Raw genomic sequence first — 57671 nt, forward strand, 5'->3', positions numbered from 1 at the left:
GTAGAAACTTACCCGGGCGGAACGATGGCAATTACCTAATTCTGAACTAGGCAGCCATGGCGTACGAATAGTCGCCAGTTGTTTTTCGATAGATTTTTTGACAGGAGAGCTTCCATCAACTCCTGGCACGCTTACCCGCAATTTGCGCAAGCTGTCAATTCCGGTCATCCCCAGTTGGTAAAGAACGAGTCCGCCGAAGCGGGCCGCGAAGGTACGCGGTTATGGGAGAAACGCTAGAGCAGGAGGGAAGGTTTCCGTCAGTTTGGGTGTTTGTATGGTGTGAAGACAGTATACAAGGGACGTCATGTCGAGCGCAGCCGAGACATTTCGCTCGGGGCAGTAACCAATAATTAGTGGTGGCACGCAAGATGTCTCGGCTGCGCTCGACATGACGTTCTGGTTATCAGCACCGCCACCCAACTGCCCAGCTTCCCCGCTAAAACCGCTTCCAAAGCCGCCCGTTTCTGGGTAACTTTGTAGAGAGAACTTATGGATAATTTCGTCGTTTCGGCCCGCAAGTACCGTCCTTCCACGTTTCGCAGCGTGGTGGGGCAGCAGCACGTCACCACCACGCTGCAAAACGCCATTCAGAGCCACCACCTGGCCCAGGCGTTCCTGTTTTGCGGCCCGCGCGGGGTGGGCAAAACCACCTGCGCCCGCATCCTGGCCAAAACCATCAACTGCACCAACCTCACGGCTGAAACTGAGGCCTGCGGCACCTGCGCCTCCTGCGTGGCCTTCCAGGAAAACGCCTCCTTCAACGTGCACGAGTTGGATGCCGCTTCCAACAACTCGGTGGAGGACATCCGCTCGCTGGTGGAGCAGGTGCGCTACGCCCCGCAGGCCGGCAAGTACAAGATTTACATCATCGACGAGGTGCACATGCTCTCGAACGCAGCCTTCAACGCCTTTCTGAAGACGCTGGAGGAGCCGCCGAGCTACGCCATTTTCATCCTCGCCACCACCGAGCGCCACAAGATTATTCCCACCATTCTGTCGCGCTGCCAGATTTTCGATTTCAGCCGCATCCGCGTCGAGGACATGCGCGGGCACCTGCGCTACGTGGCCACCCAGGAAGGCATTACGGCCGAAGACGACGCCCTGCACCTGCTGGCCCAGAAGGCCGACGGTGGCCTGCGCGACGCCCTGTCGATGTTCGACCAGATGGTGACTTTTGGCGGCAACAACCTCACCTACAAAGAGGTGGTGCAAAACCTGCACATCCTCGACTACGACTACTATTTCCGCCTCGTCGACAGCCTGCTCACCGAAAATCTCTCGGCCGCCTTACTGCTGCTCGATGAAGTGATGCAGAACGGCTTCGACCTGCACAATTTCGTGGTGGGCACCGCCGAGCACCTGCGCGGCCTGCTGGTGTGCAAAGATGCCGTGACCGTGCAGTTGCTGGAAGTGTCCGAGGGCATCCGGCAGAAGTACGTGCAGCAGGCCCAGGCCGCGCCGCTGGCTTTCCTGCTCTCGGCCTTGAACCTCATCAGCCAGTGCGACCGGGAGTTCAAGCAAGCTAAAAACCAGCGCCTCCACGTGGAGTTGGCGTTGATGAAGCTGGCCTACCTGAACGGGGCCGTGCAGTTCGTACGCGAGTTGAGCCCCGCCAACGGCGAGGCTAAAAAAAAAACTAGCAGCCTAAGCAGCGGCGAAACTTCGGCGGCCACCGCGCTGGCCAGTAATGGCAGTGCCAGCATTGGCAGCAACGGCCACGCCCAGCCCGCGCCGGTAGCGCCCGCCCCAGCCGCCTCCCACGCCGCCCCGGCGGCCTATGTTACCGAGTCGCCCGCTGCGGTTTACACGGCCGCCCCGCGCCCGGCCGCCGCGCCTGCGCCGTTGCCTATGCCAGCCGCGCCCGTAGCTACCGGCCCGGCCCCAGCCGATGGCCCCGACCCGCTGCCGGTCGAAAACGGCGTGGACGAGCTGCACGACACGCCCAGCATCGAGGACGACCCGGCCGCGCCCGTCACCGAGCGGCACCAGATGCGCGACACGCTGCCACACGTCGAAATCGGCGTGCCCAGCTTCGAGGGCATCGAGCCCGCGCCGCGTCCTACGCCGCAGGCGGCTTTCGCCAAAATTCCCAGCCTGGTTAGCAAAATTCCCAGCCTGAAAGACCTGAGCAGCCGCAGCGCGGCCGCCGCCAGCCAGGCAGCCAAGGATGCGGCCGCCTTAGCCGAGCCGCAGCACAGCGGGCCCGTTACCGCCACCGAACCCGCCGTGCTGCAGCGCGTGTGGAAGGAACTGGCCGAGGAACGCAAAGCTCAGGACCGCATGAGCGAGTTCTGGGTGCTGAACCGGCCGGTATCAGCCAACGAGGAGCACGTCATCGACCTAGCCGTAGACAACCCCATCCAGGTCGACCAGTTCAACGAAATGCGCGTGGAGTTTCTGGCCGACCTGCGCCGCCGCACCGGCAACCCCCGCCTCAACGTGCTGCCCTTCGTGACAGACGCTGCGCCTACGGCCCGTAAGCTCTACACGTCAACCGACAAGTTTGAGTACCTGGCTGAGCGGTTTCCGACCCTGCGCGACGCCAAGCAGCGGTTGGGGCTGGAAAACGAGTTCTAGATAATAAGGGCCGATTGCTGTAAAGACGCATACTTGCGTCTCGTCGTCTGCGCCGTTCGGGCATCGTCAACTGCTGTCATTCAACGACGAGACGCAAGTATGCGTCTCTACATCGCTAGAGCGTCCGCAGCGGCTGCAACTCCTTGCTGCTTACCGCGTCTTTACGGCCACGCACGAGCCAACCATGGCCGTTGTAAAATCAGCTGATTGCCATACCCGTGTCTGCAAACGATTGGGGAAATGGAGGAACGGGATAAGCCTCCGCGTTGAGCCCGCCGCAACCTTGCAAGATATGGCGAAATTTTGTTTTTTATTCCTCTATCACCCAGCTACCTTTGTTTTTTGAATCCCCTGTTGCACCCGCTTGCGCCTTTCGTGAAAAAGAATTTTCTGCTGTTGATTCCGGCCCTGACGGTATTAGGGGTTGCCACTCAGTGCCAATCGAGTAAAACGGCCAGCATGGCCTCGACGGCCCCCGCGGCCGCGCCGGTTACCACCGCTGCGCCGGCCGCTCCCAAAGAATACCGCTACGAATCGGTGCCCGGTGACCCGCTCGGCGTGCGCATCTACCATCTGGACAACGGCCTGACCGTCTACCTGTCTGATTACAAAGACGCGCCGCGCATCCAGACCTACTTGGCCGTGCGCGCGGGCTCCAAAAACGACCCTGCCACCGCTACCGGCCTCGCGCACTACCTGGAGCACATGGTGTTCAAGGGCACTTCGCAGTTGGGCACGCAGGATTGGGCAAAGGAAAAGGTGGAGCTCGACAAGATTGAGGCGCTGTACGAGGTGTACCGCGGCCAGCGCAACGACCCTGCCGCTCGCAAGCGCACCTACCACCAGATTGACTCCATCTCGGGCGTGGCCGCGCGCTACGCCGTGCCGAACGAGTACGACAAGGTGATGGGCGCCATCGGCGCGAAAGGCTCCAACGCCCATACCTCGAACGAGGAAACGGTGTACCAGGAAGACATTCCCAGCAACCAGCTGGAGAAGTGGGCCGCCATCCAGGCCGAGCGCCTGCGCGAGATGGTGCCGCGCCTGTTCCACACCGAGCTGGAAGCCGTGTATGAGGAGAAAAACCGCGGGCTGGACTCGGACTTCAACAAGGAGTTTGAGGCGCTGAATGCTGCGCTCTACCCCACGCACCCCTACGGCACGCAGACGACCATCGGCACGATTGAGCACCTGCAAAATCCTTCCATCACGGAGATTAAGAAGTATTTCGGCCAATACTACGTGCCGAACAACGTGGCGCTCTGCCTGAGCGGCGACCTGGACTACGACCAGACCATCCGCATCATTGACAAGTATTTCGGCGCGATGTCGAGCAAGCCGGTGCCAGCCTTCAACGCGCCAGTGGAGAAGCCGCTCACGGCTCCTATTACCAAGGAGATTCTCGGGCCGCAGTCGGAAAACGTGATGCTGGGCTTCCGCCTGCCGGGCAAGGCCAGCAAGGACGGCGTGCGCCTGCGCATGCTCGATAAAGTCCTGACCAACGGCCAGGCCGGCCTCATCGACCTTGACCTGAACCAGCAGCAGAAGGTGCTGGAAGCTGCCTCGTTTACCGACCTCAACGACGACTACTCCACGCACGTCATCTACGGCACGCCACGCCAGGGACAGAAGCTGGAGGAAGTGAAAACCCTGCTGCTGGGCGAGCTGGACAAGGTGAAGAAAGGAAACTTCCCTGATTGGCTGATTCCGGCCATCATCAACAACGAGAAGCTGACGCGCACCAAGAGCTACGAAAGCAACGAGGCCCGCGCCAGCGCCATGTACGAGGCGTTCATCGAGCGCGTCGACTGGAAGGACTACCTGCAGCAGCAGGAAGATTTCGGCAAAATCACCAAGGCCGAAATTGTGAAATTCGCCAACGACAACTACGGCCCGAACTACGTGACCGTGTTCAAGCGCACCGGCACCGACCCCAACAAGGTAAAGGTGGTGAAGCCCGCCATCACGCCCGTGCCGGCCAACCGCGACGTGGCCTCGGCCTACTACAAGCAGCTCACGGCCATGCCGAGCACGGAGCTGCAGCCGGTGTTCGTGGACTACAAAAAGGACATTCAGGAAACGGAAATCAAGCCCGGCCTGCCGCTGTACTACACGCACAACGCCGAAAACGGCTTGTTCAACCTGTCCTACGTCTTCGACTTGGGCAAGAACAACGACCCGCGCTGGAGCCTCGCCACCGATTACCTGCAATACCTGGGCACCGGCAATTATAGCGCCGCGCAACTGCAGCAGGAGTTCTACAAGCTGGGCTGCTCCTTTAACGTGAGCAGCGGCCCCGACCGCATTTTTGTTACGCTCAACGGCCTCGATAGCAACCTAGAGCCTGCCTTGAAGCTGTTCGAACAGCTCATGGCCGCGCCCAAGCCCGATGCCGTGGCTCTGAAGGACATGGTGGCCGGCGTGCTCAAGCAGCGCCAGGATGCCAAGCTCGAAAAGCGTGTGATTCTGAACCAGGCGATGGTGAACTACGTGAAGTACGGCCCGAAAAACCCTTTCACGAACATCCTGAGCGAGAAAGAGCTGAAAGCCGTGAAGCCCGAGCAGCTCACGGCCCTGATTAAGAAGCTGGAGAGCTACCAGCACCGGGTGCTGTACTATGGCCCCCGCGCCCAGGATGCCACGGTGGCCGTTATCAAAACCGAACACCACACGCCCGCCAAGCTCACGCCCGCTCCGGCAGCCAAAGATTTCGCCGAGCAGCCGCTGAAAGACAAAAAGGTGTACTGGGTTGACTACAACATGGTGCAGGCCGAAATCCTGTTCCTGACCAAGGGCGACCTGTACAGCAAGGAGTTGGCCCCCACGGTGGCACTCTACAACGAGTACTTCGGCGGTGGCATGGGCAGCATCGTGTTCCAAGACCTGCGCGAAAGCAAGGCGCTAGCTTACTCGGCCTACTCCGGCTACAACAACGCCGACAAGCTGGGCCGCTCCAACTACAACCTGAGCTACATCGGCACCCAGAGCGACAAGCTGCCCGAGGCCATGGCCGGCATGGAAGCCCTGCTCACCGACATGCCCGTGGCCGAAGCCAACCTGGAAATCGCCAAAAACGCCATCCGCAATAGCATCAGCACCGAGCGCATCACCAAGGGCAACATCCTGATGAGCTACGAGCGCGCCAAGCGCCTCGGCCTAGACTATGACATCCGCCGCGACGTGTACGCCAGCACCCAGAAAATGACTTTCGACGAACTGAAGAAGTTTCAGCAAGCCAAAGTGCGCGGCCAGAACCAGGTTATTTTAGTGATTGGCTCGAAGGACCGGCTGAATTTCAAGGAGCTGGCCAAGTACGGCCAAGTGCAGCAGCTCACGCTGAAAGAGATTTTCGGGTACTAAGCTACCCGCCCGGGGGAACCTCACCCCCCTAGCCCCCCTCTCCCCAGGAGAGGGGGGGACTAGTTTCCAGCTTAGCTGATAGCAGGCTGGAACGGTTCTCAGGCTAGAAATTAAAACTAAAAACTAGTTTCCCCTTTCCCTGAAGAGAGGGGGCTAGGGGGTGAGGTTCCCCGCCTGAACATCAACAAATACACCATTTTACCCACATGGCAGAGCAAAAAATCACCATTAAAAACGGCAAGCTGACCGTTCCGGACAAACCCACCATCCCCTTCATCGAGGGCGACGGCACGGGGCCGGACATCTGGCGCGCCTCCAAGCTGGTGTTCGACGCCGCGGTGGAAAAAGCCTACGGCGGCAAAAAGCAGCTGGTATGGAAAGAAGTGCTGGCCGGTGAAAAAGCCTACAAAGCCACTACCAACTGGCTCCCCAACGAAACCCTCGACGCTTTCCGCGAATACCTCGTGGGCATCAAAGGCCCGCTCACCACGCCTGTAGGCGGCGGCATTCGCTCCCTCAACGTAGCCCTGCGCCAGGAACTTGACCTCTACGCCTGCGTGCGCCCAGTGCGCTACTACGACGGCGTGCCCTCGCCCGTGAAGCACCCGGAGCTGACCGACATGGTTATTTTCCGCGAGAACACGGAGGACATCTACGCCGGTATCGAGTACATGAATGGCACGCCCCAGGCGCAGAAAATGCTCGAATTTCTGCAGGACGAGATGGGCGTGAAGAAAATCCGCTTCCCTGAGTCGTCTTCGTTCGGCATCAAGCCGGTGAGCAAGGAAGGCACCGAGCGCCTCGTGCGCGCCGCCATCAAGTACGCCCTCGACAACAAGCTGCCGAGCGTGACGCTGGTGCACAAGGGCAACATCATGAAGTTCACCGAAGGCGCCTTCAAAACCTGGGGCTACGAGCTGGCCGAAAAGGAATTCGGTGCCAAGGTGTTTACCTGGGCTCAGTACGATAAAATCGTAGCCAAGCAGGGCGTGGCCGTGGCCGACGCGCTGCAGAAGCAAGCTGTGGAGCAGGGCAAGCTAATCATCAAGGACAGCATTGCCGATGCCTTCCTGCAACAGATTCTGCTGCGCCCCGCTGAGTACTCGGTGGTCGCTACGCTGAACCTGAACGGCGACTACATCTCCGACGCGCTGGCGGCCATCGTGGGCGGCATTGGCATCGCGCCGGGCGCCAACATCAACTACGTGAGCGGCCACGCCATCTTTGAAGCCACTCACGGCACGGCCCCCAAATACGCCAACCAGGACAAGGTGAACCCCGGCTCCGTCATCCTCTCCGGCGTGATGATGCTGGAGTACATGGGCTGGAAAGAAGCCGCTGCCCTCATCAACAAGGGCCTCGAAGCCGCCATTGCCAGCAAGCGTGTGACCTACGACTTCGAACGCCAGATGGAAGGCGCCACCCTCCTCAAAACGAGCGAATTCGCCCAGGAGATAGTGAAGAATATGTAGTAGCTTGGCCGCTGCCTAAGCACCAACAGAAACCCCCGCGTCGGCTGCAAGGCTGGCGCGGGGGTTTTGGGTTTAAAAAAGTTTTGTACCAGTGATACTTTCGAAGCTTCTCAGCACCGCAGTATTATGCTTCCTAGCTCAAGGTGAGCCTAAATCTATAGTGGTCCCGAAGGACTTTGCCATTAGAGTTAATTATGGAGATGATATAATTGACACGTTCCAAAATACGTTCACACGCAAAGGTGTTTCGCAAAAACGCATGGCTAACGGTGTTTTCATTTTGACAGACTCTACAATCAACTTTAGAATTAGCTCTGCTGAAAAAGCAGCTGTTTATGATAGAATCCTGAAAATGAATATTACATCTTATCCAGGCTACTTAAAACCGAAGTGTAAAGCAATGATGGACCCTAGCACCTTAATTATTATTACTGTACAATTATTATTACTGTACGCGTTAAAAATGTAGAAAAGACTATAAGCTACGATGACAATTGTGTTGGTACCCAAGATGAGCGGGCAATAAAACTTAAGAGCTTGGCTGATTTAGTTATTAAAACTGCTAAACACCACGACGAAATCAAACGAATGCCTGCATCTCAAAACATACGTCTTTAATAAACTGACGCTGGGAGGCTCCAACAGCACTTTTGCCTCCCGCCGCGTAGTTTAGCACACGATATTTCTTCTATCTGCCCCACCATGCTCATCAACAGCCAAGGTTTCCGCCTGCTTCTCCTGGTATCCGCCTGTATGTTGTTCAGCTCTTGGCTGCCGGCCCATTTCAAACTCTTGTTTGTGAGTGAAACCGGCCACGTAGCCCACAGCCAGACCTTGAACGTGCTGATGATTCTGCTGCTGTTTGGGCGGTGGCGGCATGCCATCACGCTGGCGCTGCTTGTGAACGGGCTGCAATTCCTGTTCGGCGCGCTGGTGCTGTACTGGACCTGGCGCGACGGCGGCCCGCTGCTGGGCTACAGCCTCACCACGCTGCTGCACTTCGTAGTGCTGAAGGTGCTGAATGACTCCCGCGCCGTGCGCGAGTTCATGCACGATAAGCAGTTGGCTTAGCCGATTATTCCCCCGGCTTCAGTCGCTGGAAGGCATTGTTCAACACCTCGGCCCAGGTGGGGTGAGCCAGAATCATGTCCTCCAGTTCCTGGTAGCGCAGCTTGCCGGCCATCGCCAGCTGGAACATAGTCATGATTTCGCCGCCCTGCTCGCAGAACACGGCCGCGCCCAGCAGCCGGTCATCCTCGCCTACCAGCACTTCCACAAACCCCTCGGTTTCGCCCGTCTGCACCGCTCGGCCGATGGTGCGGGCCGGCAGCCGGCTCACCCGGTAAGCAATTCCTTTTTCTTTGGCCTGGTTCTTCGAAAGCCCGATGCGGCCCAGCTGCGGCTCCGTGAACACCACGTAGGGGAGGGGCCGGTTTTCCGTTGTGCGCTTGCTGCCGTGCAGCAGCGCGTCGCGCACCACGCGGTAGTCGTCGTAGCTGATGTGGGTGAACTGCGGGCCGCCTTTTACGTCACCCAGCGCATACACACCCCGCGTGCCGGTTTGCAGATGCTCGTTTACTTTGATGTAGCCCTTTTTATCGAGGGCAATGCCGGTGTGCTCCAGGCCGAGGTCTTTGGTATTGGGCACGCGGCCCACAGCCACCAGCAGGTGGCTGCCGCGCAGGCGGCGTTCGCCGTCGGTGGTGGTCACGGTGAGGGTAATGGTGCCATCGGCGGCGCGGGACACGCGGCGGGTTTCGGCGCTCAGCACCAGCTCCACTCCGGCTTCGGTGAGGCATTCTTCTAGCGGATGGCTCACGTCGGGGTCTTCGCGGGCCATCAGGCGGGGCTTACTGTCGATAACCGTCACGCGCGTGCCCAGCCGCCGAAACATCTGGCTGAATTCGACCCCGATGTAGCTACCGCCCAGTATAAGCAGGTGCGCCGGCTGCTCCTTAAGGCCCAGCAGCAGCGAGTCGCTGGTGAGGTAGCCGCTGTCGGCCAATCCCTCAATGTCGGGCACGGCGGCCGAGGTGCCGGTATTGATGAAGATGAGTGGGGCCGTGAACTGCTGCTCGCCGCCGCCCACCAGCGCCACCCGCAGCGAGTGCGGAGCCGTGAACTGCGCCCGCCCCCGGATGAGCGTAATGCCGTCGCGGTCCTCCGTAATCTTGCGGTGCAGGCTGTCGCGCGAGTTTTGGCGCAGGGTGTGCATCCGCTCAATCACGGCCGCAAAATCGACTTCGGGCTTGGCCGACTTAATGCCCAGCTCACCAGCAGTGCGCACATCGTGCGCCCGTTGGGACGAGGCCAGCAGCGCCTTGGTGGGCGCGCAGCCGTAATTGATGCAGGAGCCGCCCAAAGAGTCGCTTTCGATAAAGGCCACGCGCCGGCCGGCGGCGGCCAGTGCATAAGACAGCGGCGTACCGGCCTGGCCGGCTCCAATAATGATGGCATCAAACGAATCGGCGGGCATAGGGAGCGTGGTGAAGGAGAATAATTGTCTGTCTCTACATACGGTTCGGCTTCGCCCTGCGACTGAGCCCGGCCCGGCAAATCCGGGAGAATGTCGGACAGAAACACGAAATTGCCGCATCAGGCGTTGCCTGCCCATTCTTTGCCCCGCCTCGTCCCGTTGTATGAAGCATTTGCTGCGTCTGACTTTTTTATCGGTTGCCTCAGGCCTCACGGGCTGCGCCTCGCTGTATTTTCCGCCGCCGCCGCACGCGCCCATGCTCACGCACCAGGGAGAGTTCTACGGCACTGTGAGCACCAACCAGCACACCAACTACGCCCTGCAAGGGGCCTACGGCCTCACCAACCACCTCGCGGTGGCCGGCACGTTTTCCTCCCTGCACCGCAAAAAATCCGATAAAACCGAAAACATCGATTTCGCTGAAGCCAGCCTCGGCTACTTCACCCGCCTGCCCGACAAGCGCGTGCTCGAAGTGTACGTGGGCGGCGGCGGCGGCGCCACCCAGCGCATCGAGCGCAACGAAGCCCAAATCACCACCCGCACCCTCGACGGCAGCCTGTCCAAGGTATTCGCCCAGGTGAACTACGCCAAGAAGAAGCAAAACAGCTTGCATCTTTTCAACCACGATTTCCCGCTTACCTACGGCGCGGCCATGCGCCTGAGCTACATGCAGCTCAACAACTTCAAAATCGACGGCCTGGCCGCTCCCGGCGAAAGCAACGTCTTTTTCGAGCCCATCACCTTCACCCGCACTCAGATTGCGGGACCAGTGCAATTGCAGCTCATCAGTGGCCAGATTTTTGGCCTGCGGCACAACAACTACCTGAAGGCCGCTAACTCCGTCTTCCAGGTCGGCATTGTGATTAATCTGGATAAGAACACCACGCTGGGCGATTAGCACGGGCGCTTTAAAGCACTTTTTGGGGCTGAAAAGATTGTCTGTAAAGTCCTTTTATGCGAAAATTATTTCTGTGAATTACAGGCTATTATAGTCTAATTAGGTTAAATAATGAGTGTTTGAAAAGTCTGTTTAGCGGAATAATTAACTTGCCGAAGGCGGCAGGCTGCTGCTTCCTTTGAGGCATAAGTCCACGTTTCCATTTCTGCTAAAGTCCATGAGCCTCCGCTACTCTTTTGCCCTGCTGCCCGTCGTTGGGGCCGCCCTCCTCACCAGCTGCGCCGTGTATGTGCCCACCGTGCCCAGCACGCCGTTGGTCACCAAAGCCGGCGATGTTGAAGTAACCGCCGCCGTCCGGGGGCTTTCCAGCCTGGAAGTGGGCGGTGCGTGGTCGCCCGCCGCGCACGTCGTCGTCACCGGCGAAACGGCCCTTATGGTAAGCAACGGCAGCGAAACTTCTAACGGCAACACCTGGGAATACACCAGTGTGCACAAGCAGGCCGGGGTAGGCGTGGGCACCTATCGGCTGGTGGGTGCTGAGCAGAAAGTCTATTTGGGGGCCATCGGTGGGTTCGGGCTCGCCAAGGCCAACGTGTACGACCCGCACGCCGACGACCTCATCATCCCCATCTTCGGCAAGCGGCCCACCACCTACTTCGAGGCCAATTACCAGCGCTACTACGGCCAGCTCTACGCCGCCCACCTGGGCGAAGTGGTGAGCTACGGAGCCTCGGCCCGCGGCACGTTTGTGCACTACAGCCAGCTTCAGCGCAATTACGAAGCCATTGCCTCACCCACCAGTTTCTTTATCGAGCCCACCTTATTTCTGCGGGCGGGCCGCGGGCCGCTGCAGTTTCAGGGTACCCTGGGGTTTTCTATCCCCACGCATGTCGATGCCGGCAGTGAAAGCCAGCGCAACCTGTCGCCCGTGTCCATGCTCATTAGTGCCGGCGTGGTGCTGCGGCCCCAGCTGTTTCGGCACCGCGCCGACGATTAGGTAGGCTAAGCAGCGTCCGGGCAACCGGCATGCGCCGCACATTAGCGTCCATCCCGGCAGACGAGCCTACGAAGTGAATGCCGCCCGCACACCCAGCGCGATGCTCATTGAATGAGCAGCCGCAGGGTGCGTGCACCAGTCGGCGTTTCGCACTGCAGCAGATAGAGGCCTACTGGCAAGCGTGATGGAATCGACAGCACTCCACTCGTCGGCAGCAGGGTAGCAGGCAGCAGCAGCCGGCCAGCCAGGTCGTATAAGCTCGTTTTTGCTGGCCCCGTTCCCACGCCCCGAACCGTGATTTGGTCGTGGGCCGGATTGGGGAAAATGGCTAGCTCGGGCAACGGCTGTGCGGCCAGCGTAGCCGTTCCCACGCGGTAATCGGTGATGCCAATATCGTCCAGATTAATGCGTGGGTTGGTGGCCGTGGCCGTGTTGGTGCTGCTGAAACGCAGGCGCACGTTGCCGGTGCGGTTGACGGTGAAGGAGTATGGCGTGAGGGTGCTGGTAAGTGTTGGCGCCGGGTTGCTGCCCAGCAGGCTGGTGTAGGTCACGCCGCCATCGGTCGAAATTTCGGGCACAAATGAAGCGCCGGTTTCGGTGGCGTAGGTGGCGGCGCTCACCGTCACCACACCCGCGCCGTTGGGCTTATCGGTGTCCATTTCGATGAACCCGCCCCCGCGCAGCCGCGCTGCTTTGAGGTCGTTGAATTTATCAATGCCGGCCGTGGTGCCAATCAGGGCTTCGTTCATTGTCCAGCCACCGCTCTGGAGCTGCACCGAGGCCGGCGTATAGGCCGTCTTGGTGCCGGTTTCAAAGTCCTCGAAGAACGGCGGCCGGGCGGGCGGCACTATAAATTGCGTAGGGCTTACGGCTCCACCGTTGCCATTCGTGAGCGTGATAAAGCCGGTGGTAGCCCCAGCCGGTACCCGCACATAATACGCGCCCATGCTTGGCGTCTGCGGCACGATGGTTACGGGTGTGCCATTAAAGGCAATTACGCTGCCTGCTCCACCTGGTACGTCCAGGTTCCGGCCCATGATGGTGACAAGCGTACCCGGGGCGCCGCTGGCAGGCGAAAAACTCGTGATGACCGGCGGGCTGGGATTAATGGTAAAAAACTTCATGCCACCGCCGCCACCTCCTCCCGGCGGTGGGTTGCTGGCATAGAAATACGAAACCACCGGAGCTGCCACGCTGGGCAGCGTAACCAGCGCCGTGAGCTGCGTAGAAGAAACGTAGTTGGCGGTGATGTTGCTGGCAAGGCCGGCCTGAAAACTGACCGAGGCTCCCGGCACAAAGCCGCTGCCATAAAAGGTGATGAGTACCTGCGTGCCGCCGGGGCCAGAGGTGGGCGAGATGCTGGTGAGGGTACAGGCCGGATTGGGGGTGGAGGCCGCTGTTACCGTGCCTGATACGGCTACGTTCTGGGTAGTGGCGCCGGTGCTTGCAATGGTAACCATTCCGCTTGCTGTGCCCAGCGCGGCCCCCGTCATGCGCACATACAGCGGAATGTTAGCGACGCTGCCATTCGATTGGGTCAGAATCTGGCTGGCGGCGAAATTAAAGCCCGAGGTCCACGATACTTCAAAGCCAGGAGGCGCGGTAGCAGTCACGTTGCCAGTCAGGCTGGTGCCGTTCACCAACACGCTTTGCTGGGCCGAGGGCGTGCCCACCGCTGTAGTGAAGCCCCCGAGGGTAGCCGGGGTTGCCGTTAGTGCTTGCCCGCGGCCCACCAGGCTGTTGAGCAGCAGCGTCAGTAGCAGGAAATAATAAGTAAAAGGTTGGCGCATACCGCTGTTTGGAAAGAAGGTGAAGGATGGATGAAGGTAAATAAAAAAGCTCCGGCCGCAATGGCCGGAGCTTTTATTCAAGGAGTTGCTACCGAAAGCAGTACGAAGCCTACTTGCCGCCCAGCATGCGCAGCATGGTGTCGCCAATCTCAGCGGGCGAATCCACCACGTGGATATGATGGCCATTTTAGCAGCGGCCGTGTCGTCGGCGCCACCCACGATGGCACCGGCGTGGCCCATGCGGCGGCCGGCAAAGCGTTACTGCAAACCAGCAACAAGTGGCTGAGTCTTTTGGCTAAGTAGCGAGTTGATGTGGATGGTGTAGTGCGATTCGGCGGGCGAAAAGCCTTCTTGTATCAACATCCGCTGCACGCCGTGATTTTGCACCTGGGTGGTGCCGTGCACCCACCTGCGCCCGTGGCTCAGCGAGTAATGCTTGATTTGGCGTACCAGGTCGCCACCGAGGCCGGGGCTGGTAGCATCCGGCCGGGCGCCCATCAGCATGCCATCGCCATACTTTTCATGCAGCGCAATGGTGGTGAGGGCAATGGGCCGGTTGTCGAGATAAAACAAAAAGCATGCTTTCTCGGGAGTGGTGGAATGCAGGAAGCTGAGGGCCCACTCCTGATAGCCCGCCAATACCGATTGTGGACTGAAGAGTGGGTTGGTATTGTAGTGGGTATGGTAGTTGTTGAATATTACTTCCACCAACTCCAGCACGGCCGGTTCGTCGCCGGTGGTGGCCCGGCGCACCACTAGCCGCGGGTTGCGCAGGGGCTGCGGCGGCGAGGCGCGCATATCGCACTTGAAGGTGAGGACCGTATCGGCCAGCACCATTGGATAGGGAAGCATGGCGCTCAGTTGCGCCAGTCTATGTGGTTTGTTGGTGGGAATACGTAGAATGGCCACGTCGACTTGCTCGTCGGCAATGGTGCGCAGCAATGCCTCAGGAGCTAATTCGCTGGCCGTACCCCGCAAAATACGCATGTTGAAGCGTGCGCTTTCCAGTGGACTGTAGGATATATTGTTCATTGAATGAGTAATTAATGGGAAATATCAATGAGTAACGGTGTCAAACAGATGAAGCGTTATCGCATGAACATGGGACAGGAGAAATAACTTTGTTTTATCAATCCACCGCGTCATTTCTTGCTCATACCCCATGGGCGCGTTGCAAAAAATAATTTGGTTTGGGCAAGGGAGTAATCAAGGACTTAAGGCGAGCGGGACACTTTGTCGCATCGTCGAGTGGCGGCGAAGTAGGGAGGAAAACAAATTGTGTATCTGATGCTGTAGCCCGTTGATATGGCTCCGATAACAAAGGGCGGGTAGTTCAAGACGTTTTGCCTACCTCATCACGCACTATATATAGCGGTCGATTTTTCACACTGTCGAAAACACGGGATACATACAGGCCCACGATGCCGAGCGCTGTCAGGCTCAGGCCCCCCAGTAGCCATACGCTGACCATTAGCGCCGGCAACATAAGATTAGAATGGCCCAACAAGCCTTGCCCCACCAGCCAGACCGCTGCTATTAGTGCCACGGCAACGATAATTGCCCCCAGTTTCACCAACAGCCGCAACGGCTTGTCGCTGTAGGCTAGCAGCACCGCAACGGCCAGGCGTACCAACTTACCTAGGCTGTAACTACTTGTTCCGTGCATTCGCACGGCGTGCTGCACATCCAAGGCACCCTGCCGAAAACCAAGCCACCGCACCTGCAGCGGAAAAGCTCGGGTGGGTTCGCGCACATGCCGTAGGGCCGCCACCACTCGCCGGTGAAAAACCCCGAAATTTCCCGTTGTGGGGTCGCTCACCGGGCCTCCAAGCCACTTCAGCAACTTATAAAACGTGCGGCCCAACAGCTGCTTGGTGGCGGTATCCTGCCGATTGGCCCGGCGGCCAAAAACAATATCCAGTTCGTGTTGCCTGGCGTGGGCGTACATTTTGGGAATCTCGGCGGGGATGTCCTGCAGGTCGCAGTCCATTACAGCCACCCACTCGCCCGTTGCCCGGTCGAGCCCAGCCGTAATGGCCGTGTGTTGCCCAAAATTACGGCTCAGATTCAAGCCCAGCAGCCGCTCATCGGCAGCGGCCAATGCCTCAATCAGTGCCCAGCTTGCATCGGGACTGTGGTCATTTACCAAGATGATTTCATAATCATCCGTAAGCCTTCCCAACGTTTCCGTTAGTTGACGGTACAACTCCGGCAGTGCCGCCGCGCAGCCGTAAACCGGAATGACCACAGAAAAGGAGGGCGGGTTGTTTTCCAAAAGGGTAATTATTTATACTCGGCCGTACAGTAAACGCAAAAAAGGAAGCCCCGGCCTTGGCCGGGGCTTCCTTTTTCAAATAAAAAGTAGTGCGCTGCTTATTTGCCGCCCAGCACGCGCAGCATGGTGTCGCCAATCTCGGCGGGCGAATCCACCACGTGGATGCCGCACTCGCGCATAATGGCCATTTTAGCAGCGGCCGTGTCGTCGGCACCGCCCACGATGGCACCGGCGTGGCCCATGCGGCGGCCGGGAGGCGCGGTTTGGCCGGCGATGAAGCCTACCACGGGCTTTTTGTTGCCGGTTTCTTTAATCCAACGCGCTGCTTCGGCTTCCATGCCGCCGCCGATTTCGCCAATCATCACAATGCCTTCGGTCTCGGGGTCGTTCATGAGCAATTCCACCGCCTGCTTGGTGGTGGTGCCGATGATGGGGTCGCCGCCGATGCCGATGGCCGTGGTCTGGCCCAGGCCGGCTTTGGTGAGCTGGTCAACTGCTTCGTAGGTCAGCGTGCCCGACTTGGACACGATGCCGATTTTGCCTTTCGAGAAGATGAAGCCGGGCATGATGCCCACTTTGCACTCGCCGGCGGTCATCACACCGGGGCAGTTCGGGCCCACCATCGTTACCTCGGGGCGTTCCGATAGGTACTGCTTCACGGCAATCATGTCCTTGGTCGGGATGCCTTCGGTGATGGTGATAATCACCTTAATGCCCGCGTCGGCGGCCTCCATGATGGCGTCGGCGGCGAAAGCTGGGGGCACGAAAATGATGGTGGTATCGGCACCGGCCTTCTCCACGGCCTCGGCCACGGTGTTGAACACGGGACGGCCGAGGTGCTCGGAGCCGCCTTTGCCGGGCGTCACGCCGCCCACCACGTTGGTGCCGTAGTCCATCATCTGCTGGGCGTGGAACGAACCCTCGGAGCCGGTGAAGCCCTGTACGATAACCTTGGAATCTTTATTGACCAGAACGCTCATTCGGAGGTGTTTTTGGGATATTGATGGAGTGGGGGAGGGAAGCCCGGACGGGCAACGGTGGTGCAAAAGTAGGGGATTTTGGGGCTAGGGCAAGGTGGCAGCTGTGCAATCCATTGAACGTCATGCCGGGCATTGCCAGCAGGACGTGTAGCGCGTCATTGGCCCGCCATTCTTTTTGCGCTTCCAGACCCGCTCATCCCCGCCCCGCCGCCGAAATTCGTACCTTTGCAGTCTCACTTCCCATCTCCCCACCCATCATTTTTCGATGTATTTCAACCACGTCATTGAGGCCGTTGGTCACACGCCTCTCGTCAAGCTCAACAAAGTAACCGACGGCATTAAAGGCACCGTGCTGGCCAAAGTCGAGTATTTCAACCCCGGCAACTCGGTGAAGGACCGCATGGCCATCCGCATGATTGAGGACGCCGAGAAAGCGGGCATTCTCAAGCCAGGCGGCACCATCATCGAAGGCACCAGCGGCAACACCGGCATGGGCCTGGCCCTGGCCGCCGTGGCCAAAGGCTACAAAACCATCTTCGTGATGAGCGACAAGCAGAGCAAGGAAAAGCAGGACATCCTGCGCGCTGTGGGCGCCGAAGTAGTGGTCTGCCCCGTTGATGTAGCCCCCGAAGACCCGCGCAGCTACTATTCGGTGGCCAAGCGCCTCAGCCAGGAAACGCCCAATTCCTTCTACCCCAACCAGTACGACAACCTCTCGAACGCGGCCGCGCACTACGACACCACCGGCCCCGAAATCTGGGCGCAGACGGAAGGCAAAATCACGCACTGGGCGGCCGGTGTGGGCACGGGCGGCACCATCTGCGGCGTGAGCAAGTACCTCAAAGAGCAGAACCCCAACATCTTCACGCTGGGCCTCGACACCTACGGCTCGGTGTTTAAGAAATACAAGGAAACGGGCATCTTCGACGAGAACGAAATCTACCCCTACAAAACCGAGGGCATCGGCGAAGATATTTTGCCCAAAAACGTGGACTTCGATGTTATCGATTTGTTCATTAAAGTGACCGACCAAGACGCCGCCGTGATGACGCGCCGCCTTGCCAAGGAAGAAGGCCTGTTTGTGGGCTGGAGCTGCGGTTCGGCCGTTTTTGGGGCGCTGGAATACGCTCGCGAGCACCTGAAAGAAGACGATACGATGGTGATTGTGCTGCCCGACCACGGCACCCGCTACCTCGGCAAAATCTATAACGACGACTGGATGCGCGCGCAGGGCTGGCTATAAGTTAGCCGGGCCATTGCGGGAGCGCAGTCGGGTTGTTATCTTCGTAAAAGCTTGTTTATTAGCACTACAATATGTCTACTAATTTGAATCACATTGTACTCGTTGACGACAACGAAACCACGAGCTTCCTTAACAACCGGCTGCTGGGCCGGCTGGCGGTGGCCGACCACGTCAGCACGTTTTCGCGGGCCGATGAGGCCTTCGAGCAGCTCTGGGGCGACAACAACGCCGAGAACAGCGTGCCCGCGCCCGACCTCGTATTCGTCGACCTGAAAATGCCTGGCGTGTCCGGTTTCGAGTTCTTGGAGCTATACAATGCCCTGCCCAAACCCGTGCAGGACCAGACCGTTATGGCCGTGCTTACCACGTCTATGCACGGGGCCGATACTGCCCGTGTGGCCCAGTACCCCAATGTGGAATACCTCACCAAGCCCCTCACCGAGGAGAAAATGCGCAAGCTGCTGGAAAAGCGGTTTCAATAAATCATAAATCGCCCGTCATTGCGAGCATTCCGCGCATCAAGCGGCGACGAAGCAATCCGTCCTCTTGTGGCGACAAGCCCTGAGTTGTGACAAGGCCCTTGATAGAAAAGCCCCGGCACTACGCGTCGGGGCTTTTTTATTTTTACAATCCGTCCAATACCTGGAAAATCCCGGTCTTTTTCTTTTTGAGGAAAATGTACCGTACCGAAACCGCCGTGGGAAACCGGTTCCAGTCGGCCGAGCCGTATTCGATGGTGGGCTTGAAATCGAAGGAAACAACGAAAGGAATGAAGGCGATTTTGTATTCGACGCCTGCCAGGCCGTCGAACCCCCAGAAGTTGCCGGTGTCGCGGTTATTGCCGAAGTGGCCGCCAGCGCCGAAATAATAGTTCAGGCTGGGGCCGAGGATGCCGAAGTGGCGCTCGGCCAGTACCGTGGCGCTGTGCTCGCGGGGCGCAAACATGCCCAGGCCCTCGATGGTGGTTTTGGGCAAAATGAGTTGCTGAATGCTGATGCCGTAGTTGGTGCCGTCGCTGCGGATGCCGGCGGCCGTGCGATACTTCTGGGCCGCAGCAGGCCGGGCTAGAAGTACCGCCAGCAGCAGGCAACTGACGATGTGTAAGGAATACAACGAAGACAGCAGTTTCATAACGAACAGCGTAGGGTGCGGGGTCGTACCCGCACCCTACGCAGAAACGACGCCAGAAATTGCCTTCGTTTACTCTACCGCATCCACAAACGCGAATTGCTGGCCGTCGAACAAGCCCTTGTCGCTCAGTTTCAGGCTGGGAATGACGAGTAGTGCCATGAAGGAAAGTGTCATAAACGGCGCGCCCAGCGGCGAGCCCAACTGCTTGGACAGCGCGTCGACGGCGGCGTAGGCACTGGCCACAGTTAGCCCGCTCTGGTCCGACATGAGGCCGGCCACGGGCAGCGGCAGCAGTATTTCCTGGCCATCGGCCCCCACGGCGGCCAGGCCGCCTTTGGCCTGAATCACCAGGTTCACGGCGCGGGCCATGCTTTCGTCGTCGCAGCCCACGGCGGTTATGTTGTGCGAATCGTGGCCCACGCTGCTGGCCAGCGCGCCATGCTTTAGCCCGAAGCCCTGGATGAAAGCCACGGCCGGCGCTACGTGCGGCTGGTAGCGGTTGATGACGGCCAGTTTGAGTATGTCGGCGGCCACGTCGGGCACCACCAGGCCGTTTTCAATCGTGGCCGGCACATCCACGCGAGCCGTGATGAGCTGGCCGTCGAAGCACTCGATAACGCGAAGGGTGGGGCGCTCAGTAGCGGGGGCGGGCAGCTGGAAATCCTGCGCTGTCACGGGTTGGGCATGGAAAGTATTGACCACGGCAATGGGCGTGGCCGGCAACAGCGACTTTCCGTTTTCGGCCACTAGCTCGCCATTGAGGTAGGTTTGCAGCACTTCAAAATCGCGCAGGTCTTTTACCACGATGAAGTCGGCAGGGTCGCCTTCGCCCAGCAGGCCCACGGGTAGGTGGTAGTGCTTCACGGGGTTGATGCAGGCCACGCGCAGCACGTTGAACACGTCGTTGCCCAGTGCCACGGCCCGCTGCACCAGTTGGTTGATGTGGCCCAGCACCAGCGTATCGGGGTGTTTGTCGTCGGAGCAGAACATGAGGTGGTGGTAATGCTCGGGCATCAGTTCGATGAGGGCATCGAAATTGCGGGCGGCCGAACCCTCCCGAATGAGGATTTTCATGCCAACGGCCAGCTTGTCGAGCGCCTCGGCGGCGGTGAAGCACTCGTGGTCGGTGCTGATGCCGGCGCTGGCGTAGTGGGCCGCGTCGTCGGCGCGCAGGCCGGGGGCGTGGCCGTCCACGGGGCGGCCGGCGGCGTGGGCCAGGGCAATTTTGGCCATCACGTCGGCGTCACGGTGCAACACGCCGGGCCAGTTCATCATTTCGGCCAGGTAGCCGATTTTGGGGTTTTCAAACAGCTTTTTGATGTCGGCGGCCGTGATTTCGGCCCCGGCCGTTTCAAATGGCGTGGCCGGCACGCAGCTGGGCGCCCCAAAGCAGAACTTGAACGGCGAATGCGCCGCGTTTTCCAGCATGAATTCTACCCCGGCCACCCCCAGCACGTTGCCGATTTCGTGCGGGTCGCTCACGGTGGCCACCGTGCCGTGCATCACGGCCAGGCGGGCAAATTCGGTGGGCACCAGCAGCGAGCTTTCGACGTGCACGTGGGCATCCACAAAACCGGGCATTAGGTAAGGCAGGGCAGGGTCGGCCTCGGCGTCGTTAATGGGGGCAATGGCGGCGATGCGGCCGCCTTCAACCTGAATAACGGCGGGCTGAATGGAACGGGCGAAGATGTCGACGACGTTGGCCGTGAGCGAGAAATCAACAGGCATGGGAAAAGGCTGGAGCGAAAAGCAAACCGACCCACTGCCGGTTTTGCGTCGGCAAAGAACCTTATATTTGACAAAAAACCGCTTCCGGTGAAAAAGAACCTTGCCCTTTTGCTGCTCGTGCTGCCGCTATTGCTGGCCGAGGGCGGCTGTGCCCGCCGCACCGCCCAACAGAAAAAAACCTCCTGGTACCGGCACCACAGCGGCGGCAAGTCGGTGCCGTGCCCCTGCGGGCACTAGGCAACCATTGGCGGCCCGATTGGCTCTCGTTGGTATGAAACCCTTTCCGTTCCGTATTGCGGCCCTGTTGCTCCTGACGGCTGCTACCGCCCAAGCGCAGGTGCCCCGGCGCACCCCGGCGGCGGGCAGCACGCCCTCCACCAGCCAGCCGCACGACTACCCACTCCCGCCCGCGCCGCGCTACGCCACCGGTGGCTACTCCGGCTCCTACCGCCTGCCCGACGGCAGCTGGCACCCGGCCGAAATATTTGGCCCTGATATGCCTGACCGCGTGCGCCTGCGCCCCGAAAACCTGCCTGACTACGCCCTTTTCCTACCCAACGAAGTGCCCGCCTACGTGGTGCGGGGCGATACATTCGTGACGGTGCCGGCCTTTGTACGGCACAAGGGCCACCAGCTGGTGCCCGCCGGCTATGCCCAGCGTGTGTACCGCGACGCAGACTACGAAGTGCTGGTTTTTCAAGCCCCCACGCCCGAAACCCTGCGGGCTTTCAATACGCCGGCGGTGCCCAATGGGCCGCTGGTATCATCGGCGGGGGCACTGCCGGCCACTGCGACAAGCACGGCTGATGCTTTCAGTAATTCCTTTTTCGGGGCGCTGCTGGATTTATTTGTTTTCCCCCGAGCCAACCAAACCGTGCTGCTGCGCCACGCGGGCCAGGTGCAGGAGCTGCCCGCCAAAACACGCCGTTACCGCCAGCTTATGCTAGCCCTGCTGGCCGATGACCCGGCCGTGTGCGCCCAATTGCGGGCCGGCCAGTTGGCCACGCGCCGGGAAGCCCCGCAGCTGCTGGCTACCTGCGCCGCGCACCGCCGCGAGGCGCTGCTGCAGGCCCGCAAATAACCCGGACGGCCGTTTCTGGTTTACTTTGCCTTATGTCTGAACCCACGCCAACTCCTCTCGATTCCATTAATGCCGCTGCTGAGCAGGTCCGGCAGCAGTTGAAACTAAAGGCTTTCGATGCCGAAAGCGTGGCCCATCTGGATAATTTTATTCAGGCGCAACGCGGCACGCTGGGCGCGGCCGAGCGGCCGGGCGTGGTGCTGGCGCTGGGCTGCTTCCTGGGGCAGTGCCTGGTGGAAGTGTACCGGGGCGAATGGGGCACCGGCAAGGACGGCACGACCGGCGTGGGGCTGGCTGGCCGATTTTTTTTTAATCCCTTTTATTTGGTCGATGCGCAACTGAATGAGGGAGAAAGCGCGTCCGTCGCGGCCTTTTTTGCTTCCGTTCCGCAGCGGTTGAAGACCCCGCCCGCCGCTCGTAAGGCTTGGATTTCGTAATCTTGCGGGGCCAATGGCCGCCCGCGTCGTTATGAAACAACTCGTTATCGCCATTGACGGCTACTCCTCCTGCGGTAAAAGCACCACCGCCAAAGCCGTGGCGGCCCTGCTGCACTACGCCTATGTTGATACCGGGGCCATGTACCGCGGTGTCACGCTGTACCTGCTGGAGCAGGGCATTGATTTCGGCGACCTGACCCGCATCGAGCAAGCCCTGCGCGAAATCAGCATCAGCTTCCGCCGCAACCGTCGCACGGGCCGCAACGAGCTGTTCCTGAACGGCGCAAACCGCGAAGACGACATTCGCCAGATGCGGATTTCCAACTCCGTGAGCGAAGTATCGGTTATCCCGATGGTGCGACACGCCATGGTGGCCCAGCAGCAGCAAATGGGCCGCAAGCGCGGCGTGGTGATGGACGGCCGCGACATCGGCACCACGGTATTCCCCGATGCGGAAGTGAAAATCTTCATGACGGCCGAAGTAGAGTTGCGCGCCCGCCGCCGCCAGGAAGAGCTGGCTGCCAAGGGCGAGCATGTGCCGCTCGAAGACATCATCGAGAACCTGCGAAAGCGCGATTACCTCGACTCGACCCGCGCCGAAAGCCCCCTGCGCCGCGCCGCCGATGCCGTGCTGCTCGATACCACGCACATCACCATCACCGAGCAGGTCGATTTTGTGCTGGACCGGGTGTCGTCGGCGCTGTTTGCGGCAGGGTGGGATTAAAGGCAATACTGCCGACCAACACCGTACACCGCCCGGCCGCCGTACCTTTGCGCCCGGCGAACTCCTCGCCGCCGCAGTGATGTTAAAGGCACAGCATGAAGGTCACGATTGATAAAAATTCCGGCTACTGCTTCGGCGTAGAATTCGCCATTCAGATGGCGGAGGATGAACTGGCGCACGAAAAAACACTCTATTGCCTCGGCGATATCGTGCACAACAGCATGGAAGTGGAGCGCCTGCACCAGCAGGGCCTGCGCATCATCGACCGCGAGCAGCTCGCTCAGTTGCACGACTGCAAAGTCCTCATCCGCGCCCACGGCGAGCCGCCGGAAACCTACCAATTGGCCCTGCAAAACAACCTGGAGCTGATTGATGCCAGCTGCCCGGTGGTGCTCAAGCTGCAAAACCGCGTGAAGCACGCCTTCGACCTGAGCCAGCGCCAGGACGGCCAGATTGTGATTTACGGCCAGCCCGGACACGCCGAAGTGGCCGGCCTCGCGGGCCAGACCGGCAACCGCGCCATTATCGTGATGAACGAGGCCGACCTCGACCAGATTGACTTTGCGCGCCCCGTCACGCTGTTCAGCCAGACCACCAAAAGCACGGCCGGCTTCTACAAGATGAAGGCCCTGATGGAAGCCCGCATCCAAGCCGCCGGTGGCGAACTAGATAGCTTCGATGCCAACGACAGCATCTGCCGGCAGGTGAGCAACCGCGAGCCGGCCCTGGCCAAATTCGCCGCCGAATACGACGTGGTGCTCTTCGTGAGCGGCCGCAAAAGCTCCAACGGCAAGGCCCTGTTCTCGGTGGTGAATGCCGTGAACCCGCGCAGCTACTTTATCGAAAACGAAACCGAAATCGACGAAGAATGGCTGGTGGGCGCGCAGACGGTAGGCATTTGCGGGGCCACCAGTACCCCGCTGTGGTTGATGAAGCAAGTGGCCGAGCGCGTGGAAGGCGTGGGTGAGCCGGCGTAAAAGCCGCCCATTCTTAGCGCACCTGGCGTGGCCGGCGGCGCTGGAGCAGCCGCCGGTACACGCGCAACAGCGTGGGCTGTGGCGTCCCGGCCAGAAACAGCGTTTGCACCGCCAGGTGCGTAAGCTCGGTGCGCAACACACCATGGACCACGTATTTGCGGGCCGAGGTGACGACGCTTTGCGGCATCACCACGAAGCGGGCTTTGTGCTTGATTCGGATGGGCAGCTCGACATCTTCCATCAGCAGCATCTGTTCATTGAAGCCGCCTAGTTGGTCAAAAAGGGCTTTTTCGACAAACAAACTCTGGTCGCCGAACTGGAAGGCCGGGGCATTGAAGCGCGAGCACCAGCCACTGAACAGCAGCACCGGGTGGCGCACATCGAAGCGCAGACGGAAGCAGCCGCTGCGGTAGCCCCGCGCCCGGTAGTGCCGGATGAGCCGCCCAAACCCGGCCGGCGGCAGCGTATCAGCGTGCAGAAAGTAGAGGATGGCGCCGTGGGCCTGGCTGGCGCCGAAATTGAGCTGCGCGGCCCGGCCGGGCGTGGGGGCGGGCAGGGCGCGGGCGCCGTGCGCGGCGGCCAGCGCGAGGGTGTCGTCGGTGCTGCCGCCATCGCTCACCAGCACCTCGTAGGCAATGCCCGCGCCCACGGTGGCGTGCACGTGGGCCAGCGTGGCGGCAATGCTGTGCGCCTCATTCAGCGTAGGAATGATGACAGAGAGGAGGGGCGACGGGCTCATTTTACCCACACATCAGAAAGCAAAACCATGGCTACGAACACGGCCATGGCCAGCTTGTAGCGTTTCGAGAGGTGCCGCATGATGGGCTCGGTGGTGGTTTCGGCGACTGCGGCAGGCGTTTGTTTGGCCAGGCCGCCGAGGGCGGCGAACGCGCCCAGCGCCAGCAGGTAGAACAAGACATCGAGCGGGTCGAAGGTGCCATCGGTGAAATGCAGCAGCTGCACGGCTTCGATGCCCAGCGCCAGGGCCAGCGGCAGCAGCGTGAGCCGGCGGCTGGCCGAGAGCGTGCCAATCCAGAGGAAAGCAAACAGCCAGAGCGCGCCCGGCAGGTTGTAAACAAACCACGCCGCTTGCGGCAGGTGCAGCATGGGCGGCTTGGCGGGCCAGAAGGCCAGCAGCACCTGGTTCACGATGGTGTCCGGGGAGCGGAACACGGCGTAGATGGCGAAGCTGATGAGCAGCGGCAGCAGGCAGTAGAGCAGCGTTCGGCGCGTGGTTAGCATGGGGGCGAAAGGGGTTTTTGGATGTGCACAATGCGCCAGTAGCCGGCCCGCCCGTGGCGGATTTTTACCGTAGCATCGGGCGCTAGTAGCGGACTCAGCGGGAAGAACGACTTAAAGCCCAGGAGCTTGCCCGCCGGGGTGAGCAGACGGTCGAGCTGCCGTAGCGGGCCGCGCTCGGGAGTGAAATGGTTGAGCAAATAAATGTGCCCACCAGGCCGCAGCGACGCGTAATAGGCGTTGAGCAGTTGGCCAGGATTTTCTACTACTGACAGCGAATTGCAGAATACCACGTGCTCAAACCGGCCGGCTTCGTGCTGGAAATCCTCGCCGGCCGCGTGTTGCAAATCCACCTGTACTTCGGGGTGCTCGGCAGCTTTTTTGCGGGCCCGCTGTAGCATGGGCAACGAGCAGTCGATAGCCGTGACCTGCTTGCGCGGGTCATAATAGGCGAGCGAAATGCCGGTGCCCACGCCCACTTCCAGCACGTTGTCGCCGGCTTCGGCATTCACGGCGGCTACCAGCCGGCGCACCAGCGGCTGGTAAAACCAGAGCAAGGCCGCGTCGTAGATGCGCGCCAGAAAGAAATAGCGGAAATTACTCAGCTGCGTACTCATGGCGGCGCGTTGGGGCCGGAACGCCCGGCGATGTTACGGCCAAGTTACGGGCCGCTGCCCAAAGTGGTGGCCTTGGCGGTGAAGCATTTCCGCCTATCTTTAACTACATGTCCGTCTCCTCCGAAACTCCGCACGTTGGCCCGGCCCTGAAAGCCAGCCACCCCACGCCCGCCGTGCTGCCCGTCGCCCGCCGCCGACGGGGCGTCCGGGCGGGCCTCTACAACGTGAAAGGATTGATTAATATCATCCGGGGCGACATTATTCACAACACCATCGGGGCCTTCCACGTGCTGCGGCTCTGGCACGTGCAGAAGCTCGCCTCCGGCCTGGTGGGGCGGCAGCACGCCTGGGCCACCGGCCTCGACCCCGCCACCGGCCAGCCGGTATGGCCGCAAAACGTGGTGTTCCGGACCACACCCACGCCGGGCGTGGGCTACGAGCCCGACGAAACCATTCTATCCAAAGTGGGCGGCTTCTTATCCGATATGGTGAAGAAGTCGACCCCGGTGCCGGAAATCCCCCACGGCCCCGACCGCCGCATGCCCCACGTGGTGAACTACCTGCACGGCTCGGTGCACTTCAATGGCATGTGGCTGCTGTTTAATGATTTTGCCGAGGCCAAACACTTTTTCGCCGACGCCAGCTTCCGGCGCGAATTTGTGCGGCTGGTGCGGCGCGAGCGGCGCGAAGTGACGCTGGTTTTCCGCGAGCGCAAATATGACCCCGTGGAGTACGCCTATTTCTCGGGCTTCATCATGGCCAATTTCCCTTGGTTTGCCAATGTGAATGGGCCGGGCAAAAAGGTAATGTGGGGCAACCCCGCCCCCTACGCGGCCATGAACATCATCAACGGCAGCTGGGTGCGCGACGTGGACGCGTTGCGCCGGGGACGGCCCACGTTCCTGCGCCCGCCGCTGGTGGCCGGGCAGTATTTCGCGGCCAGCTATGGCCAGCCGGTGCCTGGTTCGCACTTCGTGGAGCGTTTGGTGGCTTTTGTAGAAAATGAGTGGGTGCGCCGTAGGGGCTTCAACGCCGGCCTGTTCTTTATCGACCGCAAGCAGATTGACCCCCGCATCTACGAGAAATACCAGGCCGATAAATCGTCGCTGAACGCCCGGCAGACGGCAGTGCCCAGCCCTTTTGCACCCCCGCCCGAGGCTTGAGCAAACGTGCGCAGGTGCTTAGCTTTGGTAAAAATCCTTTCCATTTACCGATGAAAGCATATTTATTCCTGGCAGCTGTGCTTGGGCTGGCTGCCACCGGCCGCGCCGACGCCCAGCAACCTGCACCCGTTCCGGCCGCGCCAGTAGCGGCTGCCGCCCCGGTAGCCGACGATTCGCTGGCTGCCGCCGTGGGCACCAACTACCTCGACCACACCATTCGCGGTTTTGGGAAGGCCGAGATTACGGGGCCCGATGGCAAGACGCACGTTGTGTGGATTCCGGTGAACCTGATGGGCTTCAGCAAATACCTGCCCTTCCACCGGCACGAAGAAGACCTGAAGCGGTTTGGCCGCGAGCCGTTCAGCATTGATGTGGACAAAGTGCAGTCCATCAAAGTCAATGGGTTATATCAGGAGCACATGGTGCTGAAAGGCAAGCGCAAGCACCTCATTGCCACGCGAGTGGTGAATGGCCCGGTGGAACTCTTCAACTACACCGAAGTCGTGAATACGGCCGCTGCCATGGCCCCGGTGGCGGGCATGGCGGGCGGCGCGCTGATGGGCGCCACCGGCCTGGGCGGCTTCCCCGAGCGGCAGTGGTTTTTGCGCCGCGCCGGCGAGGACCTGGTGAAGGTGGGCCGGGGCGATTTCGTGGCCCAGATGACGGCTTATTTTCACGACGACCCCGAACTGCTGTCGGTCCTCAATGCCGGCCAGCTGCACTACCGCGATATGGTGAAGCTGGTGCAGGGCTACAACGAGTACCGCACCCGGCCGGCAGCCAAATAGCTCGTCTGCAGGCTGGCGAACGGGGTGGCGCTGTGTAAGCGGGTGGGAAGGGGAGGAGAGGAATGACATGTGGAAGCGGTTGTAATGAAAGACAGATTGCTGCGATTCATTTCCGGCATCGCAACTGCGGCCGCTGCTGTGGAGGTAGCCGCCCGCAATTCAGCCCCCGCTTTCGACGCTTGGGAAGCCTTTTCCAACCGTTCGGCAACGGCGGTTTGTGGCCGAATCTGGCCGGTCGCTACCTTTAAATCATCAATTCCAACCAACCTCATCCCCAAGCTCATGGAACCCCTGCAACGCGACCCTTACCTGTGGCAAAAGGCCAAAGCCCGCGCCAAATTCCAATCGCACCTGGTGTCCTACCTGTCGGTGAACGGGATGCTGTGGGTTATCTGGGCGCTCACCGAGTCGCACCATTCGCGTCATTCCGAAATTCCCTGGCCGCTGTGGGTCACCGCTTTCTGGGGCATTGGGCTGATTGCGCGCGGCGTGGCAGCCTACGGCGGCTTCAGCTACGAGCAGCGCGCCCAGCGCGAGTACGAGCGCCTGACCCAAGAGCATGGCCGCCCCGACCCGCTGGACAAGTACCGCTAGGCCTAGGCAACACATACAGGACGTCATGTCGAGCGGCGTCGATGCATCGCTACTGCCGTAGTAATCCAATGTATTAGGTTTACTATTGCAGTAGCGATGCTTCGACGCCGCTCAGCATGACGTTTTTTAGGCCAGTACGCTACTGGCTTACTTATTTCGCCTGCCCCTCACCGCATGACCCGACCCGTTAAGCGCATCCTCGGCCGCCGCGAGCTGGTTGATTTTCCGGCCTTCGCCCTGGGCGGCATCGAGGCCAAGGTGGACACCGGCGCGTACACCAGCGCCATTCACTGCTCCAATATTCACATCGAAAACCCCGCCGGCCAGCAGCCCGTGCTCATGGTGAACCTGCTCGACCCCGGCCACGAAGGAGCCGACGGCCGCCCGCTGGTTTTCACGCAGTTCGCTCTGCGCGACATCCGCTCCAGCAACGGCGAAGTGCAGGAACGCTACGTCATCCGGGCGGTAGTGCAGCTCTACGGCGAAGCTTTTGAGGCCGATTTTTCGCTTTCTGACCGCTCCGACATGAAATATCCCGTATTGCTGGGGCGCAGCCTGTTGCGGCAAGGACGGTTTGTGGTAGATGTAGCCAAGCGCAACCTTTCGTACAAATTCCTGGCCCGCGCCACCGCCCGGCGCGCCCGTCCCTGACTAATTTTGTGGAGTAGTGGGTTGGTAGAATAGTGGATTGATGAGATGGCCGATTTTAGGTAGCCAAGCCTCAACCCCACTAATCCGCCAACCCACCACCCCGCCAATCCACCAACCCACCACTCCACGATGAAACTGGCCATTCTCTCGCGTGAGCCCAAATCCTACTCCACCCAGCGACTGGTGGAGGCTGCCGCCGCGCAGGGCCACGAAGCCGTGGTCATCGACCACTTGCACTGCAACCTGGTGCTCGAAAAAGGCCATCCCGGCATCATTTACAAGGGTGAGGCGCTGGAGGGATTCGATGCCATAATTCCGCGCATCGGTGCTTCGGTTACGTTCTACGGCACAGCCGTGGTGCGGCAGTTTGAGATGATGAAGGTGCGCACCGCCGTGGATAGCCAGGCCATTGTGCGCTCGCGCGACAAGCTCCGCTCGATGCAAATCCTGAGCCGTGCTGGCGTGGGCATGCCCAAAACCGCCTTCACTAACCACTCCGAAGACGTGCCCGCCATGATAAGCCAGGTGGGCGGTGCCCCGGTCATTATCAAGCTCCTCGAAGGCACCCAGGGCCTGGGCGTGGTGCTGGCCGAGTCGGCCAAAGCTGCGCAGTCGGTCATCGAGGCGTTTCACAACCTCAAGGCTCGCATCATCGTGCAGGAGTTCATCGCCGAAAGCAAGGGGGCCGACCTGCGCGCCTTCGTGGTGGACGGCGAAGTGGTGGGGGCCATGAAGCGCCAGGGCAAGGAGGGCGAGTTCCGCTCGAACCTGCACCGGGGTGGGTCGGGCACGCTCGTCAAGCTCAGCCGCGCCGAAAAGGCTGCTGCCTTATTGGCCACCAAAGCCCTTGGCCTGGGCATTGCCGGGGTGGACATGCTGCAAAGCAAGCGCGGCCCGCTGGTGCTCGAAGTCAATTCCTCGCCCGGGCTGGAAGGCATCGAAAAAGCTACCAAGCAGGACATTGCCGGCCGCATCATCGAGTACACGGCCAACCTTGCCGCGAAGAAAAAAGAGAAGCCCAAACCCAAAAAAGGCTCTGTGCGGGCAGTGGACGCACAATCGGACGTGCCCACGGGCAAGTAGGGGCGGGGAGGCGCAGGGAAAGAGCGGTAAGGAATGTCATGCAGAGCGCAGCGAAGCATCTTTACCTTAATGACTATTCAATTACTACTGCGGTAGAGATGCTTCGCTGCGCTCTGCATGACGTGTTTTTATTCTGCTTTCCTGCCTATGCCGCCCACTTCTCCCAATTCCATCAGCCTCAATGGCCTCACCATTCAGCCCGGCGAGCGGGTGCTCACGCGGCTGGTGATTTCGAAGCTGCCCTCGGGCACCGTGATTGACGTGCCGGTGCACGTGTTGCGGGCCGTGGCGCCCGGCCCCACGCTATTGCTCATGGGTGGCATGCACGGCGACGAAGTAAACGGCATCGAAACCATTCGGCGGCTGGTGCGGCGCGAGCTGCTTACGCCGCTGCGGGGCACGGTCATTGCCATTCCCATCCTCAACATTTACGGCTTCCTGAATTTCAGCCGCGATGTGCCCGATGGCAAGGACGTGAACCGCTCGTTTCCGGGCTTTCCGCGCGGGTCGCTGGCCGGGCGCGTGGCCCACCGATTCATGCGCGAAATCATGCCCCTGATTGATTACGGCATCGATTTCCACACGGGCGGCGCGGCGCGGTCCAATTTCCCGCAGGTGCGTGCCATGCTGGGCATCGACCCTGAGGTTGATGCCATGGCGGCGGCTTTTGGCGCGCCCTTCACGCTGCACGCAGGGCTGCGGGGCGGGTCGTTGCGCGAGGCAGCGCAGGAGCTGGGCAAGCGCATCATCGTGTACGAAACCGGCGAGAGCCTGCGCCTCGACGAGCCCGGCATTGAGGAAGCCGTAGCGGGCACGCTGCGCGTGCTGCACCACCTGGGTATGGGGCCCGAAGCGCCCGCGCCGGCCCGGCCGGGTATCATCTGCCGGCGGCACACGTGGCTGCGGGCGCGGTTTGCGGGCCTGTTCCGGGCGCACGTCGAGAACGGGCAGTTTATTGAGAAGGGCCAGATTTACGGCTCCATCGCCGACCCCTACGGCACGCAGTCGGTGCGCTTGGAATCGACCCTGAGCGGCTACGTGATAGGGTTGAACTACATGCCCGTGGTGAACCAGGGCGACGCTCTGCTGCACATTGCCGTGCCGACGTAGGGCATCTGTCATTGCGAGGCGCAGACGATGCAATCCGTCTTGTCAAAGCCAGACACCTTACTTCTACCAGAAAGCCCCGACACACATCAGTGTCGGGGCTTTTTACACTGAAAAAGGCTGGTCACATCTCGGAGCTCATCACATTGTACAGGACGGATTGCCGCGTTCCGCTGCGCTCCACTCGCAATGACAGGCTGCCCATCCCGCCCACTTCCCTACTTTTGTCCTTTCCTCATCATTCGTTTTCAATGAAAAACCCTCTTCAGCTTACCATTAACATCGTGCTGGCGCTGGCCGTGGCCGGTTTGTACTTCCTGCATTTCAACCACAAGCCCGTAGCGCCCTCCATTGCTACCGACAGCAGCACAGCCGTAATGGCTACCCCCGAACCTGCCGCCGACACGGCCGCTGCCGCTACCACCGAAAGCACCACCGAGCCTGCTGTGGCCACTGCTCCGGTACAGGACATGACCGGCGATTTTTCGGGCAAGCTGGCCTACGTGGAGTCGAACAAAATGCTGGACGGCTACCAAGGCATGAAGGACGCCCGCCGCGCTTTCGAGGGCAAGGCCCGGGGCTGGGAAAAGCAGAATCAGACCATGCTGGCCGGTTTTAAGGCCAACGTAGAAGCCTACCAGAAGCAGGCCGCGAGCCTCACCGCCGAGCAGCGTGCCGCCACCGAGCAAAAGCTCCAGGAGCAGCAGCAGCAGATAGCCCAGCAGCAGCAGATGCTGCAAGGGCAGGCCCAGCAGGAGGAAGCCAAGCTCACCCAAACCGTGCTCGAAAGCGTGAACAAGAAGTTGGAAGCCTACGGCAAAACCCATGGCTACAAGCTGATTCTCATCGCCGCACCCAGCGGCACCATCGCCTACGGTGAGAAAAACCTCGACATCACCACGCCCGTGCTGGCTTACCTGAACGCCGGCTACCGGAAGAAGTAAGTAGTTGCTATCTGCTGCTGCTCGCTGACGCTACTCTAACGTCATGCAGCGCGCAGCGAAGCATCTTTACCGCGCAACGCAATCCAATGAAATAGGATTAGCGGTGGCGGGCAAGATGCTTCGCTGCGCGCTGCATGACGTTCTTTTTTGTGCCTGTTTTTCTGCAAAAAATCCTGGTCACCCCAGGCAACCCTGGCGGCTTAATTTTGCTCTTCACCAAACCCTCACCTTCGCCAATAAAAACGCTTGGCTGCCGTTTGGGCAGCGCTTCGGCCTGACAAGGCCGGTTCCTTACCACCTTTTTTCTGCTTTTATGAATCTACTTTTCCGCCTGGCTGCCGTGGGTAGCGTGGCGTTGCTGGGGGCCGCTACCGCCCACGCGCAACAAAACAACCGGTTCACCATCAGCGGCTACGTGCGCGATGGGGCCACTGGTGAAAGCCTGCCCGGCGTGGCCGTGGTGCACCCGGCCAGCGGCCAGGGCACTACTACTAACACTTTCGGCTTTTACTCCCTCACGCTGGCCGCCAGCCCCGATTCGGTGCGGCTGCTGGTGTCGGCGCTGGGCTACGAGAAGCTGCGGCTGGCCCGCAAAGCCGACCATAGCTTCACCCATGATTTCCGCCTGAAACCGTCCTCGGCCGAACTGGCGGGCGTGGAAGTGGTAGGCAGCAGGGAGGAGAAAATTGCTGAAAGCACGCGCATGGGCACCATCAACATTCCGGTGAACCAGATAAAGCTGCTGCCCGCGCTGTTTGGCGAAACCGATGTGCTGAAGGTGCTGCAGCTGCTGCCCGGCGTGCAGGCCGGCGGCGAGGGCAGCAGTGGCCTCTACGTGCGCGGCGGCTCGCCCGACCAGAACCTGCTGCTGCTCGACGGCACGCCCATCTACAACGCCTCGCACCTGTTCGGCTTCTTCTCGATTTTCAACGCCGACGCCATCAAAAACGTGGAGATGATTAAGGGCGGGTTTCCGGCGCGCTACGGCGGGCGGCTGTCGTCGGTGGTGGATATCACAATGAAGGAGGGCAACATGGAGAAGCTGCACGGCGAGGGCGCCATCGGCCTCATTGCCTCGCGCTTCACGCTGGAAGGGCCCATCAAGAAGGACACGGCTTCGTTCATTTTCTCGGCCCGCCGCACCTACATCGACATCCTGGCCCGGCCGCTCATAAAGGCCAACGCCGACGGGCTGGTGGCCGGCTACTACTTCTACGACCTCAATGGCAAGCTGAACTGGAAACTGAGCTCCCGCGACCGCCTCTACCTGTGTGGCTACCTGGGCTACGACGAGTTTTACGCCAACGACGAGGGCAAGCGCGACAACGGCGACTACAACCGCCAGAACAGCGCCTTGGGCTGGGGCAACCGCATTGCGGCGCTGCGCTGGAACCACATCGTGAACGACCGGCTGTTTATGAATACCCACCTCACCTACACGCGCTACCAGTTCGATGTGGGTACGGCGCAGGAGGACCGGTACACGGACAGCAACGGCCGCGTCAATATCAATAAATACGCGCTGAACTACCTGTCTAATATTCAGGACATCAGCGTGAAATCGGATTTCGACTACGTGCCCAACCCCAACCACTATGTGCGCTTCGGGGGGCAGTACATCCGGCACCAGTTCCGGCCCGGCGCCCTGCAAACCGAGGGCAGCACCGACCCTGCCGAGAACAAGGCCACCGGCCGCAAAATCGGGGCCAACGAGGCCAGCCTTTACGCCGAAGACGACGTGAAGCTGACCGACCGCCTGAAGGTGAACGTGGGCCTGCGCGTGAACAGCTTTCTGGTGGATAAAAAGCTGTATCCCAGCGTGGAGCCGCGCGTGTCAGGCCGCTTTCTGCTCACGGAGAACTGGGCGCTGAAAGCCGCCTATGCCCGCACCACGCAGTACGTGCACCTGCTCACCAACAGCGGCATTGGCTTGCCCACCGACCTGTGGGTGCCCGCTACGGCCAGCACCCTGCCCCAGAAAGCGCAGCAGTTCAGCCTAGGCGCGGCTCGCAGCCTGCGCTTTCACGACGAAGACTTTGAGTTCAGCGTGGAAACCTACTACAAGCCCATGCAGAACCTAATTGAGTTTCGGGAAGGGGCTGATTTTGTGGGGACTACTGACGATAATTACGAAAGCAAAATCACCAGCGGGCAGGGCTGGGCCTACGGGGCCGAGCTGTTTCTGCAAAAGAAAACCGGCAAAACCACCGGCTGGATTGGTTACACCCTGGCCTGGAGCAACCGCCGCTTCCCGGAGCTGAACCAGGGCCAGCTCTACCCCTACAAGTACGACCGGCGTCATGATTTCAAGCTGGTTGTCATTCACGAATTCAGCCCTACGCTCACGCTCTCGGGCACGTTTGTGTATGGCTCGGGCAATGCCGTGACGCTCTCGCAGGGCCGCTATTCGCTGGGGCCGTACAGTTCGACGATTGAGGACTACGGCACGCGCAACAGCTACCGCATGGCCGCCTACCACCGCCTCGACCTCGACCTGAGCCACACCAAAAAGAAGCGCTGGGGCGAAGTGGTGAACAGTTTCAGCGTGTACAACGCCTACAACCGGCACAATCCCTACTTCATCTACCTGGGGCGCGGGCAGGGCAGCGACCAGCTCAGCTACCGGCAGGTGTCCTTGTTCCCCATCCTGCCGTCGTTCAGCAAAACGTTCCGGTTTTAACGCCTTCTACCGATGAAAAAGAACCTGTTCCGGACTGTACTCCTCGCCACTGCTGCTCTGGCTGGCTGCGAAACCGCCACCGACCTGCCCGAGCCGCCCCACACGCCCCGCGTGGCCCTGCTGCACATCCTAACCACCGCACCGCTGGACTCGTCCTTCTACGAGCTATTTCAGCAGCGCCGGCTTTATGTCAGCAACAGCCAGCGCGTGTTCGACACCAACTACCTGACTGGCCGCCAAGATGCCACCGCAGAGCTGCGCGATGCCGCCGGCAACGTAGTGGAGCGCTACCGCGCCGCCAATGGCACCCAATATGGCAACTATACCGGCTACTACCTGCCCGTGCTGGGCTTCCGGCCGCAGCCCGGCCAGCAGTACACGCTGCGCGCCAGCCTGCCCGGCCTCGAAACCGCCGAGAGCACCCTTACCATGCCCGCCGCGCCCGTGGTGGAAAGCGGCAGCTACGTGCCCCGCACCGTGCCCGGCACCAACGGCTCGGGCCAGTATTCGGGCCGCCTGAGCCTGGCCCTGCGCGACGACCCCAACGCCACCAACTACTATCTGGCCTTCGCCCGCGTGCTCGACCGGCAGGGGCAGTCCCTCAACGGCGGCAGCCTGCAGGTGGACTACGACAGCCAGAACAGCGCTGTGAGCATCGGCCAGTTTCAGCTGTCCAGCCCCAGCCAAGGCTACAGCGTCTATCCTTTTGCCGATACCAACGTGAACGGCCAACGCATTGCCTTGGCTTCGGATGTGGAGTTTTACAGCTATTGTTCCCAGCCCGGCTGCCCGCAGCCAGGCTTCATCGAAGTCACGGTGAGCAGCATCACCAAGGACGCTTACGACTTCTACCTCTCGCGCCGCCGCTACTACGATTCAGACGGCAACCCCTTCGCCGAGCCCGCCCCGCTGGCCTCCAACGTGCGCCCCGGCTACGGCCTGTTCGGCGGTGCGGCCGATGCCACCTACCGCATTCCACTTCCCTAGCCGAACCATTAAACCTTGCGGTTGCGTTTACGTCTAAAAGCCATAAATTGTCCTTCCATCATTAATCAGCGCGCTTCGGCGCGAATTCTTATGCGGACTAAATCAGTGTTTTTTGCCCTGGGGCTGTTCCTGATGCTGCTGGGCAGCCAGGCGGCCAGCGCCCAGGTTCGAGTCAACGTCGGCATCGGTTATCCGCCGCCCCGGGCCTACTACGGCCCGCGCTACTACTATCCGCCGCAGCCGGCCGTGGTGTATGCCCCGCCGCCCCCCGTGGTTATTGCTCCCGCGCCGTACTACTACGCGCCGCGCCCCGTGTACTACGCGCCCCGTCCTTACGGCTACCGGGGCCGCGGCTGGGGCCACGGTGGCCGCCGTTGGTAGGCAACGTTTCGGCTGAAAGCTCAAACGATATCAATGATAAAAAGCCCGACTGCGGAAACGCGGCCGGGCTTTTTGCTGCCACGCATGGCGGTGGCATCTACTTTGGGCAAGGGCTTGAGCAGCAGTAGTGCCCGAGGCGTGAGAAATGCCGGTTCAGCAAATTTGCTTAATCTTACGGCCCGAACTGCTGTCATCCCGTTTTCTATGAAATCCTCGATTCTGACCTTGGGCGTGGTCCTGCTGCTGGCCGGCTGCAACCAGACGCCGCCCGCCACTTCCACGCCCACCACCACGGCCGACACCGCGCCCGTCACGCCGGTAGCCGTCGACTCGGCCAATGCAGCCACCACCACGGCCCCCGATGCGGCCGCTACCGCTTCCACGCCCGCGGCCGCGCCGGTGCTCAAAGATGCCGAAACCATGAAGGTGTCGTTCAGCTTCAAGCCCACCGATAACCCCGACAATCCCAAACACCCGCGCATACTGGCCCACCTGCTGGTGCAGGGCAGCCAGCCGCTCGACATCGACCTGGGAAAATTCCCGAACCAACCCGATATGGTAACCGGCGACAAAGCCAAGACCGCCAATTTCCCTGACGGCATGCTGATGGGCTTCCGCAGCTACGACGCGGCCTCCGGCATCAGCCAGGACCTGGCCGTGCTGCACCCCGATGCCCGCCACCTGCGCGTGGTGCAGCGCCGCGTGGACGAAACCAACCCCGAAGCCGCCAAATTCGAAACCTCGCGCGAGGTGCCGTTGCCCGCCAACACGCTGGTCGTAGCCGCGCCGGCGGCAAAAAAATAGTTGGAAATGCGTAGGTTAGGGCATGGAAAATACCTCCCTCCTCGGCCCGATGAAGGGCGCCACGCACCGTGAAGTCGGCGGCGTACTCGTTGATGTAGTGCCCACCGGCAACGCCCGCGTCAAGCGCATTGTGTACCCGGTGGGCTTTCGCTGGTCCAAGAACCTGAAGGACATCGTGGGCACGCCGTTGTGTATGCACGCGCACGTTGGGTTTTTGGCCAGCGGCCAGATAAATATCCAGTACGCCGACGGCGCGATGGAAAAGTTCGTGGCCCCGCAGGCCGTGGCCATCGCGCCCGGCCACGACGGTTGGGTGGTGGGCAACGAGCCGGCCATTTTGATTGAGTTTGACTTCGAAGGCGAAACCGTGGAACGCATGGGCCTGGCCAGCCGGCACTAGCCGCCCGGCCGAATCGGGAGGGGGCAACGTCCGGCCGGCGTAGCTTTGGCGGGCTTTTGCGCCCACGCTTTTACGCCCCCGCCCATGCCCACCGGCACCATTCTGCTCATCGACGACGAAGCCATGCTGCGCCAGGCCGTGGCCCGCACCCTGGAGCTGGAAGGCTACACCGTGCGCCAGGCCCCCGACGCCATGCGCGGCCTCGAAGCCCTGCGCGAGCACGCCGAAGAAGTCCTCGTGGTGCTGAGCGACGTGAAGCTGCCCGACGGCCGCGGCCTCGACCTGCTGCCCCGCTACAAAGCCCTGGCGCCCCTGGCCGAAGTGGTGCTGATGACGGCCTACGGCACCATCCCGGACGGCGTGCGCGCCATGAAGGAGGGCGCGTTCGACTACCTCACCAAAGGCGATTCCGACGACCAACTCATCGTGGTGGTGGACCGCGCCGCCGAGAAAGCCCGCCTGCAGCGCCGCGTGGCCGATTTGGAGAAGAAAGTAGGCGCCCAGTACAGCTTCGAGTCGATGATTGGCCACGCGCCGGCTCTGGAGCAGGCCAAGCGCCTGGCCCAGCGCGCCGCGCCCACCGACAGCACCGTGCTGCTGGAAGGGCCCACCGGCGCGGGCAAGGAGCTGTTTGCCCAGGCTATCCATCAGGCCAGCGCGCGCCGCAGCAAGCCTTTCGTGGCCGTGAACTGCTCGGCGTTTCCGAAGGATTTACTGGAATCGGAGTTGTTCGGGTATAAAAAAGGGGCCTTCACCGGGGCGCTGGCCGACAAAAAAGGCTTGCTGGAAGAAGCCAATGGCGGCACCATTTTTCTGGATGAGATTGGGGAACTGGAACTGAACGTGCAGGCCAAGTTTCTGCGAGTGCTGGAGACGCGGCAGTTTACCAAGCTGGGCGACACCCGGCCCACCAGCGTGGACGTGCGCATCGTGGCTGCCACCAACCGCAACCTGCGCCAGGAAGCCGAGGCGGGCCATTTCCGCCCCGACTTGTACTACCGCTTGGCTGTGTTTACGGTGCCCGTGCCGGGCCTGAACGAGCGCCGCGCCGACGTGCTCGAACTGGCCAATTACTTCCTGCAGTTCTTCGCCGCCAAGCTGCGCCGCCGCCTGCGCGGCCTTGAGCCCGAAGCCCTGGAGCAGCTCGTGCGCCACGACTGGCGCGGCAATGTGCGCGAGCTCAAAAACGTGCTGGAGCGCGCCGCCATCCTAGCCGAGGGCGACATGCTAACCGTGGACGACCTGCCGCCCGAGTTCCACTACATCCTGCCCGCTCCGGGTCTCGACGAGGCCACCGACCGCACCCTGCGCACCATGGAAAAGCGCCAGATTCGGCAGGTGCTGCTCGACACCGGCGGCAACAAGATGGAAGCCGCCCGCCAGCTCGGCATTGGCACCAAAACGCTCTATCGCAAGATTCAGGAGTACGGACTGTAGGTATTCAGCCCATTCTGCTATACTGCCCGGAGGAGGTTGAGCGTTAAGGGATAATTGCGGGCGCTATATTCGGCGGTCTGTTTACTCAGCGGTTCTTCCACCAACAATTTCCACATCCATGAAAAAGCACCTACTCGCAACCTTGCTTGCCCTACCAAGCTTGGCGCAGGCACAAACGCCCTTTACCTGCACGGTGAAAGGCCAACTAGGTAAGTCGATAACGGCCCCGGCCAAAATTTACCTGTCGCGTGGGTTTGAGATAATCGATTCGGCGGCTGTGAAAAACGGCGTTTTTGAGCTGAAAGGCAAAGGAGAAATTCCGGTCATCGGCGACCTGATATTGCGGCGCAACGGCCGTCTGGGCCGCCTGGACGGGCCCATGGGCGACCGGACCCGCATCTACATCGAGCCAGGTATCGTCACGATTACTAGTCCCGACTCGCTGGCCCACGCCGTTGCCAAAGGCGGCCCCAATACGAATGATTACGTGCGTCAAGGCGTTTTGCTAGAGCCGATTCTTGCCCGGATGCGGGCAGTAGGGAACGAGGAGCGGAAACTGACCGAAGCTCAGCGCCAGGCCCCCGAATTTCGGGCGCAGCAGCAGGCCCGCTACCAAGCCCTGAACGCGGAAATGGTGCAGGCCAATTATGCTTTTATTAAAGCCAACCCCAACTCTTACGCGAGCCTCGATGCTTTGGTAGGCATGCGCGGCTGGGACACGCCCCAGTACGCCACTGTTGGCCCGCTGTACGAGTCGATGAGCCCGGCGCTGAAAGCCACGCCGCAGGGCCGCGACTACGGCCGCATGGTGCAGGCCCTGAAGGATGTTGGCATCGGCCAGCCGGCCCCGGCTATCAGCGAGCGAACTCCCGATGGAAAAACGGTGAGCTTATCTGACTATCGGGGCAAATACGTGTTGGTCGACTTCTGGGCCAGCTGGTGCGGGCCATGCCGCGCCGAAAGCCCGGCCATGGCCAAGGTATACAACGAGTATAAAAGCCGCAACTTCGCTATTCTGGGCGTGTCGCTCGACACTGAGAGGAGCCGGGATAAATGGGTGAAAGCCATTGCCGACGACCAGTTGGCCTGGACGCAGGTATCGGAGCTAAAGGGGTTTGACGGGGCTGCCGCCCAGCGCTACGGCGTGCGCGGCATCCCGCAGAACTTCCTGATTGGCCCCGATGGCAAAATTGTGTCCGTGAACCTACACGGCGCCGAGCTGGGCAACACGCTGGCCAAGCTCATAAAATAGCCTGCCGCCGCCGGCCCCCGAGCCACTGCTGAAACTTAGGAAACCGGGTTATTCTGACCACCTCACCGGGTCAGAATGACCCGGTTTCTGGCGTTTGGAGCGTTGGTGAAGCGGTGAGTTGAAAATATTATTTTCTGATTGACAATGAGTTGAATGAAAATAATGGCTTGCGAAAGAGTTCGGACCTGCTTTGGTAATGGGCTGTGCAACCAATCATTCAACCTCAGTATGGCTCCTCTGCTGCTTGTCCCGATTCTGTCCGCCGTCGGCCTCGGCTGTTTTTGGCTCTTCTACAAATCGGTGGACTTTTTCGACCACATCTAACCCCGCCAGCGCCATGATGCTCGCCCTGCTTTTCCTCTCCGTCGCCACGTTCGCCTACCTGTGCTACGTGCTGCTGAAACCGGAGAAATTTTAAGTGAGGGACTTGGGAGCTTGGGGACTTAGGGTCTTGGATTTTCAACGAAAGCTGCTTCCAAACCCTGCTCCCTGAGCCTCCAAAAAACCAAGTCCCCAAGCCCCAAGTCCCTACAGTAATGAACAAAGAACTTCTCGGCCTCCTCGTCGTCTTCGGCAGTACCATGCTGCTGGCGCTGCCGCTGGGCCGCCACCTGGCCACCGTGTACCGGGGCGACAAGAGCTGGACCGATTTCCTGGCCCCGCTGGAGCGCCTGCTCTTCCGCGCCGGCGGCATCGACGCCAACCGCGGTATGACCTGGCAGCAGCACCTGGTGGCGCTGCTTACTATCAACCTAGCCTGGTTTGTCTGGGCAATGGTGGTGTTTTGCCTGCAAGGCAGCCTGCCGCTCAACCCCGACCACAACCCTAGCATGACGCCCGACCAGGCCTTCAACACGGCCATCTCGTTCCTGGTGAACTGCAACCTGCAGCACTACTCGGGCGAGTCGGGCGCGACGTACTTCTCGCAGCTGTTCGCCATCACCTTCCTGCAATTCGTGACGGCCGCCACCGGCATGGCCGCCTGCGTGGTCGTGTTCAACGCCCTCAAAGAAGGCACCACCGAGAAGCTGGGCAACTTCTACAATTACTTTGTGAAGAGCATCACCCGCGTGCTGCTACCCATTGCCACCGTGGTGGCGCTGGTGCTGGTGTTTCAGGGCACGCCCATGAACTGGAGCGGCAAGGCCAGCCTCGTGACCGTGCAGGGCGACTCCGTGAGCGTGAGCCGCGGGCCGGCCGCCGCCATGATTGCCATCAAGGAGCTGGGCACCAACGGGGGCGGCTTCTTCGGGGCCAACTCGGCCCACCCGCTCGAAAACCCCACCTACCTGACCAACGCGGTGGAAAACTTCGCGCTGGTGCTCATTCCGCTGGCCATGGTGTTTGCCTTTGGCTACTACCTGAAGCGGCCCCGCCTATCCTATATGGTGCTGGGCGTGATGACGGTAGGCTTCATGATGCTGCTGGCGCCCACGGTGTATTACGAGATGCACGGCAACCCTGCCATCGCCCAGATGGGCGCTGACCAGCGCCTGGGCGCGATGGAAGGCAAGGAAGTGCGCTTCGGCGCGGCGGCCTCGGCCTACTGGGGCATCACCAACACCATCATTTCCTGCGGCTCGGTGAACTCCATGCACGACTCGCACATGCCCATCTCGTGCATGGCCGAAATGCTGGGCATGATGACCAACGCCTTCTACGGCGGCGTGGGCGTGGGCTTCCTCAACTTCTTCGTGTTCGTCATCATCGCCGTGTTCATTTCAGGGCTGATGGTGGGACGCACCCCTGAGCTGCTGGGCAAGAAGATTGAGGCGCGGGAGATGAAAATTGCCATCATCGTGGCCCTGCTGCACCCGCTGCTCATCCTGGCCGGCACCGCCATGTCGGCCCACCTCTACGCCGGCAACCCCACCGAATACGCCGGCTGGCTGGCCAACCCCGGCTACCACGGCTTCTCCGAAATGTTGTATGAGTTCACGTCCTCGGCCGCCAACAACGGCTCGGGCTTCGAGGGCCTCGGCGACAACACGCCCTGGTGGAACATCTCGACGGGCATCGTGATGATACTGGCCCGCTACCTGCCCATCATCGGGCCGGTGGCCATAGCGGGGCTGCTGGCCCGCAAGAAGTTCATCCCCGAAAGCGCCGGCACCCTGCGCGTGGACACCGCCACCTTCGGCGTGATGGTCTTCTTCGTGATTTGGATTATCGCCGCGCTGGCCTTCTTCCCGGCTCTGGCGCTGGGCCCGCTGGCTGAGCATTTCACGCTGTACTAAAACTCAATCATCTGTCATCCTGAGCGCAGCGAAGGACCTTATCAAGGCTGCCTTTAGCAGAATTACTAACTATTGCGGCGCGGACGTGATAAGGTCCTTCGCTGCGCTCAGGATGACAAATCAAGCAATGGCAACCCAATCTCAATCCCTCTTCCAACCCGCGCTGGTCCGCGAAGCCGTCGGCCAAGCCTTCGTCAAGCTCGACCCGCGCACGATGTTCCGCAACCCGGTGATGTTCACCGTGGAAATCGGCACGGTGGTGATGTTCTTCGTCACCCTCGGGCTGCTGTTCAAGCCCGACGCGGCGCAGGGCAGCTTCGGCTACAACTGCACCGTGTTTGTGGTGCTGTTCCTGACCCTGCTCTTCGCCAACTTCGCCGAGGCCATTGCCGAAGCACGCGGCAAGGCCCAGGCCGATTCACTGCGCAAAACCCGGCAGGACACGCCCGCCAACGTGCGCCTCGACAACGGCCAGCTGCAGCAGGTGAGCTCGGCTCAGCTTCAAAAAGGCCAAATTTTCGTGGTCGAAGCCGGGGAAATTATTCCTACGGATGGCGAGATTATCGAAGGCTTAGCCACGATTGATGAGTCGGCCATTACCGGCGAGTCGGCGCCCGTCATTCGGGAAGCGGGCGGCGATAAATCGTCCGTCACAGGCGGCACGAAGGTGCTGAGTGACCGCATCGTGGTGCAGGTGACCACCGCGCCGGGCGAGTCGTTTCTCGACAAGATGATTGCGCTGGTGGAAGGCGCTTCGCGGCAGAAAACGCCCAACGAAATTGCCCTCACCATCCTGCTGGCGGGCTTCACGCTGGTGTTCGTGATTGTGTGCGTGACCTTGCAGCCCTTCGCCGAATACTCGAAAACGCCCATTGCGGTGGCCTCGTTTATCGCGCTGTTCGTGTGCTTGATTCCGACTACCATCGGCGGGCTGCTCTCGGCCATCGGCATCGCGGGCATGGACCGGGCGCTGCGGGCCAACGTCATCACCAAGAGCGGCAAAGCCGTGGAAACGGCCGGCGATGTGGACGTGCTGCTGCTCGACAAAACCGGCACCATTACCATCGGTAACCGCAAGGCCACGCACTTCTGGCCCGCGCCGGGCGTGCCCATGCCACAGTTCGTGGAGGCCGCCACCATCAGCTCGCTCACCGATGAAACGCCCGAGGGCAAAAGCATCGTGGAGCTGGCGCGCGACAACAAGGTGGACCCCGCGCAGCTGCAAAGCCGCCTGGCTGGGGCCGAGCTTATCAAGTTCACGGCCGAAACCCGCAGCAGCGGCGTGACGCTGGACAACGGCACCCGCCTGCGCAAAGGCGCGGCCGACGCCATGCGCCGCCTGGCCGAAGCCGCCGGCCAAACCTACCCCGGCGAAGTGGCCGAGCGCGTGCAAACCGTGGCTAAGAACGGCGGCACCCCGCTGGTGCTGAGCGAAAACGACCGGGTGTTGGGCGTGGTCGAGTTGCAGGATATCATCAAGCCCGGCATCCAGGAGCGGTTTGCGCGCCTGCGGGCCATGGGCATCAAAACGGTGATGGTGACCGGTGACAACCTGCTCACCGCGAAGTTCATTGCCGAAAAAGCCGGCGTCGACGACTTCATTGCCGAAGCCAAGCCGGAGGACAAGATGCAGTACATCCGGGCCGAGCAGCAGCAGGGCAAGCTGGTGGCCATGATGGGCGACGGCACCAACGACGCCCCCGCCCTGGCCCAGGCCGACGTGGGCGTGGCCATGAACTCGGGCACCCAGGCCGCCAAGGAAGCCGGCAACATGGTCGACCTCGACAACGACCCCACCAAGCTCATTGAGGTGGTGGAAATCGGCAAGCAGCTGCTGATGACGCGCGGCACGCTCACCACGTTCAGCATCGCCAACGACGTGGCCAAGTACTTCGCCATCGTGCCGGCCCTGTTCATGGTGGCCATCCCGGCCTTGGGCGCGCTCAACATCATGGGGCTGAAGTCGCCGCAGTCGGCAATTCTCTCGGCCGTGATTTTCAACGCCATCATCATCCCGGCCCTGGTGCCGCTGGCGCTGAAAGGTGTGGCCTACAAACCGGTGGGCGCCTCGGCCCTGTTGCGCCGCAACCTGCTGATTTATGGGTTGGGCGGGGTGGTGGTGCCCTTTATCGGGATTAAGATTCTTGACTTGCTGGTGGGAATGTTCTTGTAGAAAACCTCGGTAAATCGAAAATCCCGCGCAATGACGTAGCCGTCGCCGATGAGTAGCAGGTGGTAGGATGAAGCAACTGGCGTGTCTTCATTGAGGCCGCCGATGCAATAAGTTGAAGCCCCATATTCAGCACAAGCAGCGATAACAGCTTTTGCAATCGTCACCGGGGCGCTTTCCAACAACATCCCAGACCCGTCAGCCAAGTTCTTGCGAAGCAGATTTTCACCGCCTTTTTCTTTCCCAAATAACACGCAACGCCAGTCACGCCATCCCTGGAATCCAGCTTGGATTTGTTCTCGAATCCTGAAAAAAAGCGCCTCCGAGTCTTGTGCCTTTGAATTGATATACACAGTAGCGCTGCGACTATTGTAACACAGAAGCAATGGATGCTCTGAGTAAAGGGCAAACTCCCCTCGCACGCCTGGCCTAAGCCGTGCTTCGGCTTTCTCCAAATATTCGACGCGGTAATGCCGCCCAAGTATCGTGAGCACCGCAAACGTGGTTTGCGCCACCATCACGGTAACCTCTTGATTATTCGGAATCGGGCTTTCGAGCATAAACCAAAATTACATCTGTAAAAGACCCATGAAAACCCAACTCTTTCCCGCCCTGCGCCTCACCCTCGTCATGCTGGTGCTGTGCTGCGGCCTATACCCGGCCCTCATCACTGCCGCCGCGCAACTGGCGCCCGGCCACGGCGAGGGCGTTCAAATCTCGAAAAACGGCCGCGTAGTGGGCTTCGCCAACGTGGGTCAGAAGTTCGACAAGCCCGAGTATTTCAATTCGCGTCCCTCGGCCGCCGACTACCACGCCGATGCCAGTTCCGGCTCGAACAAAGGCCCGACCAACCCCGAATACTTGGCCACCGTCAAGGCCCGCCTGGATACTTTTTTGCTGCAAAACCCCGGCGTGCGCGCTGCCGACGTGCCGGCCGAGCTGATTACGGCCAGCGGCTCGGGCCTCGACCCGCACCTCTCACCGGCCGGGGCACTGGTGCAGGTGCCCCGCGTGGCCGCCGCCCGCAAGCTCGACGTGGCCCGCGTGACGGCGCTAGTGCGCGAGCACACCCAACCCAACCCCATCGGCCCCGACCGCGTGAACGTGCTGAAGCTGAACCTAGCGCTGGACGCACTGGCCGGCAAGTAATGGCCGAGGTTAACCCCGCGATATAGTGCGCGTACCGCCTTGGCGGACGCAATTCTTCTCCTATTCTTTTGGCCGAGCTTAGAGCCGGCCAGCCTTCCATGAAAAACCTGCTGATTCCGGCGCTTGTGGCTTTGAGCACGAGCGCCGCCCTGGCCCAAACGGCCCCCGTTTCCCCCGACCCGGCCCTAGTGGTGCCTGCCCCCGCGCCTGCCCCCATTACTACCTACGGCTTCGTGGATGCCTACTACGGCTACGATTTCAACCACGCCAACGGCAACAACCGGCAGGCCTTCCTCTACTCGCACGGCCGCCAGAACGAATTCACCATCAACCAGGCCCTCATCGGCCTGCGCTACGACGACGGCAAGGTGCGCGGCGCCCTGGGCCTGCACGCCGGCACCTACGTGAGCGCCAACTACGCGGCCGAAGACCCCGTGCTCAAGCACGTGTACGAAGCTTACGCGGGCTTCCGGCCCTTCGCCAAAGCCTGGCTGGACATGGGCATTTTCGGCTCGCACATCGGTTTCGAGTCGGCCATTTCGAAAGACAACTGGACGCTGACGCGGTCCGTGATGGCCGAGAATTCGCCCTACTACGAAAGCGGCGCGCGCTTCACCTACGAGGTGAGTCCCAAGCTGACCCTGACTGGGCTGGTGCTGAACGGCTGGCAAAACATCCGCGAAACCAACCAGGCCAAAGCCCTCGGTACCCAGATTCAGTGGAAGCCCTCGGATAAAATCCTTATCAACAGCAGCACCTTCTACGGCAACGAGCAACCCCAGGACTCACTCATTCGCCGCCGCTTCTTCCACGACTTCTACCTTACCTATGCCGCTTCCGAGCACACCAGCCTAGCGGTAGTGTTCGACGTGGGCAAGCAGCGCGGCGTGGGCCGCGAGAAGTACGATACCTGGCACACGGGGGCAGTTTTCATCAAGCAGAAGATGGCAGATAAGCTCTCGGCCACGCTGCGTGGCGAGTACTATTACGCCGAGCGGGGCATCATCATCCGCAGCATCATGCCCCGGGCGCTGGACCAGGATTTCCGGGTAGCCGGCGGCTCGCTCAACCTCGACTATGCTCCGGCCGCCAACGTGCTGTTTCGGGTAGAGGGGCGGTATTTGAACGGGATGCGGGGCGTGTTTGCCCGCGCCGATAACGCCGACAACCGCAGCTACGGCAACGTGACGACGAGCCTGGCGCTGTCGTTTTAATCTCCTGTCATTGCGAGGCCGCAGGCCGTGGCAATCCGTCCTCTCAATGTGACAAGCCCTGAATTGTGATGAAGCCTTTGAAAGCACGCTCGATAAAACTTATCACATTGTTAGGTTAGTCGCTAACTAAGAACAGGACGGATTGCTTCGCTGCGCTCGCAATGACAAACCCCAAACCATGAACCCCATGCAGCCCGACCCCCGCGACCAATCCGCCGAGCGGTTCCTGCGTCTGGTGCAGGCCAAGCGGCGCGGCACGCTCAAGGTGTACCTGGGGCTGGCCGCGGGCGTGGGCAAAACCTTCCGCCTGCTACAGGAAGCTCACGAGCTGCGCCAGCACGGCGTGGACGTGCTGCTCGGCTACATCGAAACCCACGGCCGCCCCGGTACGGTGGCTGAGGTGCAGGACCTGCCGCTGCTGCCGCGCAAGCAGCTATTCTACAAAGGGCGGGCGCTGGAGGAGATGGATTTGGACGGCATCGTGCAACGCCGCCCGCAAGTCGTTGTTGTGGATGAGCTGGCGCATAGCAACGTGCCTGGCTCGCGCCACGAAAAGCGCTGGCAGGATGTAGAATACCTCGTGGCGCAGGGCATTTCGGTGATTACGGCCGTAAATGTGCAGCACCTCGAAAGCCTGCACGACCAGGTGCTGCGCATTACGGGCACCGACGTGACCGAGCGCATCCCCGACCAGCTCCTCAAGCAGGCCGACGAGGTGGTGAACGTGGACCTGACCGTGGGCGAGTTGCGCACCCGCCTGGAGGAAGGCAAAATTTACGACCCCGCCAAGGTGCCCACCGCGCTGGCTAACTTCTTCCAGGCCGAAAACCTGCTGCAGCTGCGGCGGCTGGCGGTGCGCGAAGTGGCCCAGTTGCTGAGCCGCCAAGTGGAATCCGACGCCGGTGGCGCGCCCGCCGTGGCCGCGCCGCGCCGCAACGACGACCGCCTGCTGGCTTGCATCAATTCAAACAGCCAGGCTGCCAAAGAAATAATCCGCAAGACCTCGCGGCTGGCCGACCGGTTTTCGGCCGCTGCCTGGTACGTGCTCTACGTGCAAACCGGCCGCGAAACGGCCGACCGCATTGGTCTGGCCACCCAGCGCCACTTGCTCAACAACCTGCAGCTGGCCACCCAGCTAGGTGCTCAGATTCTGCGGGTGAAGGACGACGACGTGGTGGGTACCATTAGTCGGGTGGCACAGGAGAAAAACGCCACGCTGCTGGTCTGCGGCATCACCCGCGAAAAGGGGCTGTGGGAGCAGCTGAGCCGCCGCGGCGTGACGGCGGATTTGCTCCGCGCGGTGGCCGATGACGGGCGGGACGTGGACGTGTATTTGGTGACGTATTGAGCCGCGATGAATAAAATCAGAACGTCATGCCGAGCGCAGCCGAGGCATCTCGCGTGCGCAACGCATCCAATCGGCCCAACGATTTTAATTACTGCCGCACGCGAGATGCCTCGGCTGCGCTCGGCATGACGCCCTTCTAGACCGTTCAACTCCATGAACCTCAAAACCAAAATCACCACCGGTTTCCTGGCCATGCTGCTGCTGGTGCTCAGCATCGGGGGCTACGCATACTACTCGTTGCGCCAGCTCGACCGCAGCTCGCGCGATGTGCTCAAGGCCAACCTCTACTCGATAGAGCTGGGCCAGCGCATGCTCAAAAGCCTCGACCAGCTAGCCCGAAAGCCGCTGGCCGACACGGCCGGCACGGCGGCCTTCGTGGCGGCTCTGCAAGAGGAATCCCGCAACGTGACCGAACCCGGCGAGCAGCAGGTGGTGAGCGACTTGCAGCGACTGACGCAGCAACTGCAGCAGCACCAGCGGCAGGCGCAGGGCGCCACCAAGGCAGGGCAGGCCAGCCAGTTGGGCATCGAGGCTGAACCGTACCAGTTGGGTGGCCTCACTTACCAGATGATGGCGCTGAATACCGATGCCCTGAACCGCAAAACCGAAGCCGCCAACCTGCGCGCCGACCAAGCCAACCGCAACCTGCTGCTCTTCGCCACGCTGGCCGTGCTGTTGGGCCTGGCTTTGGTAGGCAGCGTGCCCGAAGCCGCGGTGCAGCCCCTGCGCAAGCTCACCGCCGCCCTCGACCACGCTACCGAGCGCAATTTCTCGGCCAGCATCCCGCAGGAAAGCCACGACGAATTCGGCCAGGTGGCCCGGGCCTTCAACCGCATGCTGGGCCAGCTGCGCGAGTACCGCACTTCCACCGCTGCCGAGCTTATCACGGAGCGCAACCGCGCCGCCAGCATCGTGAACACGTTGGACGAGGGCCTGCTGCTGCTCGATGAAAACCGCACCATTCTGCTGGCCAACCCCGTGCTGTGCGAGCTGCTGGGCATGCCCCCCGAAAAGCTGCTGGGCCGCCCCGCCGCCACCGTGCGCCTCGAAAATGACTTGTTCCAGGCCATGCTTCGGCCGCTGGACGCGCCCAACCGCGAAGCCGCTGTGGCAGAAGCGCCGCTGCTGCACATCAGTCAGCGCGGCGAGGAAGCCTTTTATCAGTTAGCCGTGCAGGACCTGGTGTCCTTCAACGAAGCCACTGAGAAGACCGAGTTCGTGGGCCACATCCTCACGCTGCGCAACGTGTCCGATTTCAAGAAGCTTGACCAGGTAAAGTCGAACTTCCTAGCCACCGTGAGCCACGAGTTAAAAACGCCGCTTTCCAGTATCAATCTCAACACCAGGCTGCTGCAGGATGAGCGCCTGCCCGCCGATGAGCGCCAGCGCATCACCGGCTACATTCGCCACGAAACCCAGCGCCTGCAGCGTATGGTAGCTGAATTACTCGACGTGTCGCGCCTCGATGCGGGCGCGGGCATTCAGCTCGATGTGCAGCCCACCAACCTGGCCGATGTGGTGAGTTTCGCTACCACCACCGTGCAGCCGCAGCTGCACGACAAGCAACTGCGGCTGGAATTCCATCAGCCCCCGCGCCTGCCTGAAGTGCGGGCTGATGTGGAAAAAACCACCTGGGTACTCATCAATTTGCTGGCCAATGCCATCCGCTACTCGCCGGTGGGGGCGGCCCTCACGGTGCGGGTGGCAGTGGCCGGCGCCTTCGTGCGGGTGAGCGTGCAGGACCACGGCCCCGGCATCGCGCCCGAGCACCACGACCGCATCTTCCAGCGTTTCGCCCAGCTGCCCGATAAGACCGGCTACCGCGGCGGCTCGGGCCTGGGCCTGAGCATTGCACGCGAATTTATTGCCACGCAGGGCGGCCGGCTGTGGGTAGAAAGCGAGCTGGGCAGCGGCAGCACTTTCAGCTTCACGCTGCCGGTGGTGGCTTGAAAGTAGTGCATAGCCACACCCAAAAACGGTCATGCTGAGCGCAGCCGAAGCATCTCTACCGCAATACGAAATGATTAGTACAGCGGTAGAGTTGCTTCGGCTGCGCTCAGCATGACCGTTTTTTTATTTCCAGCTATTGCCGGCCCGGAATCTCCTGCAAAGTCCAGGTATTGCCGTCGGGGTCTTTGAAAGCGGAAAACTTGATGCCGCCCATGTCCTGAACCGCCCCCATCGGCACGCCCCGGCCGGCCAGTTCGGCGCGGGCGGCCACGATGTCGGCTACCACCAGGTGCAGGCCGCGCAGCGAGCCGGCCGGCATGGCCAGGCCCGCCAGGCCCTCGGCCAGCACAATGGAGCAACCTGAGCCGGGCGGCGTGAGCTGCACCACGCGCACCGGGCCGCCGGGCCGCACGTCGTGGTCGAGCCGGAAGCCAACTTGCTGGGTGTAGAATTGCTTGGCGCGGTCGATATCGGCCACCGGCACGGGAATGAGTTCTAGTTTCAGGTCCATAAAAACTTAGGCAATGGCCGGTTGGTAGGTAAGCACCAGCACGCCCGTGCTGGTAGTATGCGACGATTTTAGCTTGAAGTTCGTCGGCGCTTCGGCAAACAGGCGCTTGCCGCTGCCCAGCACCACCGGAAACACCATGAGGCGGTATTCGTCAATCAGGCTGTGCTGGCGCAGGTATTCCACCAGTTGGGCGCTGCCGTAGATGAGCAGGTTTTGGCCGGGCTCGCGTTTGAGGCGGGCCACGGCGGCGCCCACATTGCCCTCAATGATTTGGGCGTTCCATTCGGCCGTTTGCAGCGTGCGCGAAGCCACGTATTTGGGCAGGCTGTTCATGCGGGCGGCCCCGGGGGCATCGGGCATGTGGGGCCAGGCACCGGCAAAGGCCTCGTAGGTGAGGCGGCCCAGCAACAGGGCGTCGCAGGAGGCCATGAGCTCGCCCTGAAACTCGCCCAGCTCGTCGTTGAAATAGGGCGCAGTCCAGGCCGGGTTTTCCATCACGCCGTCCAGCGTCAGGTATTCGGCGGCAATTACTTTGCTCATAGGTTTTCGGCGCGTTCAAACGTGAGCTGTGCCACGCTCGCAGCCTTGTCGAAATTGAGCATCCACTCCGTGCCAAAGCGGTCGATGAGCGTGCCGAACTTGCCGCCCCAAAACATGTCGTTCAAGGGGTCGACGACGGTGCCGCCCTCGCTCAGCGCTGCGTAAAGGGTGTTGATTTCCTCGTCGCTGCTGCAGTTCAGGCACATGGCAATGTTGTTGCCGGGGGCGTAGGGGCTGCGCGGGTCCAGGGCGTCGCAGGCCATGAGCACAAATTGGCCGGTTGTCAGGGTGCCGTGCATAATCTTGTCCTGGGCGTCGGCGGGCATTTGGTCGCACATGGCCGAATCGCCCACGCGCATCAGCTTGAGCTCGCCGCCAAGGCAGCTTTGGTAGAAGGAGAGGGCTTCGCGGCAGGTGCCGTTGGGAAATGCGATGTGGGGGCTGAGGAGTGCCATGGGATTGGAGGGTTTAGGGTTTGAAAATGGAGGATTCTGAATGAAATTGAAAAGAGAGGAGTAGCCGGGTATGGCCGTGCTGCGACAGGACGGCAGCTGGCCCGATTACAGCGCGGCCGCAACCGGCTCAGGAAGCGCTACTTCTGCTTCCGGCGTGCTGGCTGCAAGGGTGTGGCCAATGAGGTAGCGCTTCCAGAGGAAATACAGCCCCAGCACCACCGCCAGCATTACCAGCGCCGGAATGGCAGCCGCCGCACCCATGCCGGCAAACAGCACCGAGGCTGCCGCCCCAGCAAAGTCGAACACGAAGCCTGCGAAAGCCCATTCCTTGAGCGTGCGGTACTTGTTCTGGAGCAGGGCCAGGGCACCGAGGATTTTGGCCGCCCCCGTGATGTCCATGATAAACACCGGGTAGCCGAGCTGCCGCATGGCGGCCACGCCGTTTTGCTCGTGCAGCAGGCCGGCCACGCCATCGGCCAGCATCATGAGGCACAAGAGGATGGTGAGCGTCCAATAGAAGCGGGCGGTGGTGCGGAGCGTCATGGCGAAAGTTTTTTTAAGGTGAAAAATGCGGGGCCGGCGCGGCAAATGCTAAAATTTTGATTGCCTAACTGGTTTAGCAAAGGTATTAGCAAAGCATAAGGATGCAAGGGGGGTAATTGTGCCCAAATACAGGGTGGAATGCGGCAGCCTGCTGCCTACATTTGGGCTATGAAGCACGTTTCTATTCTGGTGCCGGCCGGCGAGGCGGTGGTGGGCAGCATCGAAGGGCCGCACAAGGTGCTGAGCCAGGTGAATGACTTTCTGGCGGGTGCCGGGCAGGCGCCGGCCTTCCAGATTGAACTGGTCGGCCTCACCCGGGACAAGACCTTCAACCAGGGCCTGTTCACGCTGCATGCCCATCGCACCATTGCCGAGGATTTCCGCACCGACCTCATCATCATCCCGGCCCCGCACGGCGACCTGGCCGAAGCCGTGGCCCTTAACGCACCCTTTGTGCCCTGGATACGGCAGCAGCACGCGGCCGGCGCCGAGGTGGCCAGCCTGTGCCTGGGCGCGTTCATCCTGGCGGCCACGGGCTTGGTCGACGGCCGCAAGTGCGCCACTCACTGGCTGGCCACCCAGCAGTTTGCGGCCATGTACCCGGCTGTGCAGCTCGTGCCCGAGCAAGTCATTACCGACGAGCAGGGCCTCTACAGCAGCGGGGGGGCTTATTCCTACCTCAACCTGGTGCTCTACCTCATCGAGAAATACGTGAGCCGCGACCTGGCCGTGTGCTGCGCCAAGGTGTTTCAAATTGATTTCGGGCGCCGCAGCCAGTCGCCCTTCGTCATCTTCCAGGGCCAGAAAGAGCACGCCGATGCGCCCATCAAAAAGACGCAGGAATTCATCGAGCAGCACTTTGCCGATAAATTGACGGTCGACGACCTGGCCGCGGTGAGCTGCCTGAGCCGCCGCAATTTTGAGCGCCGCTTCAAGAAAGCCACCAGCAACACCGTGGCCGAATACATCCAGCGCGTGAAAATTGAAGCCGCCAAGATGAGCCTCGAATCGTCGCAGGAAAACGTGAACGAGGTGATGTACTCGGTGGGCTACTCCGACACCAAGGCCTTCCGCACGCTGTTCAAGCGCCTCACGGGCGTGTCGCCGCTGGCCTACCGCGAGCGATATAGCCGCAAGGCGCCCGCGCTGGCCGCCTAGCGGCGAGCTAAACTAGTAAAAACGACGCGGCCCCCGGCGGCGCAGTGCAGGGCACTGGCTGTCGGGGGCCGAATCACATGCGGCGGGGGCCTCGTCGCCAGGCCCACCGCCCGGACGGGGTCGGGTTAGCGAATAACGGCAGCCACGGCTTCCGGCGACTTGGCGGGCGTCAGCTCGCGCACCGAAATGGTGGTTTGGGCCTTGCCTTGCACGTCCACGCTGTAGCGGTACTGCTCCTTGCCCACGCGCAGCAGCACGGCATACTGGCCAGTGGGCACCCCGCCAAAGTTCAGCTTGCTGCCGTAGGAAGCGCGGTGGTTCACGGCATTCACCAGGCAAACGCTGTGGTCCAGCGCCATAACCTGCATTTGCACCCGTTGCTGTGCGGGGTTCTCAACGGTGAGCCACAGGCCCTGGGCATCAGCCTGCTTGGCTTTCACGGACGGGGCGCTCTGGGCCAGGGCGGCGCCAGCGCTGCCAGCAATGGCCAACCCGCCCAACAGCAGGGCCCGCAGGTACAGAGCGGTACGGGTTTGGGTGGTGGCGGGGCGGGAGGTGAGGGAGGTTTTCATGGTTTTTACAGAAAAAAGGTGAAATGGAAAAAGTGTGACGTTCTCGGCAGGTATAGTACTAGGCGTGGAACAGTACAAATGTATGGTAGGTACTTTGTAAAACAAGGTACTGTTTCAAATAATGTATGTGCTGCATTGATATTACCCGTTTACTTGTTGATTATCAGAGATAAAATTTTACAAGGAAAATTTATCTTTTGATTAAAAGCCTGCTTTTTTAGTTGATGAGGCGGGTCGATGGTTGTTGCAGGAGGGCCGCCGGGTTGGTTTTGGCGGAAGCGGAAACTGCCTCAGCAATGAGAGCAGCCTTGGAACATGCTGAACGGGGAGGACGGCGATGGGCGAGCATGACTCGGCCGGCAGGAAATTGGGAGAGCTTTCAAATGTGGATACCGCGGCCGGGAGCAGACGTTACAACCCGGACAAACTTTTTTTGCGACGGCGGCGGGGCACAGCGAAAAGGCCCGGCAATGGCGCGCGAGCAATAGCCTGTGCCTCATACTGCTATGCCCGTCGACACGCTTCTTTAATCCCAAACAAGGCGGAGCCGCTACTGGAAATGCTGCTGCAGCACAGCATCAAGCTTTTCCAGGGTGAGGGGCTTGGTGATGCGGCCGGCGGCGGGCAGGGTTTCGAGGCGCGTGAGGTCGCGCGGGTCCATGGACGTGGTGAGAACTACCACGGTGGTGGCGCGCCGCTGGTCCGGCGGCAGCTCCTGGTAGGCCTGCAGAAATTCGATGCCGTTCATGATGGGCATCTGAATATCGAGCAAGATGAGGGCGGGGTATGCAGGCCTGGCCGCGGTGCTGGCCTCTTGGATAACGGCCAAAGCCTCCTGCCCGTTTTCGGCCACCAAAATCTGGTCCGTCACGGCTAGCCGCTTGAGCAGCCGTTCGTTCAGGAAGTTATTCGTCGGGTCATCGTCGACCAACAGCACACTGCTCAGCTTAGGCATAGGCTTACCCTACGTAGGCAGGACTTTTAAGTTAGGGGCGGTCCGGCAGCACCACCGTAAAGGTAGAACCCACGCCCGCCGCGCTCTGCACCTGAATGGTGCCGCCCGCGTTCTCGACAATGCGCTTGACCATGTAGAGCCCCACGCCAGTGCCCTCGACGTGGGTGTGCAGGCGGCGAAACATCACGAACAGCTTGGTTTGCTCGTTTTCCGTGAGGCCCAGGCCGTTGTCGTGCACTTCGAGTCGCACCTGGCCCGGGGTGCGGGTGGCGCGCAGCAACACGTGCGGCGCCCGGCCCGGCACTTGGTACTTGATGGCGTTGCTGAGGAGATTGTAGAGGATGCTGCGCAGGTTTTTGGGCGAGAAGCGTACGGTGGCGCAGGCAGCTACGTCGAGCACCAAATGGCCGCCGGCGGCGGTCAGGGCGGGCAGCAGGTCGAGGCGCACGGCCCCGGCCAGGGCGGCCAAGTCCACGGCTTCGGCGGGCTCGGCGTGGGCGTGCTGCAGCTTCGATACATCGGTGAGGTGGCCCAGGGTGCTCTGGAAGCGGAACACGGCCCCGTGCATCAGCGCCAGCAGCTGGGTCACGTCGGGGGTGTGGCGCACGGCGGCGGGCAGCTGCTCGCCGAGGGCCAGCAGCAGCCCTTCGATGTTGGCGATGGGGGCCTTGAGGTCGTGCGAGGCGGTGTAGACGAAGGTGTCCAGGTCCACGTTGGTGCGGCTGAGGCGGTCGTTGGTATAGCGCAAATCTTCATTGGCCACCAGCATTTCTTCGTTGATGGCGGCCAGCTCCTCGTTCAGCTCCTGCACCTGCTGGCGGGCTTCCACCTGCTCGGTGATGTCGGTAACGAGGGCGTAAAACCCCTGCACTTCGCCTTGTTGCACATCGGGAATGTAGTCGGTGTGAATGTGCCGCACGAAGTCTTCGCGGTAAGGCATATGGGCTTCAAACTCCAGGCGTTCGCCGGCCAGGGCCCGGGCCATATAGCCCCGCACGGCAGCGTAAGCAACTTCGCCCAGCACCTGCCGCACCGGCAGCCCGACCATGCCAGCGGGGGCGCGGCCGAACCAGCTCTGGTAGGCTTGGTTCAGGAACTGATACTGCTCGTTGCGGTCGATGTAGGAGATGAGTACGGGCAGGGCGTCGGTAAGCAGTTGCAGGCGCTGGGCCCCGGCTTCGGTGGCCTGGCGGGCCAGCACTTGCGGCGTGACCTCGAAGGCGAACACCAGCACGCCGTCGATGCCGCCCTGCTCGTCGAAGCGCGCCTGCTGGATGTAGTTGAAGTACCGGTCTTCCAGCACGCCGTCTGCGGGGCGGGCAATGGGAATGAGCAGGCCTGGCTCCTCGTGCGTGATGCCCGTTTCGAACACCCGGCGAAAGGTCTGGTACACGGCGTGGTCGGCTATTTCGGGCAAGGCCTCCGCAATGGGGCGGCCCAGCAGGGCCCGGCCCGGAAACAGCGCCTGATAGTTGGGGTTCACCAACTCGTACACCAGCCGGGGGCCGGCCAGGATGCAGATGGCCGCCGGGGCCGCCATAAACAGGCGTTTGAGGCGGGCCTGCTGATGCTCGGCCTCCGCGCGGGCGTTTTGGGCGTCGTGGGTGCGAGCAGCTACGCGGCTTTCCAGCTCCTGGTTGAGCGCAGAAAGCTGCTGCTCCGAATGAACCAAGGCCGTATTGGTCGTCAGAAATTCATCGTTGCTGGCCCGCAACTCTTCGTTGATAGCGGCCAGCTCCTCGTTTAGCGCCTGAATTTCCTGGCGGGCCAGCACCTGCGGCGTCACGTCGTAAGCAAATACGAAAATGCCGTTGATGGTCCCTTTCTGGTTGTGGCGGGCCTGGTAGATGAAATTGTAGTAGCGTTTTTCCAGCTCCCGGCGGCCTTCGTTGTCGTGGTCGAGCTGCACCAGCATTTCCGACGCCCGAAAGGTTTCACCGGTCCGGTACACGTTGTCGAGCAGGCCGAAGATGGGCTGGCCCACCAGCTCGGGCATGGCTTCGGCAATGGGTTTGCCCACGATGGGCCGGTCGCCGACCAGCGCTTGGTAGGGCGGATTCACAAACTGAAAGACGTGCTGCGGGCCGTCGAACACACAAATCATGGCCGGGGCATCGTGCAGCAGCAGCTCCAGGTGCTGGCGCTGCAGCTCGGCTTCGGCACGGGCCTCCAGCTCGCGGACCTGGCTGGCGCGCAGCTCCTGCACCATGTCGGTGCGGGTTTGGTCGTTGGTGTCGTCGAAATTCACCACCAGCACCTCGCCCTGGCGCTGGGCCACCAGCAGGTAGTAGCCGTCGAGGCCGTCGTGCTGGTAGTTGTTCTGGCGTCGCTCCACCCGGCCGCTCAAAAACGCGTCGCGGTAGAAGCCGAATACGCCGGCTGCCTCCGCCGTTGGAAATAGGGTCAGAAATGATTCGGTGGGGCGCTGAGGCAGCCGCAGCATCTGCTGGGCGGCGGGGTTAAGGTACTCCCAGGCCAGGTCGATAATGGTAGTGCCGGCGGCCGCGTACACGGGCCGCAGCAGCATGAAGCCGGTTTGGGACGTGTTGAGCACCACCTGCAACAGCTCCTGCGAGTAGGGAAGGTTGGCCGGAAG

General features: G+C 61.2%; 52 protein-coding genes, 1 other RNA gene and 2 pseudogenes (2 of these 55 only partly in view). 35 read left to right on the forward strand and 20 right to left on the reverse strand.

Going from position 1 to position 57671, the window contains the following annotated elements; translation table 11 throughout:
- Nucleotides 1-172, reverse strand: a transfer-messenger RNA (tmRNA) gene (gene ssrA / locus I7X13_RS05080) (it extends 201 nt beyond the left edge of the window).
- Nucleotides 173-489: 317 nt separating this feature from the next.
- On the opposite strand from ssrA, the gene I7X13_RS05085 reads away from it, so the two are divergent.
- The 4 genes from I7X13_RS05085 (at nt 490) to I7X13_RS05100 (ending at nt 8480) form a co-directional block, all read left to right on the forward strand.
- Nucleotides 490-2577, forward strand: a complete 2088-nt coding sequence (locus I7X13_RS05085) for a DNA polymerase III subunit gamma/tau (RefSeq protein WP_198074634.1) — start codon at nt 490-492, stop codon at nt 2575-2577.
- 375 nt (nt 2578-2952) lie between these two features.
- Nucleotides 2953-5937 carry a M16 family metallopeptidase gene (locus I7X13_RS05090; RefSeq protein ID WP_317191536.1) on the forward strand — a complete coding sequence of 995 codons (2985 nt, stop codon included), beginning with the start codon at nt 2953-2955 and terminating at the stop codon, nt 5935-5937.
- Nucleotides 5938-6143: 206 nt separating this feature from the next.
- Nucleotides 6144-7409, forward strand: coding sequence for an NADP-dependent isocitrate dehydrogenase (gene icd, locus I7X13_RS05095; RefSeq protein WP_198074635.1), 1266 nt, complete (start codon nt 6144-6146; stop codon nt 7407-7409).
- Nucleotides 7410-8162: 753 nt separating this feature from the next.
- Nucleotides 8163-8480, forward strand: coding sequence for a hypothetical protein (locus I7X13_RS05100; protein WP_198074636.1), 318 nt, complete (start codon nt 8163-8165; stop codon nt 8478-8480).
- Nucleotides 8481-8484: 4 nt separating this feature from the next.
- Here I7X13_RS05100 and I7X13_RS05105 read toward each other — a convergent pair whose 3' ends face one another.
- A complete protein-coding gene (locus tag I7X13_RS05105; protein ID WP_198074637.1) occupies nt 8485-9885 on the reverse strand; it encodes a mercuric reductase in 1401 nt (466 codons plus the stop codon).
- Between the two features lie 163 nt (nt 9886-10048).
- On the opposite strand from I7X13_RS05105, the gene I7X13_RS05110 reads away from it, so the two are divergent.
- Nucleotides 10049-10783 carry a hypothetical protein gene (locus tag I7X13_RS05110; protein ID WP_198067114.1) on the forward strand — a complete coding sequence of 245 codons (735 nt, stop codon included), beginning with the start codon at nt 10049-10051 and terminating at the stop codon, nt 10781-10783.
- A gap of 217 nt (nt 10784-11000) precedes the next feature.
- Entirely contained in the window at nt 11001-11780 is a 780-nt protein-coding gene (locus tag I7X13_RS05115; RefSeq protein ID WP_198067113.1) for a hypothetical protein, read from the forward strand.
- A 104-nt stretch (nt 11781-11884) separates the two neighbouring features.
- On the opposite strand, the gene I7X13_RS05120 is transcribed toward I7X13_RS05115, so the two are convergent.
- The 5 genes and pseudogenes from I7X13_RS05120 to sucD form a co-directional block, all read right to left on the reverse strand.
- Nucleotides 11885-13570, reverse strand: coding sequence for an IPT/TIG domain-containing protein (locus I7X13_RS05120; RefSeq protein WP_198074638.1), 1686 nt, complete (start codon nt 13568-13570; stop codon nt 11885-11887).
- Between the two features lie 109 nt (nt 13571-13679).
- Nucleotides 13680-13819 (reverse strand): annotated as a pseudogene (locus I7X13_RS22020) (succinate--CoA ligase subunit alpha); the annotation flags it as partial.
- A gap of 9 nt (nt 13820-13828) precedes the next feature.
- Nucleotides 13829-14602, reverse strand: a complete 774-nt coding sequence (locus I7X13_RS05125; protein ID WP_198075078.1) for a GNAT family N-acetyltransferase — start codon at nt 14600-14602, stop codon at nt 13829-13831.
- A 301-nt stretch (nt 14603-14903) separates the two neighbouring features.
- Complete coding sequence (locus I7X13_RS05130; RefSeq protein WP_198074639.1) at nt 14904-15845, reverse strand: glycosyltransferase family 2 protein; 942 nt, start codon at nt 15843-15845, stop codon at nt 14904-14906.
- 98 nt (nt 15846-15943) lie between these two features.
- Nucleotides 15944-16825, reverse strand: a complete 882-nt coding sequence (gene sucD, locus I7X13_RS05135; RefSeq protein WP_198067110.1) for a succinate--CoA ligase subunit alpha — start codon at nt 16823-16825, stop codon at nt 15944-15946.
- A 265-nt stretch (nt 16826-17090) separates the two neighbouring features.
- Between sucD and I7X13_RS05140 the strand changes: the two are divergent.
- Both I7X13_RS05140 and I7X13_RS05145 read left to right on the forward strand, forming a co-directional pair.
- A pseudogene (locus I7X13_RS05140) lies at nt 17091-18065 on the forward strand (PLP-dependent cysteine synthase family protein); the annotation flags it as partial.
- Nucleotides 18066-18151: 86 nt separating this feature from the next.
- Complete coding sequence (locus tag I7X13_RS05145) at nt 18152-18550, forward strand: response regulator (protein ID WP_198074641.1); 399 nt, start codon at nt 18152-18154, stop codon at nt 18548-18550.
- Between the two features lie 142 nt (nt 18551-18692).
- Here the strand turns inward: I7X13_RS05145 and I7X13_RS05150 are convergent, their stop codons facing one another.
- Both I7X13_RS05150 and ade read right to left on the reverse strand, forming a co-directional pair.
- Nucleotides 18693-19199, reverse strand: a complete 507-nt coding sequence (locus I7X13_RS05150; RefSeq protein ID WP_198074642.1) for a hypothetical protein — start codon at nt 19197-19199, stop codon at nt 18693-18695.
- 69 nt (nt 19200-19268) lie between these two features.
- Nucleotides 19269-20927 carry an adenine deaminase gene (ade, locus tag I7X13_RS05155; protein WP_198074643.1) on the reverse strand — a complete coding sequence of 553 codons (1659 nt, stop codon included), beginning with the start codon at nt 20925-20927 and terminating at the stop codon, nt 19269-19271.
- A gap of 87 nt (nt 20928-21014) precedes the next feature.
- Between ade and I7X13_RS05160 the strand changes: the two genes are divergently transcribed.
- From I7X13_RS05160 to I7X13_RS05180, 5 genes are all read left to right on the forward strand, one after another.
- Nucleotides 21015-21164: a hypothetical protein gene (locus I7X13_RS05160; protein ID WP_198074644.1), complete on the forward strand. Its 150-nt coding sequence runs from the start codon at nt 21015-21017 to the stop codon at nt 21162-21164.
- A gap of 34 nt (nt 21165-21198) precedes the next feature.
- Nucleotides 21199-22008: a hypothetical protein gene (locus I7X13_RS05165; protein ID WP_198074645.1), complete on the forward strand. Its 810-nt coding sequence runs from the start codon at nt 21199-21201 to the stop codon at nt 22006-22008.
- Nucleotides 22009-22040: 32 nt separating this feature from the next.
- Nucleotides 22041-22445 (forward strand): hypothetical protein, encoded by a 405-nt coding sequence (locus I7X13_RS05170; protein ID WP_198067103.1) that lies wholly within the window; start codon nt 22041-22043, stop codon nt 22443-22445.
- 31 nt (nt 22446-22476) lie between these two features.
- Nucleotides 22477-23169, forward strand: coding sequence for a (d)CMP kinase (gene cmk, locus I7X13_RS05175; protein WP_198067102.1), 693 nt, complete (start codon nt 22477-22479; stop codon nt 23167-23169).
- A gap of 95 nt (nt 23170-23264) precedes the next feature.
- On the forward strand, nt 23265-24146 hold the full coding sequence (locus tag I7X13_RS05180; protein WP_198067101.1) for a 4-hydroxy-3-methylbut-2-enyl diphosphate reductase: 882 nt from the start codon (nt 23265-23267) through the stop codon (nt 24144-24146).
- Nucleotides 24147-24159: 13 nt separating this feature from the next.
- Here the strand turns inward: I7X13_RS05180 and I7X13_RS05185 are convergent, their stop codons facing one another.
- Genes I7X13_RS05185 through I7X13_RS05195 form a run of 3 tightly spaced genes read right to left on the reverse strand, consistent with a single transcriptional unit; the run spans nt 24160 to nt 26002 of the window.
- On the reverse strand, nt 24160-24885 hold the full coding sequence (locus I7X13_RS05185) for a TIGR04283 family arsenosugar biosynthesis glycosyltransferase (protein WP_198074646.1): 726 nt from the start codon (nt 24883-24885) through the stop codon (nt 24160-24162).
- Complete coding sequence (locus I7X13_RS05190) at nt 24882-25388, reverse strand: hypothetical protein (RefSeq protein ID WP_198074647.1); 507 nt, start codon at nt 25386-25388, stop codon at nt 24882-24884. Before I7X13_RS05190 ends, I7X13_RS05185 begins: the two co-directional genes overlap by 4 nt.
- Nucleotides 25382-26002, reverse strand: coding sequence for a class I SAM-dependent methyltransferase (locus I7X13_RS05195; protein WP_198074648.1), 621 nt, complete (start codon nt 26000-26002; stop codon nt 25382-25384). Before I7X13_RS05195 ends, I7X13_RS05190 begins: the two co-directional genes overlap by 7 nt.
- A 107-nt stretch (nt 26003-26109) precedes the next feature.
- Here I7X13_RS05195 and I7X13_RS05200 point away from each other — a divergent pair, with 107 nt between their 5' ends.
- The 17 genes from I7X13_RS05200 (at nt 26110) to kdpB (ending at nt 44683) form a co-directional block, all read left to right on the forward strand.
- Nucleotides 26110-27165 carry a hypothetical protein gene (locus tag I7X13_RS05200; protein ID WP_198074649.1) on the forward strand — a complete coding sequence of 352 codons (1056 nt, stop codon included), beginning with the start codon at nt 26110-26112 and terminating at the stop codon, nt 27163-27165.
- Nucleotides 27166-27215: 50 nt separating this feature from the next.
- Nucleotides 27216-27953 (forward strand): hypothetical protein, encoded by a 738-nt coding sequence (locus I7X13_RS05205; protein ID WP_198074650.1) that lies wholly within the window; start codon nt 27216-27218, stop codon nt 27951-27953.
- Nucleotides 27954-28235: 282 nt separating this feature from the next.
- Nucleotides 28236-28547, forward strand: a complete 312-nt coding sequence (locus tag I7X13_RS05210) for a 2TM domain-containing protein (RefSeq protein WP_198067095.1) — start codon at nt 28236-28238, stop codon at nt 28545-28547.
- 174 nt (nt 28548-28721) lie between these two features.
- Nucleotides 28722-29198, forward strand: a complete 477-nt coding sequence (locus I7X13_RS05215; protein WP_198067094.1) for an ATP-dependent zinc protease family protein — start codon at nt 28722-28724, stop codon at nt 29196-29198.
- Between the two features lie 129 nt (nt 29199-29327).
- On the forward strand, nt 29328-30281 hold the full coding sequence (gene rimK, locus I7X13_RS05220; RefSeq protein ID WP_198074651.1) for a 30S ribosomal protein S6--L-glutamate ligase: 954 nt from the start codon (nt 29328-29330) through the stop codon (nt 30279-30281).
- Between the two features lie 147 nt (nt 30282-30428).
- Complete coding sequence (locus tag I7X13_RS05225) at nt 30429-31391, forward strand: succinylglutamate desuccinylase/aspartoacylase family protein (protein ID WP_198074652.1); 963 nt, start codon at nt 30429-30431, stop codon at nt 31389-31391.
- 248 nt (nt 31392-31639) lie between these two features.
- Nucleotides 31640-32332, forward strand: coding sequence for an OmpH family outer membrane protein (locus I7X13_RS05230; RefSeq protein WP_198074653.1), 693 nt, complete (start codon nt 31640-31642; stop codon nt 32330-32332).
- Nucleotides 32333-32645: 313 nt separating this feature from the next.
- A complete protein-coding gene (locus I7X13_RS05235) occupies nt 32646-35012 on the forward strand; it encodes a TonB-dependent receptor (RefSeq protein WP_198074654.1) in 2367 nt (788 codons plus the stop codon).
- Between the two features lie 12 nt (nt 35013-35024).
- Nucleotides 35025-35999, forward strand: a complete 975-nt coding sequence (locus I7X13_RS05240) for a DUF4249 domain-containing protein (RefSeq protein WP_198074655.1) — start codon at nt 35025-35027, stop codon at nt 35997-35999.
- A 90-nt stretch (nt 36000-36089) separates the two neighbouring features.
- Nucleotides 36090-36380, forward strand: a complete 291-nt coding sequence (locus tag I7X13_RS05245) for a hypothetical protein (protein ID WP_198067088.1) — start codon at nt 36090-36092, stop codon at nt 36378-36380.
- 204 nt (nt 36381-36584) lie between these two features.
- Complete coding sequence (locus I7X13_RS05250; protein ID WP_198067087.1) at nt 36585-37184, forward strand: hypothetical protein; 600 nt, start codon at nt 36585-36587, stop codon at nt 37182-37184.
- 22 nt (nt 37185-37206) lie between these two features.
- Complete coding sequence (locus tag I7X13_RS05255) at nt 37207-37584, forward strand: cupin domain-containing protein (RefSeq protein WP_198074656.1); 378 nt, start codon at nt 37207-37209, stop codon at nt 37582-37584.
- 84 nt (nt 37585-37668) lie between these two features.
- On the forward strand, nt 37669-39021 hold the full coding sequence (locus I7X13_RS05260; protein ID WP_198074657.1) for a sigma-54-dependent transcriptional regulator: 1353 nt from the start codon (nt 37669-37671) through the stop codon (nt 39019-39021).
- A 118-nt stretch (nt 39022-39139) separates the two neighbouring features.
- Entirely contained in the window at nt 39140-40273 is a 1134-nt protein-coding gene (locus I7X13_RS05265) for a TlpA disulfide reductase family protein (RefSeq protein WP_198074658.1), read from the forward strand.
- A gap of 244 nt (nt 40274-40517) precedes the next feature.
- Nucleotides 40518-40691 carry a K(+)-transporting ATPase subunit F gene (gene kdpF / locus I7X13_RS05270; RefSeq protein ID WP_198067083.1) on the forward strand — a complete coding sequence of 58 codons (174 nt, stop codon included), beginning with the start codon at nt 40518-40520 and terminating at the stop codon, nt 40689-40691.
- A 118-nt stretch (nt 40692-40809) separates the two neighbouring features.
- Entirely contained in the window at nt 40810-42510 is a 1701-nt protein-coding gene (gene kdpA / locus I7X13_RS05275) for a potassium-transporting ATPase subunit KdpA (protein ID WP_198074659.1), read from the forward strand.
- A 127-nt stretch (nt 42511-42637) separates the two neighbouring features.
- The gene (gene kdpB / locus I7X13_RS05280; protein WP_198074660.1) at nt 42638-44683 is read left to right on the forward strand and encodes a potassium-transporting ATPase subunit KdpB; all 2046 of its coding nucleotides are present in this window, start codon (nt 42638-42640) and stop codon (nt 44681-44683) included.
- Here kdpB and I7X13_RS05285 read toward each other — a convergent pair.
- Nucleotides 44608-45240: a hypothetical protein gene (locus I7X13_RS05285; protein WP_198074661.1), complete on the reverse strand. Its 633-nt coding sequence runs from the start codon at nt 45238-45240 to the stop codon at nt 44608-44610. The two genes, kdpB and I7X13_RS05285, sit on opposite strands and share 76 nt — an antisense overlap.
- A 28-nt stretch (nt 45241-45268) precedes the next feature.
- Here I7X13_RS05285 and kdpC point away from each other — a divergent pair, with 28 nt between their 5' ends.
- The 4 genes from kdpC (at nt 45269) to I7X13_RS05305 (ending at nt 50341) form a co-directional block, all read left to right on the forward strand.
- The gene (gene kdpC / locus I7X13_RS05290; RefSeq protein ID WP_198074662.1) at nt 45269-45829 is read left to right on the forward strand and encodes a potassium-transporting ATPase subunit KdpC; all 561 of its coding nucleotides are present in this window, start codon (nt 45269-45271) and stop codon (nt 45827-45829) included.
- Between the two features lie 68 nt (nt 45830-45897).
- Nucleotides 45898-47043 carry a porin gene (locus I7X13_RS05295; RefSeq protein ID WP_213019035.1) on the forward strand — a complete coding sequence of 382 codons (1146 nt, stop codon included), beginning with the start codon at nt 45898-45900 and terminating at the stop codon, nt 47041-47043.
- A 187-nt stretch (nt 47044-47230) separates the two neighbouring features.
- The gene (locus I7X13_RS05300; RefSeq protein ID WP_198074664.1) at nt 47231-48391 is read left to right on the forward strand and encodes a sensor protein KdpD; all 1161 of its coding nucleotides are present in this window, start codon (nt 47231-47233) and stop codon (nt 48389-48391) included.
- Between the two features lie 153 nt (nt 48392-48544).
- Nucleotides 48545-50341, forward strand: a complete 1797-nt coding sequence (locus I7X13_RS05305; RefSeq protein WP_198074665.1) for a HAMP domain-containing sensor histidine kinase — start codon at nt 48545-48547, stop codon at nt 50339-50341.
- A 133-nt stretch (nt 50342-50474) separates the two neighbouring features.
- Here the strand turns inward: I7X13_RS05305 and I7X13_RS05310 are convergent, their stop codons facing one another.
- The 4 genes from I7X13_RS05310 to I7X13_RS05325 form a co-directional block, all read right to left on the reverse strand.
- Nucleotides 50475-50852 (reverse strand): VOC family protein, encoded by a 378-nt coding sequence (locus tag I7X13_RS05310; protein ID WP_198074666.1) that lies wholly within the window; start codon nt 50850-50852, stop codon nt 50475-50477.
- Nucleotides 50853-50858: 6 nt separating this feature from the next.
- On the reverse strand, nt 50859-51392 hold the full coding sequence (locus tag I7X13_RS05315) for a dihydrofolate reductase family protein (protein WP_198074667.1): 534 nt from the start codon (nt 51390-51392) through the stop codon (nt 50859-50861).
- Nucleotides 51389-51847 (reverse strand): VOC family protein, encoded by a 459-nt coding sequence (locus I7X13_RS05320; protein WP_196287997.1) that lies wholly within the window; start codon nt 51845-51847, stop codon nt 51389-51391. Before I7X13_RS05320 ends, I7X13_RS05315 begins: the two co-directional genes overlap by 4 nt.
- Nucleotides 51848-51952: 105 nt before the next feature.
- Nucleotides 51953-52390 carry a DoxX family protein gene (locus tag I7X13_RS05325; protein WP_198074668.1) on the reverse strand — a complete coding sequence of 146 codons (438 nt, stop codon included), beginning with the start codon at nt 52388-52390 and terminating at the stop codon, nt 51953-51955.
- Between the two features lie 168 nt (nt 52391-52558).
- Between I7X13_RS05325 and I7X13_RS05330 the strand changes: the two genes are divergently transcribed.
- Nucleotides 52559-53548, forward strand: coding sequence for a GlxA family transcriptional regulator (locus I7X13_RS05330; protein WP_198074669.1), 990 nt, complete (start codon nt 52559-52561; stop codon nt 53546-53548).
- Nucleotides 53549-53673: 125 nt separating this feature from the next.
- Here I7X13_RS05330 and I7X13_RS05335 read toward each other — a convergent pair whose 3' ends face one another.
- The 3 genes from I7X13_RS05335 to I7X13_RS05345 all read right to left on the reverse strand — a co-directional run.
- Nucleotides 53674-54120, reverse strand: coding sequence for a hypothetical protein (locus tag I7X13_RS05335; RefSeq protein WP_198074670.1), 447 nt, complete (start codon nt 54118-54120; stop codon nt 53674-53676).
- Between the two features lie 550 nt (nt 54121-54670).
- Complete coding sequence (locus I7X13_RS05340) at nt 54671-55075, reverse strand: response regulator (protein WP_198074671.1); 405 nt, start codon at nt 55073-55075, stop codon at nt 54671-54673.
- Between the two features lie 31 nt (nt 55076-55106).
- Nucleotides 55107-57671 carry the 3' portion of a PAS domain-containing protein gene (locus I7X13_RS05345; protein ID WP_198074672.1) on the reverse strand. It continues 24 nt past the right edge of the window, so the window shows 2565 of its 2589 coding nt (coding positions 25-2589); its start codon lies off the right edge, out of view; it ends in the stop codon at nt 55107-55109.

It is taken from the genome of Hymenobacter negativus, from assembly GCF_016056375.1.
Taxonomy (GTDB): Bacteria; Bacteroidota; Bacteroidia; order Cytophagales; family Hymenobacteraceae; genus Hymenobacter; species Hymenobacter negativus_A.

Coding starts and splice junctions, on each gene's coding strand:
- I7X13_RS05085 (WP_198074634.1), top strand. CDS start 490: ATGGATAATTTCGTCGTTTCGGCCCGCAAGTACCGTCCTTCCACGTTT.
- icd (WP_198074635.1), top strand. CDS start 6,144: ATGGCAGAGCAAAAAATCACCATTAAAAACGGCAAGCTGACCGTTCCG.
- I7X13_RS05100 (WP_198074636.1), top strand. CDS start 8,163: ATGTTGTTCAGCTCTTGGCTGCCGGCCCATTTCAAACTCTTGTTTGTG.
- I7X13_RS05105 (WP_198074637.1), bottom strand. CDS start 9,885: ATGCCCGCCGATTCGTTTGATGCCATCATTATTGGAGCCGGCCAGGCC.
- I7X13_RS05110 (WP_198067114.1), top strand. CDS start 10,049: ATGAAGCATTTGCTGCGTCTGACTTTTTTATCGGTTGCCTCAGGCCTC.
- I7X13_RS05115 (WP_198067113.1), top strand. CDS start 11,001: ATGAGCCTCCGCTACTCTTTTGCCCTGCTGCCCGTCGTTGGGGCCGCC.
- I7X13_RS05120 (WP_198074638.1), bottom strand. CDS start 13,570: ATGCGCCAACCTTTTACTTATTATTTCCTGCTACTGACGCTGCTGCTC.
- I7X13_RS05125 (WP_198075078.1), bottom strand. CDS start 14,602: ATGAACAATATATCCTACAGTCCACTGGAAAGCGCACGCTTCAACATG.
- sucD (WP_198067110.1), bottom strand. CDS start 16,825: ATGAGCGTTCTGGTCAATAAAGATTCCAAGGTTATCGTACAGGGCTTC.
- I7X13_RS05150 (WP_198074642.1), bottom strand. CDS start 19,199: ATGAAACTGCTGTCTTCGTTGTATTCCTTACACATCGTCAGTTGCCTG.
- ade (WP_198074643.1), bottom strand. CDS start 20,927: ATGCCTGTTGATTTCTCGCTCACGGCCAACGTCGTCGACATCTTCGCC.
- I7X13_RS05165 (WP_198074645.1), top strand. CDS start 21,199: ATGAAACCCTTTCCGTTCCGTATTGCGGCCCTGTTGCTCCTGACGGCT.
- I7X13_RS05170 (WP_198067103.1), top strand. CDS start 22,041: ATGTCTGAACCCACGCCAACTCCTCTCGATTCCATTAATGCCGCTGCT.
- cmk (WP_198067102.1), top strand. CDS start 22,477: ATGAAACAACTCGTTATCGCCATTGACGGCTACTCCTCCTGCGGTAAA.
- I7X13_RS05180 (WP_198067101.1), top strand. CDS start 23,265: ATGAAGGTCACGATTGATAAAAATTCCGGCTACTGCTTCGGCGTAGAA.
- I7X13_RS05185 (WP_198074646.1), bottom strand. CDS start 24,885: ATGAGCCCGTCGCCCCTCCTCTCTGTCATCATTCCTACGCTGAATGAG.
- I7X13_RS05190 (WP_198074647.1), bottom strand. CDS start 25,388: ATGCTAACCACGCGCCGAACGCTGCTCTACTGCCTGCTGCCGCTGCTC.
- I7X13_RS05195 (WP_198074648.1), bottom strand. CDS start 26,002: ATGAGTACGCAGCTGAGTAATTTCCGCTATTTCTTTCTGGCGCGCATC.
- I7X13_RS05200 (WP_198074649.1), top strand. CDS start 26,110: ATGTCCGTCTCCTCCGAAACTCCGCACGTTGGCCCGGCCCTGAAAGCC.
- I7X13_RS05205 (WP_198074650.1), top strand. CDS start 27,216: ATGAAAGCATATTTATTCCTGGCAGCTGTGCTTGGGCTGGCTGCCACC.
- I7X13_RS05210 (WP_198067095.1), top strand. CDS start 28,236: ATGGAACCCCTGCAACGCGACCCTTACCTGTGGCAAAAGGCCAAAGCC.
- I7X13_RS05215 (WP_198067094.1), top strand. CDS start 28,722: ATGACCCGACCCGTTAAGCGCATCCTCGGCCGCCGCGAGCTGGTTGAT.
- rimK (WP_198074651.1), top strand. CDS start 29,328: ATGAAACTGGCCATTCTCTCGCGTGAGCCCAAATCCTACTCCACCCAG.
- I7X13_RS05225 (WP_198074652.1), top strand. CDS start 30,429: ATGCCGCCCACTTCTCCCAATTCCATCAGCCTCAATGGCCTCACCATT.
- I7X13_RS05230 (WP_198074653.1), top strand. CDS start 31,640: ATGAAAAACCCTCTTCAGCTTACCATTAACATCGTGCTGGCGCTGGCC.
- I7X13_RS05235 (WP_198074654.1), top strand. CDS start 32,646: ATGAATCTACTTTTCCGCCTGGCTGCCGTGGGTAGCGTGGCGTTGCTG.
- I7X13_RS05240 (WP_198074655.1), top strand. CDS start 35,025: ATGAAAAAGAACCTGTTCCGGACTGTACTCCTCGCCACTGCTGCTCTG.
- I7X13_RS05245 (WP_198067088.1), top strand. CDS start 36,090: ATGCGGACTAAATCAGTGTTTTTTGCCCTGGGGCTGTTCCTGATGCTG.
- I7X13_RS05250 (WP_198067087.1), top strand. CDS start 36,585: ATGAAATCCTCGATTCTGACCTTGGGCGTGGTCCTGCTGCTGGCCGGC.
- I7X13_RS05255 (WP_198074656.1), top strand. CDS start 37,207: ATGGAAAATACCTCCCTCCTCGGCCCGATGAAGGGCGCCACGCACCGT.
- I7X13_RS05260 (WP_198074657.1), top strand. CDS start 37,669: ATGCCCACCGGCACCATTCTGCTCATCGACGACGAAGCCATGCTGCGC.
- I7X13_RS05265 (WP_198074658.1), top strand. CDS start 39,140: ATGAAAAAGCACCTACTCGCAACCTTGCTTGCCCTACCAAGCTTGGCG.
- kdpA (WP_198074659.1), top strand. CDS start 40,810: ATGAACAAAGAACTTCTCGGCCTCCTCGTCGTCTTCGGCAGTACCATG.
- kdpB (WP_198074660.1), top strand. CDS start 42,638: ATGGCAACCCAATCTCAATCCCTCTTCCAACCCGCGCTGGTCCGCGAA.
- I7X13_RS05285 (WP_198074661.1), bottom strand. CDS start 45,240: ATGCTCGAAAGCCCGATTCCGAATAATCAAGAGGTTACCGTGATGGTG.
- kdpC (WP_198074662.1), top strand. CDS start 45,269: ATGAAAACCCAACTCTTTCCCGCCCTGCGCCTCACCCTCGTCATGCTG.
- I7X13_RS05300 (WP_198074664.1), top strand. CDS start 47,231: ATGCAGCCCGACCCCCGCGACCAATCCGCCGAGCGGTTCCTGCGTCTG.
- I7X13_RS05305 (WP_198074665.1), top strand. CDS start 48,545: ATGAACCTCAAAACCAAAATCACCACCGGTTTCCTGGCCATGCTGCTG.
- I7X13_RS05310 (WP_198074666.1), bottom strand. CDS start 50,852: ATGGACCTGAAACTAGAACTCATTCCCGTGCCGGTGGCCGATATCGAC.
- I7X13_RS05315 (WP_198074667.1), bottom strand. CDS start 51,392: ATGAGCAAAGTAATTGCCGCCGAATACCTGACGCTGGACGGCGTGATG.
- I7X13_RS05320 (WP_196287997.1), bottom strand. CDS start 51,847: ATGGCACTCCTCAGCCCCCACATCGCATTTCCCAACGGCACCTGCCGC.
- I7X13_RS05325 (WP_198074668.1), bottom strand. CDS start 52,390: ATGACGCTCCGCACCACCGCCCGCTTCTATTGGACGCTCACCATCCTC.
- I7X13_RS05330 (WP_198074669.1), top strand. CDS start 52,559: ATGAAGCACGTTTCTATTCTGGTGCCGGCCGGCGAGGCGGTGGTGGGC.
- I7X13_RS05335 (WP_198074670.1), bottom strand. CDS start 54,120: ATGAAAACCTCCCTCACCTCCCGCCCCGCCACCACCCAAACCCGTACC.
- I7X13_RS05340 (WP_198074671.1), bottom strand. CDS start 55,075: ATGCCTAAGCTGAGCAGTGTGCTGTTGGTCGACGATGACCCGACGAAT.